The sequence below is a fragment of the Nonomuraea mesophila genome, assembly GCF_004352805.1.
Taxonomy (GTDB): domain Bacteria; phylum Actinomycetota; class Actinomycetes; order Streptosporangiales; family Streptosporangiaceae; genus Nonomuraea; species Nonomuraea longispora.
Genome location: NZ_SMLD01000007.1, coordinates 56,380 through 110,063 on the forward strand (window position 1 = coordinate 56,380; position 53,684 = coordinate 110,063).

Annotated in this window: 60 protein-coding genes and 5 tRNA genes (2 of these 65 only partly in view); 39 read left to right on the forward strand and 26 right to left on the reverse strand. The window is 72.1% G+C overall.

From position 1 onward, the window contains the following. Positions 1-532: the 5' portion of a LacI family DNA-binding transcriptional regulator gene (locus E1295_RS04425; protein ID WP_246079835.1), read on the reverse strand. It extends 488 nt beyond the left edge of the window; only the first 532 of its 1,020 coding nucleotides appear in the window; it begins with the start codon at positions 530-532; its stop codon lies beyond the left edge, outside the window. Positions 533-672: 140 nt separating this feature from the next. On the opposite strand from E1295_RS04425, the gene E1295_RS04430 reads away from it, so the two are divergent. Continuing rightward, on the forward strand, positions 673-2,220 hold the full coding sequence (locus E1295_RS04430; protein WP_181957950.1) for an FAD-dependent monooxygenase: 1,548 nt from the start codon (positions 673-675) through the stop codon (positions 2,218-2,220). After that, the gene (locus E1295_RS04435) at positions 2,207-2,779 is read left to right on the forward strand and encodes a TetR/AcrR family transcriptional regulator (protein WP_132628367.1); all 573 of its coding nucleotides are present in this window, start codon (positions 2,207-2,209) and stop codon (positions 2,777-2,779) included. Before E1295_RS04430 ends, E1295_RS04435 begins: the two co-directional genes overlap by 14 nt. A gap of 36 nt (positions 2,780-2,815) precedes the next feature. On the opposite strand, the gene E1295_RS04440 is transcribed toward E1295_RS04435, so the two are convergent. From E1295_RS04440 to dnaE, 4 genes are all read right to left on the reverse strand, one after another. Then, complete coding sequence (locus E1295_RS04440; RefSeq protein WP_246079836.1) at positions 2,816-3,796, reverse strand: C40 family peptidase; 981 nt, start codon at positions 3,794-3,796, stop codon at positions 2,816-2,818. Positions 3,797-3,870: 74 nt separating this feature from the next. Next, positions 3,871-4,023 carry a hypothetical protein gene (locus E1295_RS48475; protein ID WP_166427072.1) on the reverse strand — a complete coding sequence of 51 codons (153 nt, stop codon included), beginning with the start codon at positions 4,021-4,023 and terminating at the stop codon, positions 3,871-3,873. Positions 4,024-4,134: 111 nt separating this feature from the next. After that, complete coding sequence (locus tag E1295_RS04445; protein WP_132628368.1) at positions 4,135-4,464, reverse strand: DUF6300 family protein; 330 nt, start codon at positions 4,462-4,464, stop codon at positions 4,135-4,137. Then, positions 4,461-8,003, reverse strand: coding sequence for a DNA polymerase III subunit alpha (gene dnaE, locus E1295_RS04450; RefSeq protein ID WP_281284716.1), 3,543 nt, complete (start codon positions 8,001-8,003; stop codon positions 4,461-4,463). The genes E1295_RS04445 and dnaE overlap by 4 nt, the downstream gene beginning before the upstream one ends. A gap of 109 nt (positions 8,004-8,112) precedes the next feature. Between dnaE and E1295_RS04455 the strand changes: the two genes are divergently transcribed. Then, positions 8,113-9,066, forward strand: a complete 954-nt coding sequence (locus tag E1295_RS04455; RefSeq protein WP_132628370.1) for a LysR family transcriptional regulator — start codon at positions 8,113-8,115, stop codon at positions 9,064-9,066. An 82-nt stretch (positions 9,067-9,148) separates the two neighbouring features. Continuing rightward, positions 9,149-9,691 carry a dihydrofolate reductase family protein gene (locus E1295_RS04460; RefSeq protein WP_132628371.1) on the forward strand — a complete coding sequence of 181 codons (543 nt, stop codon included), beginning with the start codon at positions 9,149-9,151 and terminating at the stop codon, positions 9,689-9,691. Between the two features lie 4 nt (positions 9,692-9,695). Here E1295_RS04460 and E1295_RS04465 read toward each other — a convergent pair whose 3' ends face one another. The 3 genes from E1295_RS04465 to E1295_RS04475 all read right to left on the reverse strand — a co-directional run bounded on the left by E1295_RS04465 (position 9,696) and on the right by E1295_RS04475 (position 11,780). Beyond that, the gene (locus E1295_RS04465; protein ID WP_132628372.1) at positions 9,696-10,352 is read right to left on the reverse strand and encodes a maleylpyruvate isomerase N-terminal domain-containing protein; all 657 of its coding nucleotides are present in this window, start codon (positions 10,350-10,352) and stop codon (positions 9,696-9,698) included. A gap of 65 nt (positions 10,353-10,417) precedes the next feature. Next, the gene (locus E1295_RS04470; protein ID WP_132628373.1) at positions 10,418-11,224 is read right to left on the reverse strand and encodes an SGNH/GDSL hydrolase family protein; all 807 of its coding nucleotides are present in this window, start codon (positions 11,222-11,224) and stop codon (positions 10,418-10,420) included. Continuing rightward, positions 11,211-11,780 carry a PadR family transcriptional regulator gene (locus E1295_RS04475; protein ID WP_132628374.1) on the reverse strand — a complete coding sequence of 190 codons (570 nt, stop codon included), beginning with the start codon at positions 11,778-11,780 and terminating at the stop codon, positions 11,211-11,213. Before E1295_RS04475 ends, E1295_RS04470 begins: the two co-directional genes overlap by 14 nt. Before the next feature lie 83 nt (positions 11,781-11,863). Between E1295_RS04475 and E1295_RS04480 the strand changes: the two genes are divergently transcribed. Beyond that, positions 11,864-12,286, forward strand: coding sequence for a nuclear transport factor 2 family protein (locus E1295_RS04480; protein WP_132628375.1), 423 nt, complete (start codon positions 11,864-11,866; stop codon positions 12,284-12,286). A 3-nt stretch (positions 12,287-12,289) separates the two neighbouring features. Here the strand turns inward: E1295_RS04480 and E1295_RS04485 are convergent, their stop codons facing one another. Beyond that, entirely contained in the window at positions 12,290-13,084 is a 795-nt protein-coding gene (locus tag E1295_RS04485; protein WP_132628376.1) for a MerR family transcriptional regulator, read from the reverse strand. 372 nt (positions 13,085-13,456) lie between these two features. Here E1295_RS04485 and E1295_RS04490 point away from each other — a divergent pair. From E1295_RS04490 to E1295_RS04550, 14 genes are all read left to right on the forward strand, one after another. After that, a tRNA-Leu gene (locus E1295_RS04490) sits at positions 13,457-13,529 on the forward strand. Positions 13,530-13,552: 23 nt separating this feature from the next. Then, positions 13,553-13,627 (forward strand) — tRNA-Arg (locus tag E1295_RS04495). A gap of 14 nt (positions 13,628-13,641) precedes the next feature. Further along, positions 13,642-13,718: transfer RNA gene (locus E1295_RS04500), tRNA-Val, on the forward strand. A gap of 15 nt (positions 13,719-13,733) precedes the next feature. After that, a tRNA-Tyr gene (locus tag E1295_RS04505) sits at positions 13,734-13,813 on the forward strand. A gap of 37 nt (positions 13,814-13,850) precedes the next feature. After that, positions 13,851-13,922 (forward strand) — tRNA-OTHER (locus E1295_RS48480). Positions 13,923-14,197: 275 nt separating this feature from the next. Continuing rightward, the gene (locus E1295_RS04510; protein WP_132628377.1) at positions 14,198-15,016 is read left to right on the forward strand and encodes a nitroreductase/quinone reductase family protein; all 819 of its coding nucleotides are present in this window, start codon (positions 14,198-14,200) and stop codon (positions 15,014-15,016) included. A 188-nt stretch (positions 15,017-15,204) separates the two neighbouring features. Then, the gene (locus E1295_RS04515; RefSeq protein ID WP_132628378.1) at positions 15,205-15,963 is read left to right on the forward strand and encodes a PIG-L deacetylase family protein; all 759 of its coding nucleotides are present in this window, start codon (positions 15,205-15,207) and stop codon (positions 15,961-15,963) included. A 179-nt stretch (positions 15,964-16,142) separates the two neighbouring features. Next, on the forward strand, positions 16,143-17,060 hold the full coding sequence (locus E1295_RS04520; protein WP_132628379.1) for an ABC transporter ATP-binding protein: 918 nt from the start codon (positions 16,143-16,145) through the stop codon (positions 17,058-17,060). 11 nt (positions 17,061-17,071) lie between these two features. Then, complete coding sequence (locus E1295_RS04525) at positions 17,072-17,776, forward strand: ABC transporter permease (RefSeq protein ID WP_132628380.1); 705 nt, start codon at positions 17,072-17,074, stop codon at positions 17,774-17,776. A 3-nt stretch (positions 17,777-17,779) separates the two neighbouring features. Next, a complete protein-coding gene (locus tag E1295_RS04530; RefSeq protein ID WP_132628381.1) occupies positions 17,780-19,018 on the forward strand; it encodes a sensor histidine kinase in 1,239 nt (412 codons plus the stop codon). Then, positions 19,011-19,646, forward strand: coding sequence for a response regulator transcription factor (locus tag E1295_RS04535; protein WP_132628382.1), 636 nt, complete (start codon positions 19,011-19,013; stop codon positions 19,644-19,646). The genes E1295_RS04530 and E1295_RS04535 overlap by 8 nt, the downstream gene beginning before the upstream one ends. A 155-nt stretch (positions 19,647-19,801) precedes the next feature. Further along, positions 19,802-20,032 (forward strand): hypothetical protein, encoded by a 231-nt coding sequence (locus tag E1295_RS04540; RefSeq protein WP_181957951.1) that lies wholly within the window; start codon positions 19,802-19,804, stop codon positions 20,030-20,032. Between the two features lie 167 nt (positions 20,033-20,199). Next, complete coding sequence (locus E1295_RS04545) at positions 20,200-20,853, forward strand: TetR/AcrR family transcriptional regulator (RefSeq protein ID WP_132628383.1); 654 nt, start codon at positions 20,200-20,202, stop codon at positions 20,851-20,853. Then, the gene (locus E1295_RS04550; protein WP_132628384.1) at positions 20,841-21,146 is read left to right on the forward strand and encodes a DUF6204 family protein; all 306 of its coding nucleotides are present in this window, start codon (positions 20,841-20,843) and stop codon (positions 21,144-21,146) included. Before E1295_RS04545 ends, E1295_RS04550 begins: the two co-directional genes overlap by 13 nt. Here E1295_RS04550 and E1295_RS04555 read toward each other — a convergent pair. Beyond that, on the reverse strand, positions 21,130-21,807 hold the full coding sequence (locus tag E1295_RS04555) for a GAP family protein (protein WP_132628385.1): 678 nt from the start codon (positions 21,805-21,807) through the stop codon (positions 21,130-21,132). The genes E1295_RS04550 and E1295_RS04555 overlap by 17 nt on opposite strands. Positions 21,808-21,901: 94 nt before the next feature. Here E1295_RS04555 and E1295_RS04560 point away from each other — a divergent pair, with 94 nt between their 5' ends. The 8 genes from E1295_RS04560 (at position 21,902) to E1295_RS04595 (ending at position 28,134) form a co-directional block, all read left to right on the forward strand. Then, complete coding sequence (locus E1295_RS04560) at positions 21,902-22,534, forward strand: TetR/AcrR family transcriptional regulator (RefSeq protein ID WP_166427073.1); 633 nt, start codon at positions 21,902-21,904, stop codon at positions 22,532-22,534. Positions 22,535-22,687: 153 nt separating this feature from the next. Beyond that, entirely contained in the window at positions 22,688-23,293 is a 606-nt protein-coding gene (locus E1295_RS04565; RefSeq protein ID WP_132628387.1) for a biotin transporter BioY, read from the forward strand. Positions 23,294-23,300: 7 nt separating this feature from the next. Next, positions 23,301-24,722, forward strand: coding sequence for an AMP-binding protein (locus E1295_RS04570; RefSeq protein WP_132628388.1), 1,422 nt, complete (start codon positions 23,301-23,303; stop codon positions 24,720-24,722). Next, complete coding sequence (locus E1295_RS04575; RefSeq protein WP_132628389.1) at positions 24,722-25,837, forward strand: thiolase family protein; 1,116 nt, start codon at positions 24,722-24,724, stop codon at positions 25,835-25,837. The genes E1295_RS04570 and E1295_RS04575 overlap by 1 nt, the downstream gene beginning before the upstream one ends. A gap of 1 nt (position 25,838) precedes the next feature. Beyond that, positions 25,839-26,513, forward strand: a complete 675-nt coding sequence (locus E1295_RS04580) for an energy-coupling factor ABC transporter ATP-binding protein (protein ID WP_132628390.1) — start codon at positions 25,839-25,841, stop codon at positions 26,511-26,513. After that, the gene (locus E1295_RS04585; RefSeq protein WP_132628391.1) at positions 26,510-27,115 is read left to right on the forward strand and encodes an energy-coupling factor transporter transmembrane component T family protein; all 606 of its coding nucleotides are present in this window, start codon (positions 26,510-26,512) and stop codon (positions 27,113-27,115) included. Before E1295_RS04580 ends, E1295_RS04585 begins: the two co-directional genes overlap by 4 nt. Positions 27,116-27,163: 48 nt before the next feature. Then, positions 27,164-27,514: an ArsR/SmtB family transcription factor gene (locus E1295_RS04590; RefSeq protein WP_220448538.1), complete on the forward strand. Its 351-nt coding sequence runs from the start codon at positions 27,164-27,166 to the stop codon at positions 27,512-27,514. Then, positions 27,514-28,134, forward strand: a complete 621-nt coding sequence (locus tag E1295_RS04595) for an SRPBCC family protein (RefSeq protein WP_132628393.1) — start codon at positions 27,514-27,516, stop codon at positions 28,132-28,134. Before E1295_RS04590 ends, E1295_RS04595 begins: the two co-directional genes overlap by 1 nt. 114 nt (positions 28,135-28,248) lie before the next feature. Here E1295_RS04595 and E1295_RS04600 read toward each other — a convergent pair whose 3' ends face one another. Continuing rightward, positions 28,249-28,887, reverse strand: coding sequence for a response regulator (locus E1295_RS04600; RefSeq protein WP_132628394.1), 639 nt, complete (start codon positions 28,885-28,887; stop codon positions 28,249-28,251). Between the two features lie 370 nt (positions 28,888-29,257). Further along, positions 29,258-30,385: a sensor histidine kinase gene (locus E1295_RS04610; RefSeq protein ID WP_132628395.1), complete on the reverse strand. Its 1,128-nt coding sequence runs from the start codon at positions 30,383-30,385 to the stop codon at positions 29,258-29,260. A gap of 166 nt (positions 30,386-30,551) precedes the next feature. On the opposite strand from E1295_RS04610, the gene E1295_RS04615 reads away from it, so the two are divergent. Genes E1295_RS04615 through E1295_RS04625 form a run of 3 tightly spaced genes read left to right on the forward strand, consistent with a single transcriptional unit; the run spans position 30,552 to position 33,795 of the window. Further along, the gene (locus E1295_RS04615; RefSeq protein WP_166427074.1) at positions 30,552-32,018 is read left to right on the forward strand and encodes an alpha/beta fold hydrolase; all 1,467 of its coding nucleotides are present in this window, start codon (positions 30,552-30,554) and stop codon (positions 32,016-32,018) included. After that, a complete protein-coding gene (locus tag E1295_RS04620) occupies positions 32,015-33,046 on the forward strand; it encodes an ATP-binding cassette domain-containing protein (RefSeq protein ID WP_132628397.1) in 1,032 nt (343 codons plus the stop codon). Before E1295_RS04615 ends, E1295_RS04620 begins: the two co-directional genes overlap by 4 nt. After that, positions 33,043-33,795: an ABC transporter permease gene (locus E1295_RS04625; RefSeq protein WP_132628398.1), complete on the forward strand. Its 753-nt coding sequence runs from the start codon at positions 33,043-33,045 to the stop codon at positions 33,793-33,795. Before E1295_RS04620 ends, E1295_RS04625 begins: the two co-directional genes overlap by 4 nt. A gap of 136 nt (positions 33,796-33,931) precedes the next feature. Here E1295_RS04625 and E1295_RS04630 read toward each other — a convergent pair whose 3' ends face one another. The 4 genes from E1295_RS04630 to E1295_RS48485 all read right to left on the reverse strand — a co-directional run bounded on the left by E1295_RS04630 (position 33,932) and on the right by E1295_RS48485 (position 36,857). Next, positions 33,932-34,516: a dihydrofolate reductase family protein gene (locus tag E1295_RS04630; RefSeq protein WP_132628399.1), complete on the reverse strand. Its 585-nt coding sequence runs from the start codon at positions 34,514-34,516 to the stop codon at positions 33,932-33,934. 534 nt (positions 34,517-35,050) lie between these two features. Next, entirely contained in the window at positions 35,051-35,935 is an 885-nt protein-coding gene (locus E1295_RS04635) for a hypothetical protein (protein WP_220448530.1), read from the reverse strand. After that, positions 35,935-36,687 carry a MerR family transcriptional regulator gene (locus E1295_RS04640; RefSeq protein ID WP_132628400.1) on the reverse strand — a complete coding sequence of 251 codons (753 nt, stop codon included), beginning with the start codon at positions 36,685-36,687 and terminating at the stop codon, positions 35,935-35,937. The genes E1295_RS04635 and E1295_RS04640 overlap by 1 nt, the downstream gene beginning before the upstream one ends. Further along, complete coding sequence (locus tag E1295_RS48485; protein ID WP_166427075.1) at positions 36,684-36,857, reverse strand: hypothetical protein; 174 nt, start codon at positions 36,855-36,857, stop codon at positions 36,684-36,686. Before E1295_RS48485 ends, E1295_RS04640 begins: the two co-directional genes overlap by 4 nt. Before the next feature lie 22 nt (positions 36,858-36,879). On the opposite strand from E1295_RS48485, the gene E1295_RS04645 reads away from it, so the two are divergent. Both E1295_RS04645 and E1295_RS04650 read left to right on the forward strand, forming a co-directional pair. After that, positions 36,880-37,275, forward strand: a complete 396-nt coding sequence (locus E1295_RS04645; protein ID WP_132628401.1) for a hypothetical protein — start codon at positions 36,880-36,882, stop codon at positions 37,273-37,275. 102 nt (positions 37,276-37,377) lie between these two features. Next, positions 37,378-37,869, forward strand: a complete 492-nt coding sequence (locus tag E1295_RS04650; protein WP_166427076.1) for a Tn3 family transposase — start codon at positions 37,378-37,380, stop codon at positions 37,867-37,869. Here the strand turns inward: E1295_RS04650 and E1295_RS04655 are convergent. Continuing rightward, positions 37,829-38,428 carry a TetR/AcrR family transcriptional regulator gene (locus E1295_RS04655; protein WP_132628403.1) on the reverse strand — a complete coding sequence of 200 codons (600 nt, stop codon included), beginning with the start codon at positions 38,426-38,428 and terminating at the stop codon, positions 37,829-37,831. The genes E1295_RS04650 and E1295_RS04655 overlap by 41 nt on opposite strands. Positions 38,429-38,503: 75 nt before the next feature. Then, complete coding sequence (locus E1295_RS04660) at positions 38,504-39,400, reverse strand: cytochrome P450 (RefSeq protein WP_132628404.1); 897 nt, start codon at positions 39,398-39,400, stop codon at positions 38,504-38,506. On the opposite strand from E1295_RS04660, the gene E1295_RS04665 reads away from it, so the two are divergent. Next, a complete protein-coding gene (locus tag E1295_RS04665) occupies positions 39,368-40,294 on the forward strand; it encodes an NAD(P)/FAD-dependent oxidoreductase (RefSeq protein WP_246079837.1) in 927 nt (308 codons plus the stop codon). The genes E1295_RS04660 and E1295_RS04665 overlap by 33 nt on opposite strands. 5 nt (positions 40,295-40,299) lie before the next feature. Here E1295_RS04665 and E1295_RS04670 read toward each other — a convergent pair whose 3' ends face one another. The 3 genes from E1295_RS04670 to E1295_RS04680 form a co-directional block, all read right to left on the reverse strand. Beyond that, positions 40,300-40,911, reverse strand: coding sequence for a dihydrofolate reductase family protein (locus tag E1295_RS04670; protein ID WP_132628429.1), 612 nt, complete (start codon positions 40,909-40,911; stop codon positions 40,300-40,302). Between the two features lie 100 nt (positions 40,912-41,011). Next, positions 41,012-42,172, reverse strand: coding sequence for an SWIM zinc finger family protein (locus tag E1295_RS04675; RefSeq protein WP_220448531.1), 1,161 nt, complete (start codon positions 42,170-42,172; stop codon positions 41,012-41,014). Then, entirely contained in the window at positions 42,169-44,976 is a 2,808-nt protein-coding gene (locus E1295_RS04680; protein WP_246079838.1) for a DEAD/DEAH box helicase, read from the reverse strand. The genes E1295_RS04675 and E1295_RS04680 overlap by 4 nt, the downstream gene beginning before the upstream one ends. 101 nt (positions 44,977-45,077) lie before the next feature. On the opposite strand from E1295_RS04680, the gene E1295_RS04685 reads away from it, so the two are divergent. Genes E1295_RS04685 through E1295_RS04695 form a run of 3 tightly spaced genes read left to right on the forward strand, consistent with a single transcriptional unit; the run spans position 45,078 to position 47,414 of the window. Further along, on the forward strand, positions 45,078-45,695 hold the full coding sequence (locus E1295_RS04685) for a DedA family protein (RefSeq protein ID WP_132628407.1): 618 nt from the start codon (positions 45,078-45,080) through the stop codon (positions 45,693-45,695). After that, positions 45,679-46,779, forward strand: coding sequence for a sensor histidine kinase (locus E1295_RS04690; protein ID WP_132628408.1), 1,101 nt, complete (start codon positions 45,679-45,681; stop codon positions 46,777-46,779). The genes E1295_RS04685 and E1295_RS04690 overlap by 17 nt, the downstream gene beginning before the upstream one ends. Then, complete coding sequence (locus tag E1295_RS04695) at positions 46,770-47,414, forward strand: response regulator (RefSeq protein ID WP_132628409.1); 645 nt, start codon at positions 46,770-46,772, stop codon at positions 47,412-47,414. The genes E1295_RS04690 and E1295_RS04695 overlap by 10 nt, the downstream gene beginning before the upstream one ends. An 8-nt stretch (positions 47,415-47,422) precedes the next feature. Here E1295_RS04695 and E1295_RS04700 read toward each other — a convergent pair whose 3' ends face one another. After that, a complete protein-coding gene (locus E1295_RS04700; protein ID WP_132628410.1) occupies positions 47,423-48,325 on the reverse strand; it encodes an LLM class flavin-dependent oxidoreductase in 903 nt (300 codons plus the stop codon). A gap of 118 nt (positions 48,326-48,443) precedes the next feature. Between E1295_RS04700 and E1295_RS04705 the strand changes: the two genes are divergently transcribed. Beyond that, on the forward strand, positions 48,444-48,794 hold the full coding sequence (locus E1295_RS04705; RefSeq protein ID WP_132628411.1) for an ArsR/SmtB family transcription factor: 351 nt from the start codon (positions 48,444-48,446) through the stop codon (positions 48,792-48,794). Continuing rightward, a complete protein-coding gene (locus tag E1295_RS04710; protein WP_220448532.1) occupies positions 48,794-49,060 on the forward strand; it encodes a hypothetical protein in 267 nt (88 codons plus the stop codon). Before E1295_RS04705 ends, E1295_RS04710 begins: the two co-directional genes overlap by 1 nt. A gap of 9 nt (positions 49,061-49,069) precedes the next feature. Here E1295_RS04710 and E1295_RS04715 read toward each other — a convergent pair whose 3' ends face one another. The 4 genes from E1295_RS04715 to E1295_RS04730 form a co-directional block, all read right to left on the reverse strand. Beyond that, positions 49,070-49,498, reverse strand: coding sequence for an SRPBCC family protein (locus E1295_RS04715; protein WP_132628412.1), 429 nt, complete (start codon positions 49,496-49,498; stop codon positions 49,070-49,072). Between the two features lie 88 nt (positions 49,499-49,586). Beyond that, on the reverse strand, positions 49,587-50,183 hold the full coding sequence (locus E1295_RS04720) for a TetR/AcrR family transcriptional regulator (RefSeq protein WP_220448533.1): 597 nt from the start codon (positions 50,181-50,183) through the stop codon (positions 49,587-49,589). A gap of 50 nt (positions 50,184-50,233) precedes the next feature. Then, positions 50,234-51,217 (reverse strand): sigma-70 family RNA polymerase sigma factor, encoded by a 984-nt coding sequence (locus tag E1295_RS04725; RefSeq protein WP_246079839.1) that lies wholly within the window; start codon positions 51,215-51,217, stop codon positions 50,234-50,236. A 210-nt stretch (positions 51,218-51,427) separates the two neighbouring features. Next, positions 51,428-52,759, reverse strand: coding sequence for a serine hydrolase domain-containing protein (locus E1295_RS04730; RefSeq protein WP_132628414.1), 1,332 nt, complete (start codon positions 52,757-52,759; stop codon positions 51,428-51,430). Between the two features lie 299 nt (positions 52,760-53,058). Between E1295_RS04730 and E1295_RS04735 the strand changes: the two genes are divergently transcribed. Beyond that, positions 53,059-53,684, forward strand: the 5' portion of a protein-coding gene (locus E1295_RS04735; RefSeq protein WP_132628415.1) for an AfsR/SARP family transcriptional regulator. It continues 154 nt past the right edge of the window; 626 of the gene's 780 nt are visible here — the first part of the coding sequence; its start codon is at positions 53,059-53,061; its stop codon lies beyond the right edge, outside the window.

Below are 53,684 nucleotides of genomic sequence, written 5' to 3' on the forward strand. Positions count from 1 at the left end.
CGGGGCCGCCGAGATAGGCGATGCGGCGGTGGCCGAGGCTCAGCAGGTGCTGGGTGGCGGACATGCCGCCGGCGAAGTTGGTGGGGCCGACGCTGGTCACCAGGGCGCTCGGCAGGTAGAGCGGGTCCACCACGACGACCGGCAGGCCGGCCCGTGTCAGGGCGGCGAGCTGCGCCGGGGGCGGCTCCTCGAACAGGGAGATCAGAGCCCGGTGCCCGGCGGTCACGTCGAGGGGCCCGGCGTTCCTTTTGGTGACGACGACCGACACGCCCACCGCGGCGCCCGCCTCGATCGTGCCCTTCATGATCTCGGACTCGTAGGAGCCGAGCTCGTCCGCCCGCACCTCGACCGTGGCGGGCTGGGCCGGGCCGCGGCGCGGAGGGACGTACCCGTGCTCGTGCAGCAGGTCCCGCACCAGAGCCCGGGTGGCCGGTGCGACGTCGCTGCGGCCGTTGAGCACCTTGGACACGGTCGCCACCGACACACCGGCCGCGGCGGCAACGGTGGCCAGCGTGGCACGTCTGCGACTCACTGCATCGCCCCTCCCGATATCCGGCATTCACCTTATCCGGCTCAGAGCTGCACAGGTACGACCAAAAGCCCAGCAGTGCATGCTCCTCCTATATGCGCTATAAATGTAGCGATACATATGTAGCGAACCTGAGGAGTCTCATGGACGACGTCGTCATCGTGGGCGCGGGCCCGACCGGGCTCATGGCCGCCTGCGAGCTGGCTCTGGCTGGCGTACGCTGCAGGATCGTCGACAAGCGGAACGGTGAGGCCGGCGTCACCCGGGCGTTCGGCCTGCACGCCCGCGCGCTGGAACTGCTCGACGCCCGGGGCCTGGGAGACGAGCTGGTCGCGCGGGGCAACCCGCTCGGCACGGTGCATCCCGCGTACGCCTCCCGCGTCGACTTCGAGCGGCTCGACACGCGCTACCCGATGTTGCTGATCGTGCCGCAGAGCGGCACCGAGGAGGTGCTGCGCGAGCGCGCCGCCGAGCTCGGCGTGCGGATCGTCAGGAACGCCGAGGTCACCGGCCTCTCCCAGAACGCCGATTCCGTACGGCTCACGCTGCGGGACGGCGCCGAACTGCCGACCAGGTACGTCATCGGCGCCGACGGCGCCCACAGCACCGTGCGCGAACTGCTGGATGTGGGCTTCGCGGGCGAGACCTACAGCCTGCCCATGCTGCTGGCCGATGTCCGCATATCCGGGCCGGAACTGCCGCCCATCACCCAGGTCGGCCCGGCGGGCGCGGTCGTGGCCATCCCGTTCGGCGACGGCTGGTTCCGGGTCGGCGCGTGGCTGCTGGACGGGGACGATCCCGACCGGGAGCCGGCCTTCGGGCAGATCCGCCGCGCGTTCGAGGACATCGCCGGCACCGACTACCGGATGAGCGAGCCGCGCTGGTTCTCCCGCTTCGCCGCCGAGCGCCGCCAGGCCCGCAGCTACCGGTCCGGACGGGTGTTCCTGGCCGGCGACGCCGCGCACGTGAACTCTCCCATCGGCGGCCAGGGCATGAACACCGGCGTGCAGGACGCCGTCAACCTCGGTTGGAAGCTCGCCGCCGACCTGCGCGGATGGGCCCCGCCGTGGCTGCTCGGCACTTACCACGCCGAGCGGCATCCGGTGGGTGCCTCCGTGCTGGAGTTGACCGACCATCTCACCCGGCTGGTGCTGACCGGCTCGCGGCTCCGGCTGCGGGTGAACCGGCACGTCATGGCCGCCCTGCTGCGCACCGGCCCCGGCCGCCGCCGCATCCTGGGGCTGATGTCCGGATTGGAGATCGCCTATCCTCCCGGCGACGCGCACGCCCACCCGCTGGCCGGCCGGCGCGCGCCCGACGGGCCGACCACGGGCGGCCGGCTCTACGAGGTGCTCCGGGAGGGCCGGTTCGTCCTGCTGGCCCACGGTGACGCCGGCGCCGCGCGGCCGTGGGCGGACCGGGTCCGGCCGGTGCGCCCGCTCGGTGGCCTGCGGCCGCAGGCGGCGCTGATCCGGCCCGACGGATACGTGGCCTGGGCGGGAGATCACGACGGCATCCGGCAGGCTCTGGTGAAATGGTGCGGCCCAGCCGAGCACACAGCTCAGCACACAGCCGAGCACAGAGCCGGGCACACAGCCGAGCACAGAGCCGGGCACGCAACTCAGCACACAGCCGGCCACACGACGGACCACAACGACCGGGGAGAGCGACCCGACCGTGCCACGCCCTAACCCTCAACGCCGCGAACACCTCGTCGCCGCCGCCATCGCGGTACTCGCGGAGAAAGGCTCCCGCGGGCTGACCCACCGAGCCGTCGACGCCGCCGCAGGCGTCCCCGACGGCACCGCCTCGCGCTACTTCCGCACCCGCGACGCCCTGATGGACGCCATCATCCAGCGGATCGGCCGGCGTCTGTCCGAACGGGTCGACGCCCACGTGGTGCGCCCGCTCGATCCCGCGCACCTGGAAGAGGCGTTGGTGGAGGTGCTCACGCTGATGGTGGCCGACGAGCGCGGTGAGCCGCTGGCGCTGTTCGAACTGCATCTGGAGAGCACCCGCAACCCCGCCCTGCGCAGCATGCTGGCCGACGCCCTGCGCGGGCGGCGCGACCTCATCGTGCGCCAGTGCCGCGCCGCCGGCATCGCCATCACGGAACAGGACGCGCTGCTGCTGGAGACGAGCGTGCTCGGCCTGCTGCTCACGGCGCTGACCACCGGCGTGCCCGACGATCCCGGCCCGATGATCCGCGCCGCCGCACGCGCCGTACTCGACCGCTACGTCCGCGCGTGATCCGTCAGAACCGGGCCGCTACGTCCGCGTGAGCCGTCAGGGCCGGACCGCGCCGGCCAGGCGGCCGCGCCAGTAGTCGTCGAGGTCGACCACCTTGATCACGTCCCCGGTCTGCGGCGCGTGCACCATCTTCCCGTCGCCCGCGTACATCCCCATGTGGCCCAGCCCCTTGCTGAAGAGCAGGTCGCCGGGTTCCACATCGTCCAGGGGCACGCGACGGCCGGCGCCCCAGCTCCACTGGCTCCAGGTGGTGCGCGGCAGCTCGACCCCCGCCGCGCGCCAGGCGGCCTGGACGAGGCCGGAGCAGTCGAAGGAGCCGGGGCCCGTGCCACCGTACCGGTACGGCTTGCCCACCTGGGCGAAGGCGAACGTGAGTGCCGTGCGGGCGTTGCCCGACGCCGCCCCCGTGTACGGGATGCCGGGGCTGGCCGGGTCGCCCTTGTTGAAGCGGCCAAGCCGGCGCAGGAGCTTGGTCTGCCGCTCGACCAGCTTGTCGACCTTCGCCTTCTCTCCGCGTACCTTGTCTCGGGCCGCGTCGGCCTCGCGCAGGACCGTTCTGGCCTGGTCGCGCCGGGCGCGCAGGTCCTTGGTCGCGGCCTCGAAGGCGCGCACCTTCGCCGCCTCGGCCTGGGCGATCTGGTCGAGGGAGGCCATGGAGCCGAGGACCGCCTCGGGGTCGCTGCGGCCGGCCAGCCCGCTCCAGGCGGGGAAGGCGCCGAGCCGGTAGTCGCGGGCGGCCAGTGCGGCGAGGTCTCCGCGCAGGGCATCGGCCCGGGCCTTCCTGCGCCCGACCTCGGCGTTGAGGGCGTCGTACGTCTTCTTCGCCTTCTTGTGGGCCTCCGTGGCCTGGTTGTACCGCTCGACCATCTGGTCGGCCTGCTCGTTGAGCTTCACCAGCCTGGCCCTGGCCTTGGCGGGAGACGGGTCGGCGGCGGCCGTGCCCGGGACGCCGAGCAGCGTGGCCGCCGCCAGCGCGACGGCCGTCGCGGTCCGCCTGGACCCTGCGGGTACGGCCACTGCGCACGCCTCCTCACGATCGCCACGTCATGGGGAGATACGCGGGCCGTGCCGGAGGTGTTCAGTGGTGCGGGTCAGGCCGGCGACGGGTCGGCCCACCGGAATTCGACGCCGGTGAGCTTCTCCGGCAGCTGCCACAGCCGCTGGGCGGTGGCGGCGTCGTGCATCCCGGGTGCGTGGGTGACCCGGGTGGGGGAGCCGTAGGCGTGGAACGGCCCCCGCGGCACGACGAAGCTGCCGCCCGGCAGGTCGGGGGCCGTCGCCGCGTGCGGGCCGGCTTCGTTGGGCAGGGCGTAGCGGCGGGTGGTGTCGAGGGAACCGTGGCCGAGGCGCGGGGGTCACAGGTCACCGCGGCGCCAGGCCTCGGTCTCGGCCTGCAGCGCACGCTCGTCCGGCGCGGGGGCGCGCACCCCGTCCATCCAGCGGCGCAGCAGCGGTGCGAGGTCGTCCAGCTCGGCGGGCCCGACCGACTCGTGCGCGGTGAGGTAGGCGACCAGTGGCCCGGTGACGGGACGGCCGGCGTCGCAGCGGCCGCACAGCAGCACCTCGCCGACGCCCATGACCGGCCGTCCCGAGGCGTTCGTCCAGCCGTGCGGGACGCGGACCACGGCCAGCACCTCACCGGTACGGCAGCGCGGGCAGGCCGCGCCCGGCGTCACCGGGCTCATGCCGTCCCGATCGAGCCGGCCCCCAGCAGCGCCTTGACGTCGCCGTAGAACGCCGGCTCCGCGGCGACGCTGAAGGGTTCGAGGTGGAGCAGCAGGTCCTTGCGGCCCCGGCGGTGCAGGCGCACGTGCACGGGTGCCCGCCCCGGATGGGCGCTCAGGATGTGCTTGAACTCCCGCACCAGCCGCAGGGTCAGCCGCGTCTCCTGGATCGAGATGACCACGGGGGAGGCGGTGTCGTCGGCGGAGACGTCGAGCACGGTGATCTCCTCGCCGTAGACGCTCATCGTCTCGTCGCGCACGTTGATGCGGCCCCTGACGGAGATCACGCGGTCCTCGGCCAGCAGTTCGCCGTAGAGCGTGTACGTCTTGGGGAAGATGAGGCACTCCACGGAGGCGTCGTGGTCCTCGAGGGTGACGATGGCCCACGGGTTGCCCTGTTTGGTGACCTTGCGCTGCAGGCCCGAGATGATGCCGCTGACGCGGGTCACGCCTTCCTGCCGCTCGGAGGCGAGCAGGCCGGCGATCGTGACGTCACGGTTGGCGTCGAGGACCCGTTCTGCGCCGTCGAGGGGGTGGCTCGACACGTACAGGCCGAGCATCTCGCGCTCGAAGGCCAGCAGGGTGGCCTTGTCCCACTCGCCGTCCGGGATCGCGACCGAGAACGCGCCCGTCCGGCCCGGCTCGCCGAACAGGGAGTCCTGGCCCTGCGCCTCGTTGCGTTTGAGGTCGATGACCGCGTCGATGGCCTGCTCGTGCACCGCGACGAGGGCCGCCCGGTCGTGCCCGAGGCTGTCGAACGCGCCGCTCTTGGCCAGCGACTCGATCACGCGCTTGTTGCAGACGACGGTCGGCACCTTGGCGAGGAAGTCGTTGAAGTCGGTGTAGCGGCCCTTGGCGGCGCGGGCGGTGACGATCGCGTCCACCACGTTGGATCCGACGTTGCGGACCGCGCCCAGGCCGAAGCGGATGTCGGAGCCGACGGCGGCGAAGTCGAGGCGGCTCTCGTTGACGTCGGGCGGCAGCACCCTGATGCCGAGCCGGCGGCAGTCGGACAGGTAGACGGCCATCTTGTCCTTGTCGTCGCCGACGGAGGTGAGCAGCGCGGCCAGGTATTCGGAGGGGTGGTTGGCCTTGAGGTAGGCGGTCCAGTAGGAGACCAGGCCGTAGCCGGCGGTGTGCGACTTGTTGAAGCCGTAGCCGCTGAAGGGCACCAGGACGTCCCAGACCGCCTTGGTCGCCTCGTCGGAGAAGCCCCGGCCGCGCATGCCCGTCGAGAACGTGTCCCACTCGGCGTCCAGGACCTCCTTCTTCTTCTTGCCCATGGCCCTGCGCAGCATGTCGGCGCCGCCGAGCGAGTACCCGGCCAGTTGCTGGGCGATCGCCATGACCTGCTCCTGGAAGACGACCAGGTGGTAGGTGTCGCCGAGGATGGGTTCGAGCGCCTCCTCCAGCTCGGGGTGGATGGGCTCGACCCGCTGCTTGCCGGTCTTGCGCAGCGCGTAGTTGGTGTGCGCGTTCATCTCCATGGGGCCGGGCCGGTAGAGCGCGTTCACGGCCGCGATGTCGGTGAACGTGGTGGGCTGCATCAGCCGCAGCAGGACCCGCATGCCGCCGGAGTCGAGCTGGAACACCCCGAGCGTGTCGCCGCGGGCCAGCAGCTCGTACGTCGTGGGGTCGTCGAGCGGCACGTCGTGGATGTCGATGTCGATGTCCTTGTTGGCGCGCACGTTCGCGACGGCGTCGCCGATGACGGTGAGGTTGCGCAGGCCCAGGAAGTCCATCTTCAGCAGGCCCATGTCCTCGGCCTGCGTGAACGGGAACCCGGTGATGACCGGGCCGTCGGCCTTCGGCTTGACCAGCGGCACCACGTCCATCAGCGGCTCGGACGACAGGATCACGCCGGCGGCGTGGACGCCGGTGCCCCTGGTGAGGTTCTCCACGCCGGTCGCGGTGTCGATGACCCGCTTGACGTCGGGGTCCTGCTCGTACATCTGGCGTAGCTCGGCGGCTTCGCCGTGGCGGGGGTGGCGGTCGTCGTGGATGGCGGCGAGCGGGATCTCCTTGCCGCCGTTGGCCGCGGGGAACGCCTTGGTGATGCGGTCGCCCAGAGCGTACGGCAGGCCCAGCACGCGGCAGGAGTCCTTGACGGCGGCCTTGGCCTTGATGGTGCCGAACGTGACGATCTGGCAGACGTGGTCCTCGCCGTACTTGCGGGTGACGTAGTCGATCATCTCGTCGCGCCGCCGGTCGTCGAAGTCGAGGTCGACGTCGGGCATGGTGACGCGTTCGGGGTTGAGGAAGCGTTCGAAGATCAGCTTGTGCTCGATGGGGTCGAGCTCGGTGATGCCCGTGCAGTACGCGACCATCGACCCCGTGGCCGAGCCTCGGCCGGGGCCGAGGCCGATGCCGTTCTCGCGGGCGAAGCGGCAGATGTCGGCGACCACCAGGAAGTAGCCGGGAAAGCCCATGGTGTCGATGACGGACAGCTCGTAGTCGATGCGCTCCAGCACCTCCTGGGGCGGATCGCCGTGGTAGCGGCGGCGCGCGCCGTCCAGGGCCTCCTTGCGCAGCCAGCTCGACTCGCTCTCGCCTTCGGGCACGGGGAAGCGCGGCGTCAGGTCGCGGTGGGCGAACACCTCGCCGTAGTCGCCGATCCGCTCGGCGATCAGCAGCGTGTTGTCGCACGCGCCGGGAACCTCGGCGTCCCACAGCGCCCGCATCTCCTCGGCGGTCTTGACGTAGTAGCCGCTGCCGCCGAAGCGGAAGCGGTCGGTGTCGGCGAGCCGTTTGCCGGTGCCGATGCACAGCAGCGCGTCGTGCGCCTGGGCCTGACTCTCGGTCACGTAGTGGGAGTCGTTGGTGGCCAGTGGCGGCAGGCCGAGCGTGCGGCCGAGCCTGAGCAGGTCCTCGCGGACCCGGCGTTCGATGGCCAGGCCGTGGTCCATGAGTTCCAGGAAGTAGTTGTCCTTGCCGAAGACGTCCCGGTAGCGGGCGGCGGCCTCGACGGCCTGGTCGTACTGGCCGAGGCGCAGGCGGGTCTGTACCTCGCCGGAGGGGCAGCCGGTGGTGGCGATGATGCCCTGGCCGTGTTCGGCGAACAGTTCATCATCCATACGCGGATATTTCTGGACGTGTCCTTCCAGCCAGGCCCGCGACTGCAACCGGAACAGGTTCCGCAACCCCTGCGCGCCGGCCGCCCACATGGTCATGTGCGTGTACAGGCCGCGTCCCGAGACGTCACCACCCTCGCCCGTGTCGTCGTTCGACCTGCGCAGGGCGAGGTTGTCGCTGTAGAAGACCGGCTGCCGGTGGCGCCGCGACGCGGGGGCGACGTAGGCCTCGATGCCGATGATCGGCCTGACGCCCGCCTTGCGCGCCGCATGGTAGAACTCGTACGCGCCGTGCACGTTGCCGTGGTCGCTCATGGCCACGGCGGGCATGCCCTGACGTGACACCTCGTCCATGAGGAGGCCGACCTTGGCGGCGCCGTCGAGCATGCTGTACTCGGTGTGCACGTGCAAATGGACGAAGGACCCCACCGGCCGAGACTCCTCACGGTTGTAAGCTCGTACGCGACCCGAGCATTCGACCCGAGGGCAGGCAGGGTTGTCCAACAATCGACACGCCGATCCGCCACAACCATCGGTTGTGACCGAAGCGCCGAAGGAGCTGGATCTCGGCGCCGTGCGCGCGTTCGTCGCCATCGCCGATGACCGCTCCTTCGGCGAGGCCGCCGCCGGGCTCGGCATCAGCCAGCAGGCGATCTCCAAGCGGATCGCCCGGCTGGAGTCGGGCCTCGGCCTGACCCTGCTCTTCCGCTCGCGCAGCGGAGCCGCGCTCACCGAGGACGGCAGGGCGTTCCTCCCGCACGCGCGTGCCCTCGTCGGGCTCGCCGACCAGGCGGTGGAGGCGCTGCGCGGCCGGCGCCGCGCGCTGCGGATCGACGTGCTCGACACGCGGCTGTCGGCCTCGGTCGACCTGGTCAGGGCGTTCCACCAGGCCACCGAGCAGGCCGACATCGAGATCATCACCTCCAACGGCCTGAGGTCGGCACGCGAAGCGCTCGCCCGCGGAGCCATCGACGCCGCCTTCGCCCGCGTCGCCGGGCCTGTGGAGGAGCACCTGCGGCACATGCCCGCCTACCTGGAGCCCGTGCACGTGCTGGTCGGCCGTGACCATCCGCTGGCAGGTCTTCGGGAGGTGGAGGTCGAACGGCTGGCCGGCTCGACCGTGTGGATGCCCGGCAACGTCCCCGGCAGCGAGTGGGCCGACTTCTACCGCCTGCTGGGCACCGCGTTCGGCATCACCATCGACGACAGCGGGCCGGACTTCGGCTGGGAGTATTTCGTGGAGGAGATCGCCTCCGGGGGACGCATCGGTTTCGTGGGCATGGCGTGCCGGCTGCCCTGGCACCCGCGTACCGTCCAGCTCCCGGTCGTCGACCCCGTCCCCGTCTATCCGTGCTCGCTGCTCCTCCACCGGCAGAACCAGCATCCGCTGCTGGCCGCGCTCGCCGGCTGCGTGCGCGCCGGCTTCCGCCCGTACGATCCGCGGCGCCAGTGGCTGCCCCAACCCGACCGCGCCGCGTTCTCCCAGAAATAATCCGGCGTCCTCTGTCGATCCCGGGCCGTCCCGCTCGACGCGTCAGTGAGACAGCGAATCGTGTCGATGAAAAGGAACGACCATGCGGAAGATCATTGAGCAGGGCGTGGTGACGTTGGACGGCCAGATCAGCACCCCGCAGGACTGGCTGGCCACGTACTGGGCGGGGGAGTTCGAACAGCGCTCCCGCGACCTGCTCTTCTCCGTGGACACCCTGCTCTACGGGCGGCTCAGCTACGAGGCGCACGCGCCGGTCTGGCCGCGGCTGGAGGCGGAGTTCGGCGACTACGCGGTACGGATGAACACCATCCCGAAGTACGTCGCCTCGACCACGCTGAAGGAGACCACCTGGAACACCACCCTCATCGAGGGGGACGTCGTCGAGGAGGTCGCCCGGCTGAAGAAACAGCCCGGCGGCGACATCCTGAAGGTCGGCACGGGCGGCACGCTCAGCCGCACCCTGCTCCGGCACGGGCTGGTCGACGAATACCTGTTCTGGTTGTTCCCGGTGATCGCGGGCAGCGGCGGGCGCCTGTACGACGGGATCGACCCCACCCATCTCCAGCTGGACGACGTCACCCGGCTGGACAACGGCATCCTCGGCCTCACCTACACCCCGAAGTGAGCGGTCATCCGATGACGAAGGGGAGCCTCCCGGCCAGGTCGCCCAGGGCGGCCCGCTCCGCGTCGGCCGGGGCCTGCCGTCCGGTGCCGATGAGCAGCGCGTCCCGGTCGGACAACGACGCGGGGAAGGCGGCCCCGGCGAGCTGCTCCAGCATCTCGCGGGACCGGGCGAGCCCTTCGGCGGGAGGTTGCTCCGCGTCCGGCAGGTGCGCGATCAGGTCGAGGTGGTGCAGCGTCCACTCCAGCACGTACGCCGACAGATAGTCGCCCGCGGTGAGCACCATGTCCTGGGTGGCGACCCGCTGGGCGGGGTCGGCGAGCCGGGCCGCGCGGCCGGCGGCGGAGCCGACGTCGTCGAGGTGGAACTTGAGCAGCCGTGGCTCCTCGTACGCGGCGGCCAGCCGGACGATCAGCGCGTCGAGCGGGTCGTCGCCGGTGGGCGGCGTCGAGCCGACCTTCCAGTAGGTCACCGCGTCGCTGGTCGGCTCCTCGTCCGCCGGTGTCACGAGCGTGATCAGGACGTCCTGGGCGTCGATGACCAGGTGACACGCCAGGTCCCGCACGAGCCAGCCGGCGCAGCCGGACGGCCGCGCGAAGTCCTCGTCGGGCAGGTCGGCGACCGCTGTGCGCAGCGCCGTCCAGGAGCGCGTGAAAAGATCCATCCGGTCACGGTAGTGCGGTGCGGGGAACGCGGACAACTGCCTTTCCCCGAGGTCAGCGCCGCTGCCTACGGTGTCCGTTCCCCCTGCGAGGGGACCGGCGCGGCGACGGGCAGCAGGTGCGGGCGTTTGGCGGTGCGGCCGTCGCCGGAGGAGCGGCCGCGCAGGCGTCTGCCGGCCCAGGGGCCGAGGAAGGCGGCGACCCAGCGCAGCTCGGCGCCCGCGGCACTCCACCGGGACCGGGCGGGCTCGGGCGGCAGCGGGCGGGTCCACGCGTCGCTGCTGTCCGGCAGCCCGAGCGCGTGGGCGACGGCCGCGGCGATGCGTTCGTGCCCGAGCGGGCCGGCGTGCAGCCGGTCGGGGCTCCACAACCGGGCGTCCGTGACGACGGGGTGGTGGGCGGTCTCGGCGACCACCACCCCGTGGCGGCGGGCCGCGGTTCGGATGCGCTGGTTGAGCGCGGCGGCGCGCGGGCCGAACGGGCGTGCGAGCGGGGTGATCCGCCCCAGGTCGGGGAAGGTGAGGGTGGCCACGCGTGCGCCCTGGGCGGTGAGCGCGGCGAACATCGCCTCCAGGTGGTCGCCCACCTCGTCGGCGTCGAAGCGGGGCCGCAGCAGGTCATTGACCCCTGCGACGACGGTCGCCAGGTCGGGACGCAGGGCGAGGGCCGGTCCGAGCTGTTCGGCGTGGACCTGGGCGGCCACGCGCCCGCGTACGGCCAGGTTGGCGTAGCGCAGGCCGGGGCTCGCGGCGGCGAGCAGCTCGGCGAGCCGGTCGGCCCATCCGCGCAGGCCGTTGACGTCGTCGCCGTCGCCCATTCCCTCGGTCTGGCTGTCGCCCAGGGCGACGTAACGCCGGTGGTCACCCTCGCGCATGTGCCGTCCGCCTCTGCTCCAGGATCGCCGCGCTCCGGCGGCACCAGTCTCGGTTGCCCTGCTCGAACGCGATGCCGCGCAGGCACGTCAGGTAGGGGCCGACGCGCTCGCCGTATCGCAGGAACTCCTCCTCGCTCATGTCGCCGCGCAGCTTGCGCAGCAGGCCACCGAGCAGATCGATCTTGGCGTCGGCGAACACGGCCCGCTCCGTGAGCTTCGCGATGAGCACGTCAGCGGCGATGTGGTCGGCGGCCTGGACCTTCACGAGCAGGTCGTCGCGGATGAAGGACGGTTTGTTGTGCGTCGCCGCGAACCGCTCCAGCTCGGCCAGGCCGGCGTCGGTCACGGTGAACAGGCGTTTGGTGGGCCGGGTGTCCTGCACCACCTCCCGGCCGCTGACCAGCCCGTCGTGCTCCAGACGGGTGAGCTCGGCGTAGAGCTGCTGGGGGAGGGCGTGCCAGAAGTTGGCCACGCCGAGGTCGAACGCCTTGGCCAGCTGGTATCCGCTGAGCTCCTCGCCCAGCAGTGCCGCCAGCACGGCGTGCCGCAGTGCCATGGCGACCTCCTCCCTTCTCCTGGGAATGCCGCCATGATAGTCAAGGATCTGACTATTCAACAATCTGACTAGGGAGGACGGCCATGACCGCCGCCGACCGATTCCGCGCCGCCGTCGAGCGGCGCGACCTCACCGAGATCAACACGCTGTTCGCCGACGACGCGCGCTTCTACAGCCCGGTGACGTTCGTGCCCTTCGAGGGCAGAGCCGCCATCCTGGGGTTGTTCGGCGTGCTGCTGCGCGTCTTCGAGGACTTCCGGTACGTCGGCAGGCTCGACGGCGAGGTTGAGACCAACGCCGACGGCGCCGGCAGCCCGGCCACCGTCCTGGTCTTCTCGGCCACCGTACGCGGCAGGCAGATCCACGGCATCGACCTCATCCACCTGGACGACGCCGGCCTGATCAAGGAGTTCACGGTGATGGTGCGCCCGAAGTCCGCGGTCGAGGCGCTGGGCGAGGCCGTCGGCGACGCCCTCGCCGCCGAAGGGCTCCTGCCGGAGCGCTGAGCCCTACCCCGTCGTCGTGGACGCGCCGGCGTCCGTCCCGATCCCGGTCGCGATGATCTCGACCGCCTGGCGCACGGCCTCGGCCTGGGCCGGGGCCAGCCCGTCGAGGAACGGTTCGAGCTGCGCCGGGTCCCATCCGTGCGCCCCCGGCCCGAGGACTGCCAGCAGGTGCTCCATGCTGTAGCCGGCCAGCGCCCTGGCCAGCGGCGCGATCCTGGGGTCGCCCGGCTCGGCGTCGGCCAGCTCGTCCAGCCTGCGGTAGAACGCGTGCCCCACGGCCGCCGCCTCAGGATCGGCGGCGACCGACTCCAGCTGCGCGAGGGCGCGCCCCCTGCCGGGCTCGGCGGCCACGCTGTCCATCACCATGAGCAGCTCGCGGTCCCAGGCCGCCGCCTTCGACTCGGGCAGGCTCACCGCGCGAAGGAGCACCAGCAGGTCGGGCGAGGCGACGTCGTCGGGGCCGAGCCGCCCCGGCCCGGCCCGCCTGAGCAGCTCCGCCAGCCTCGCCCGCCGCTCCCCGATCTCGCGCTCCTGCCTGGCCAGATCCGCGTCGATCTCGGCGAGGATCTCGGGCAGTTCCCTCGACCGGTCCTCGGCGATCACCTCACGTGCCTCCTCCAGGCTCAGCCCGAGCTGGACGAGGCGGCGTACGCGGGCCAGAGCGACGGCGTCGCGCATGCCGTAGTCGCGGTATCCGTTGGCCCGGCGCGGCGGCTCCGGCAGCACGCCCTGTTGGTGGTAGTGGCGCACCGTCCGGGTCGACACCCCGAGCAGCGCGGCCAGCTCTCCGATCCGCATGCCCCCAGTAAAGCCTCCACCCCCCGGGAAGGGACAACCGGCCACGGCGGAAACCAGTCCGGCCGCCGGTGCGTCGGAATAAATAAGTGGCACCCGCCGGCGACCGCCGGTTAATGTTTACTCCGTCGAGATCGAAAACGTCAGGAAAGGCCGGCCATGCGATACGCAGTCACCACGCTTGAGCACTATCGGCGCGGCTGTCGCCGGCTCGTGGTGCTCGGCTGCGCTCTGGCCGGGCCGGCCTCTGGATAGATTATCGCCACACGCATCCAGAGGCCGCCGGATCCCATCGGGCGGCCTTTTCTCTTTCCCGTGCCCACATGACCCTTACATGAGCGCAGGACGGGTTTCGAGTCCCCGCTGCTGCTCCACGCGTCCGTAGCCCAACGGGAGAGGCACCGGCCTCAGGAGCCGGGTGGTGCGGGTTCGAATCCCGCCGGACGTACGAAACTCCGATAACAATTTCTCGGCCCTATAGCTCAATGGAGAGAGCGCCGGCCTACGAAGCCGGGTCTGTTGCAGGTTCGAATCCTGCTGGGGCCACGTGGTTCATATGACGGCCTGTAGCTCAGACGGTCAGAGCGCCGGTCTTACACACCGGGCGTCGCGGGTTCGATTCCTGCCGGGCCGACCACGCTTTTCTCCTCACGCGCGAGCTGGGCATCGGAGAGCCCACCCGGCTGTAAACCGGGCGCTTCGGCTGTGGCGGTTCGACTCCGTCCTCGCGCACGATCCGCCTCGACGGGATGGGGGCCGAGGCGGACCTGGCGCAGTTCGCCGGTGCGGAGGGGGGCCTGCAAAGCCGCCCGTGCGAGTTCGACTCTCGCCTGCGTCTCCACGTCACCGCCGCCGTGCGGCTTGACAGCCGCACGCTCGCTGGGGCGTAATGATGGCCGCGTCGCGTGTCGCCCGCCCGAGGACGCAGGGCGGCATGGAGGCGCCGGATCAAAGGGGATGACGCCGTGACCAGCCACGCCTTCGGTGCTGCCTGAGCAGACCGCCCCCGCGCGTCGCCCCATGCCCCAGGTGGTGTCCTGAACCCGCCCGTTGCCGGCATGCCGTGCGGGGTTCTCCCATGCCGTCACCACACCCGCCCGGAGCGTAGGAACCAGCATGCCCATCGACTTCAACCAGCAGATCATCGACAAGTTCCGTGCCAACCAGGGCCAGGTCGGCGGCCCTTTCGAAGGAGCCAGGCTGCTCCTGCTGACCACCGTCGGCGCGAAGACGGGCGCACGGCGTACGACGCCGCTCGGCTACCTGCCCGACGGCGGCCGCGTCCTCGTCATCGCCTCGGCCGGCGGCTCTGCACGTCACCCGGCCTGGTACCACAACGTGCTCGCCAACCCTGAGGTCACCGTCGAGGACGGCGTCTTCACCTATCCTGCGACGGCTGTCGTACTGGAGGGCGAGGAACGCGACCGCGTGTTCGCGCGGGCCGTGGAGGCCGACCCAGGATGGGGGACGTACCAGGACAAGGCGGGCAGAATCCTGCCGGTGGTCGCGCTCGTCGAGCGCGACGCCGGGCCGCCCGCCGGCTCGCCGGGCGAGGCGCTCAGGAAGGTGCACGACGCCTTCCGCAGGGAGCTGGCGCTGATCCGCGGCGAGGTCGCCGCCTTGGGCCCGCGCCTGGCCGCACAACTGCGGGTCAACTGCCTGACCCTGTGCCAGGGCCTGCACGTGCACCATGAGGGCGAGGACGGGTTCATGTTCCCGGCGCTGGAGAACCGCTATCCGGAGCTGGCCCCCGTGCTGGAGCGGCTGAGGGCCGAGCACGTGACGGTCCAGCGGCTGCTGGAGCGGTGGCAGTCCGCGCTGGCCGCCGACGACCTGGCGCCGGAGCAGTTGCTGGCCGAGGTGAACCGGCTTTCCGACGAGCTGGAGGCGCACCTCGACTACGAGGAGGAGCAGCTCCTGCCGCTGCTCGGCTGACCGGAAACGCCGTACGCGGCCGGTGCCGGGCTCGCCGGCCGCGTACGGCGTCCGTTCGCGCCACGCCTGCGCATCCGAGCCCGTCCATGCACCCCACCCGCGTCGAGCTTGCGCATGACCCGCTCCGGAGTAGGTTCCGATGGAAGAGCCGGCGGCGAGCCTCCCCCCGACACGGAAAGAAGACCAGCATGACAGTGCCTCCCCTTCCCGAGGAGTCCTTCCGGCGCGTGCTCTGCGTCGTCGCGCACCCTGACGACATGGAATACGGCGCCTCCACGGCCGTCGCCCGCTGGACCGCGCGCGGCATCGAGGTCGGCTACCTCCTGCTCACCCGCGGTGAGGCCGGCATGCCGAACCCTCCCCAGGAGACGGCCCGCCTGCGCGTCGCCGAGCAGCGGGCCGCCTGCCAGGTCGTCGGCGTCGAACACCTGACCGTCCTCGACCATCCGGACGGCGTGCTCGTCTACGGGCTCGACCTGCGCCGGGACATCTGCCGGGAGATCCGCCGGTTCAAGCCCGACGTCGTGCTCGGCACCGGATACGAGATCGAGACGCCCTACGGGTTCGACCAGGCCGACCACCGCGCGGCCGGGCTCGCGACGCTCGACGCGGTGCGCGACGCGGGCAACCGGTGGGTCTTCGCGGAGCAGGTCGACGACGAGGACCTCCAACCGCACTCCGTACGCTGGTTCATCCTCCCCGCGCTCCCCGGCTCCGCGACGCACGGCGTCGAGGTCACGGGCGAACCGCTGCGGCGCGGCATCGCCTCGCTGGAGGCGCACGCTGCGTACCTGGCCGCACTTCCGGGACACCCCGCCCCCGGTGACCTCATCCCGAAGTTCACCGCGATGAGCGGCAAGACCATGGGCGTCGAGCACGCCGTTCTGTTCCGCGCCCACGATCTGCAGGCACCACCGGACTTCGACGCCGAAGCCCTCCAGGACTGATCCTGCGGGAGTGACCCTGCCGGTGACGCCTGCTGCCGCGGCGATCTCGACCGGCCCCGAGCACGGCAAGGCTGGGCGCGCCATCCACCGATCGGTTGATCGTGCGCTCAGCCCCTTCGGCCGCCGATCATGGCCGGCGGGTCGATCCCCGGTGTGAGCTGGGAAATCATGATGGACGCATGGCAGTCATCGACGTCGCCGGCCTCACCAAGAGGTACGGCGGCCACACGGTATTGGACGGCGTCTCCTTCTCCGTCGAGATGGGCGAGATCTTCGGCCTGCTGGGCCCCAACGGCACCGGCAAGACCACCACCGTCGAGTGCGTGGAGGGTCTGCGGCGGCCCGACGGCGGCACGATCCGGGTGCTCGGGCTGGACCCGATCGGCGACGGCCGGGCGCTGCGCGAGCGCATCGGGGTGCAGCTGCAGCACACGCAGCTGCCCGACAACATCAAGGTGTGGGAGGTGCTCGACCTGTACGCCTCCTTCTACGCCGAGCCGCACGACTGGCGCGAGCTGCTGGAGCAGTGGGGGCTGGCGGGCAAGCGCGACGCCCGGTTCTGCAAGCTGTCGGGCGGCCAGAAGCAGCGCCTGTTCATCGCGCTGGCCCTGGTGGGCAATCCGAAGGTGGCCTTCCTCGACGAGCTCACGAGCGGTCTGGACCCGCAGGCCCGCCGGGCCACCTGGGAGCTGATCAAGCAGGTGCGGGCGTCGGGTGTCACGGTGGTCCTGGTCAGCCACTTCATGGACGAGGTGGAGGAGCTCTGCGACCGGGTCGCGGTCTTCGACGGGGGCGGCATCGTCGCGACCGGCAGCCCCGCCGAGCTGATCGACGGGGTCGACGCCGAGCACCAGATGCGGTTCACGCTGATGGCCGGCGGCGCAAGCGACCCGATCGCCTTGCTGAGCGGGCTTCCCGGCGTCTCGGGCGTGACCCGCGACGGCGACCGGGTGAGCGTGACGGGCCGGGGGGACTTCGCCACGGCCGTCACCTCGGCCCTGGCCAGGAACCTCATCGCCGTCGCCGACCTGCGCATCGACAAGCGCACGCTCGACGACGCCTTCACCGCGCTGACAGGCCGTTCGTTCCACCCGTGAGGAAGATCTCCATGACCGTCGTCGCCAAGCTCACCACCGTCGAGCTCAAGCTGCTGACCCGCGAGCCCGGCTCCGTGTTCACGATCCTCGTCCCGCTGTTCATCCTCGTCGTCTTCGGCAGCTCGATCCCGCCCGGTGACAGGGTGCTGCTGCCGATGATGCTGGCTCTCGCCGTCGGGCTCGTCGGCATGTACCAGCTGCCGACCACCCTGGCCACTTACCGCGAGCGGGGCATCCTGCGCCGGCTCTCCACCACCCCGGTGCGACCGGGCAGCATGCTGGCGGTGCAGCTCATCCTGCAGCTGGTGCTGGCGCTGACCGCCTGCGCGCTGCTGGTCGCGGTCGCGGGCACTGTCCTGGGCGCGCACGTGCCCTCCCAGGTGCTGCCGGTCGCCGGGGTCTTCCTGCTCGGCACGGCCGCGATGTTCGCCGTCGGCCTGCTGATCGCGGCCCTCGCGGCGAACGGGCGCACCGCCAACGGGGTGGGCGTGCTGCTGTACTTCCCGCTGGCCTACCTGGCCGGACTCATGCAGCCGGTCGACCAGATGCCGGATATCCTGGCGCGCATCGGCGCATTCACCCCTCTGGGCGCCTTCCGGCAGGCCCTGCACGACGTCTGGGCGGGACTGTCGCCGGACCCGCTGGGGCTGGGGGTCATGACCGCGTACGCGGTGATCGTCAGTCTCGCCGCGGCCAGGTTCTTCCGCTGGGAGTGAGTGATGACGACAGGGGACGGCGCCCGTCTGGACCGGTGGGAGCGGCTGCTGCAGCGGCTGCTCACCGCCGTCCCTTACCTCCTGCTGGCCGTCTCGGTGATGTTGTCGTGGCTGGCCGACGACCGGCCGGGAACGTACCATCTGGTCACGCTCGGCCTGGCGGTGCTGGCCGCGGCGTGGATCCGGCTGATGCACGATCGCCGGCCGGGAGTTTACGTCGCGGGCCTGGTGATCCTGATCGCGGTGCTCTGCTCGCGGGGCCTGTGGTTCGGCAGTTTCTTCGCCTTCGTCGGATACCTGCATTCCTGGAGCCTGCTCAGGGGGATGTGGAGGTTCGCCGGGGTGGCGGCCACGGCGGCCATCTCGATCACGACCTTCAGCGGAGGGCTGCCCGAGCCCACCGCGCCCGCGATCGCCACCCACGTGCTGTTCACCGCCGCCATCGTGGCGGGGGTCAGCCTGTTCAGCTTCGTCGGCGAGGTCACGGCCGAGCGCAGCGCCGAACGCAAGCGCATGGTGACGCGGCTGGAGGAGGCGATGCGGGAGAACGCCGGCCTGCACGCCCAGCTGCTCGTCCAGGCCCGCGAAGCCGGTGTGCTCGACGAACGCCAGCGCATGGCCAGGGAGATCCACGACACGCTTGCCCAGGGGCTGACCGGCATCATCACCCAGCTACAGGCGGCCGTGCAGACCGAGGCCGATCCGCGGGCGTGGCGGCGGCACCTCGACCACGCGATGGGGCTGGCCCGCGACAGCCTGACCGAGGCCCGCAGGTCCGTGCACGCCGTCCAGCCGGGCCCGCTGGAGTCGGCCCCGCTGCCGGCGGCGCTCGCGGAGATCGCCGCCCGGTGGTCGGAGCTGAACGCCGTGCGCGTGGAGGTGTCCACGACCGGTACGGCACGTCCGCTGCACCCGGAGGTCGAGGCGACCCTGCTCCGCATCTCCCAGGAGGCGCTGGCCAACATCGCCAAGCACGCCGGCGCGTCGCGGGCCGGGCTCACGCTGTCCTACATGGAGGACGTGGTCAGCCTCGACGTGCGCGACGACGGCGCGGGTTTCGACCGGGCGCGCGCGCTCGACGGCGGCGGCTTCGGCCTGGCGTCGATGCGCGACCGGGTGACCCGCCTGGCGGGCGCCTTCGAGATCGAGTCCGAGCCCGGGGCCGGCACCGCCGTCTCCGCCGTCGTGCCCGCCGTCACCGCGCTCGCCGCCATCACCCCTGAGGAGTCCCGGAGTGCCTGAGGCCCCCGTCCGGCTGCTGATAGCCGACGACCACCCCATCGTCCGCGACGGCATCCGCGGCATGTTCGCCGGCGACCCGGGGTTCGAGGTGGTCGCCGAGGCCGGCGACGGCGCCCAGGCGGTCGACCTGGCGCGGGCGCTCGATCCCGACGTGATCCTCATGGACCTGCGGATGCCGAGAATGGACGGGGTGACGGCCATCAGGGAGCTGGCCCGGCTGGGTCTCAAGGCGCGGGTGCTGGTGCTGACCACGTACGACACCGACAGCGACGTGCTTCCCGCGATCGAGGCGGGCGCGACCGGCTACCTCCTCAAGGACGCGCTGAGGGAGGAACTGGCTCGCGCGGTCGCCGCGGCGGCGCGCGGGGAGGCCGCGCTCTCCCCGTCGGTGGCCACCCGCCTGCTCGGCCAGGTACGCGCCCCCGCCGATCCGCTGAGCGGGCGGGAGCTGGAGATCCTCGACCTGATCGCGCAGGGCACCACCAACCGGGAGGCGGCCGCCCGCCTGTTCATCAGCGAGGCCACGGTCAAGACGCACCTGCTGCACATCTACGCCAAGCTGGGCGTCAACGACCGGGCGTCGGCGGTCGCCGCCGCCTTCCAGCGTGGCCTCCTCCCCAGAGGGTGACCGTTCGCTGAGTCTCAGCGGGTGCCCGGTGCGGGCGGGGCTTTCCGTCTTCCCACACCGGCGCTCAGCTTCTCGGCCGTGAACCCGCCTCGACCCTGATGAGCGTCTATGCAGGGCTGCTCAGGGGGATCGGCAACCTGGTTATTCAGGGGCAGATGGGAGTGGAAGACGCCAGCTCGCAGGAGACCGCCCACACCGTCGGCCCGCACGCCTGGCGGCTGCTGCCCGAGCCCGACCGTGAACGGCTGCGCGGGCACTTCCGGCCGGCCACCAGCACGGCCTCGCCCATGGTGCCGGTGAACGCCGCAGCGCTGCTGCGGCTGTTCGAGTCCGGGCAGCTCACCATGGTGGCGGGCGTACGCAAGATCGAGGCGCACACCGGCTGATCAGTCGAGGGCGGGGGATCGAGCTGGGCCTGGAGCCGGGGGTGGTCGCGCCGACCCGAGTGGAGGACCGTACTGACCTGTCTCGGCATCTGACGGCGTCAGGCGCGCTGAAGCGGAGTCGGATGCAAGTTTGCAGTCGACTATATTTTGCAGTAAATTCCTGTTCCATGACGGAAGGGCTGCGGGAGCGGAAGAAGCGGCTGACGCGGCAGCACATCAGCGAGGTGGCCCTCGGCCTGTTCGTGGCGCGCGGCTTCGACGGCGTGACGATCGCCGAGGTCGCGGCGGCGGCCGAGGTGTCGGTCAACACCGTCTACAACTACTTCGACTCCAAGGAGGACCTGGTCCTGCCGCCGCAGGAGGCCTCGCCTCAGCGGCTCGCCGACATCGTGCGGGCGCGCGAGCCGGGCGAGTCGGCGGCGGGGGCCGTGCTGCGGCGGCTGCGCCAGGAGGTGCGCGGGCGTGAGCGCCAGGTGGGGCTCAGCCCGGGGTTCGGGCGGGTCCTGGAGATGATGCTGGCCGCCCCCACGCTGGCCGCCCGGCTGGAGAGCCTGGGCCGCCGGATGACGGAGGCGCTGGCCGCCGCGCTGGCCGAGGAGGGCGGCGCGGCCCCGGACGATCGGCTGCCGCGCGTGATGGCCTGGCACATCGGGTCGGTGCACGCGCTGGTGATGGAGGACATCGCCCGCCGCACCACTGCGGGGGAGCCGCCGGAGCTGATCGCCGAGCGGGTGCTGGAACTGCTCGACACCGTGGAGAGCGTGCTCGGCGAGCGGGTTCTCGGCTATGCCGTACGAGAGGAACGACCATGTTCAGGGTGACCATCAGGGGCAAGTTCACGGGGCTCGACGAGTCCGGCAGGGCCGGGGTGCTGGCCGCGGGCGGCACCGCCTTCACCGAGGCCGGTACGTTCACCCACGATTCGACCGTGTCGTCGTTCACCTTCCGCTGCCAGGTGCCGGCGGGGCCGGACGACGGCGAGGACGAGGCGGCGCTGGGCGCGATGGCCGCGCTGGAGGCGCACGGACACCCGTACGAGATCCTGAAGATCGGGGTGACCGACATGCGCGACATCAAGATCCGACGCCGGCCGGGGGTCACGGAGTCCACGTGAGGGCGGTGATGGTGATCTGGTCGGGTGCCGCGTCCAGCACGATCAGGACGCCCGCTATCCGGACGATCCAGCGCAGTGTGGCGCGTGAGCCGGAGGAGAGCCTGGCCTGCCACCGTTCGAACCGGTCACGCATCCGTTCGCCCAGGGCGGCCCACGCGGCGAAGAGCAGGAGGCCGGGGATCACCATGATGGTGACGTACGCGCCGAGGAGCGGTGACCACTGGACGGCGGGGAGGCCGGCGACGGTCATGAGGCCGATCGCGCCGAAGTAGGGGACGGCGGTGGCGAACTCGAACAGCCAGGTCCCCAGCCCCAGCAGCACCATTGAGCGCATGGCGAAGGACCGGGTCGTGACGGAGGCGCGCCCAGGGTCCTTGTCGGGGATGAAGAAGCTGCCCACGAGGAGCGCCGCGCCGAGGACGACCTGTCCCCAGGTCCACACGGCGTCGTCGACGCGGGGCACGAGGGCGTTGAGGCCGAGCATGAGCAGCGCGCCCAGGGCGAAATAGGCGAGCGCGACCGTGGCGAGATAGACGCCGAGCAGCGCGCCCACGCGGCGCGGCCTGGCGAGCAGCAGATAGAGCGTTATGCCGATGACCGCGGGGCTCAGCGTGTCGAGCAGGGCCAGCCCGAGCACCGCCACGACCGTTTCGATGGGCAAAGCTGTCTCCTGGGGGAGTGGACCAGCCGTAGTAACACGTGCGTGTCATCATACTAACACGGGCGTGTTATCACGTGCGTCATACCATGTGGACGTGCCACGACTCGTTGACCACGACCAGCGGCGGGCCGAGATCGGCGAGGCCGCCATCCGGATCATCCTGCGCGAGGGGCCGGCCGGTGTGACGGTACGCGGCGTCGCCGCCGAAGCCGGCTGGTCCACCGGGTCCCTGCGCCACTACTTCGGCAACCAGCGTGAGCTGCAGGCCTACGTCGTTCAGGCCACCACCGACACCCTGCGCCGGCGGCTGCTCCCGCGCGTCCAGCGGCCCCGTACCAAAGGCTCGGTGGTCGAACAGGTCGCCACCATCGTGGAGGAGATGTTGCCGCTCGACGCCGAGCGCCGTGAGGAGTACGCACTGTGGTCGGCGGTCGTGGAGTGGGAGCGTCAGCACCCTCAGGAAGGGGGTTCGGTGACCTGGAACGACCAGCGGGCGCTGCACCGCCAGTGCGTGGCCGCGCTGCGCGGCCACGAACCGGTCCGCGACCCCGGCCAGGCCATGGGCCCGCATCCCGATCCCGAGGTGGAGCTCTGGGCGGCCCTGCTGCACACGTTCGTCGACGGGCTCGCCGCCCAGCTCGTCAACACCCCCGGCCAGGTGCCGCCCGCGACCGCCGCGCACCTGCTGCGTTCGCTGCTGCGAGCCGTGCCACCGCAACGGCCCTGACCTTCTCGCTGTTCACCGGCCGCGGGGGGACACACGAGGTCGGCCGGGCAGTGGTTCGGGCGGCGCCTCGTATCCCGATGGCAGATGATCGGGCCGAATGTTGTGGGATACCTCCATGACTGAAGCGTGCCGTTCTGGTGTGAGATCGACCCCATGAAGAATGAAGGGAAGCAGCGCAGGTTCCCCACGGGCGACCTGGCACGAGTGGCCGTGTTCGCCGCGCTGATCGCGGTGCTCGGATTGCCGGGTTCGTTCAACCTCTTCGGCAACGGGACCCCGATCACCCTGCAGACCGCGGGCGTGATGCTGGCGGGCGCGATCCTCGGCTCGTGGCGGGCGGCGCTGGCCGTCGCGGTGCTGCTGGTGCTGGTCGCGGCGGGCCTGCCGCTGCTGGCGGGCGGGCGCGGCGGCCTGGGCGCGTTCACCGCGCCGTCGGCGGGATTCCTGCTGGGCTGGCTGCCCGGCGCGGCGGTGACCGGCTGGCTGGTGGAGCGGGCCGGGCGCCGGCCCGGCCTGACGCAGCTGCTGGTGGCGAGCCTGGTGGGCGGCATCGGTGTGGTCTACCTGGTAGGGATCCCCGTGCAGGCGATGGTCACCGGCGTGTCGCTGGGCTCGGCGGCGCTGCTGACGCTCACGTTCCTGCCCGGCGACCTGACCAAGGCGGTCGTGACGGCCTTCGTCGCCAGGGGCGTGCAGCGTTCCTACCCCGACGCGGTGCCGGCGGTGCACCGCGAGCGGCTGCGCACCGGGGAGCGTTGACCCCGCGATGCCGGTAGCAGAACACGTGCTGCGGCACGCCGCCGACCGCCCCGCACGGCCGGCGGTGTGCGGCCATGACGCCGAGCTGTCCTACGCGGCGCTCGGCGCGAACATCCAGGGCGCCGCCCGGCATCTGCGCGGCCGGGGGATCGGCCCCGGCTCGCTGGTCGCGATCGGGCTGGCCGGCCCGGCCGCGCTGCTGACCGCCGTGCTCGCCGCCGACCTGGCCGGCGCCACGCCGCTGGTGGGCGACCCTGCCTGGGGGCGCGAGCGGTGGGCGCGCGTCACCGGTGCGCTCACGCCGGACCTCCTGGTCACCGAGCCGCTCCCGTCCGCGCCCGGCCCTGCCCTCACCTGCGACCCGGACCCCGCCGACCGGGCGTGGGCCTGTTTCAGCTCCGGCAGCACGGGCCGACCCCGCGCCGTGGTGCGCCGCCGCGCGTCGTGGACGGAATCGTTCGCGCCCTTCAGCGAGCTGGCCGGCATCGGCGCAGGCGACGCGGTCCTGGTGCCGGGGCCGCTGACCTCCAGCCTGTACGCCTTCGCCGCGGTGCACGCGCTGGCCGTCGGCGCGTGCGCCGTCCTGCCCGGCAAACTCCCCGGCAGGACACCGGCCGTCGCGACGGCCGGGCGCGCGGCGGGGCGGACGGCGGGGCGCGCGGCCGAGCGTGCTGCCGGGCTGGGGGCCACCGTCGTGCACCTGGTGCCGCACCTGCTGGACGAGGTCCTGCGCCGTCCGGGAGCGTTGCGCACGGCCGTGGTCGGGGGCGCCGCCTTCCCTTCCGGAGCACGCGAGGCCGCGGCCGAGGCCGGGGTGAACGTGGTGGCGTACTACGGCGCGACCGAGTTGTCGTTCGTGGCGGCCGATGTTGACGGGGGCGGGCTGCGCCCGTTCCCTGGCGCGGAGATCGAGGTCAGGGCCGAGCCGGGGGCCGGGCTCGGCGAGGTGTGGGCGCGCTCGCCGTGGCTGGCCGACGGCTACCTGGGTGACGTGCCGGGCCCGCTGCGCCGCGACGCCGGCGGCTGGGCCAGTGTGGGGGACGTGGCGCGGCCCTACCGCGAGGGCGAGGCGCTGCGGCTGCGCGGCCGGGGTGACGGCGCGATCCAGACGGGCGGTGCGACCGTCGTGGCCGAGGACGTCGAAGAGGTGCTCAGGACGGTGCCGGGCGTGGGCGACGTCGTGGTGGTCGGCTCGCCGCACCCGTCGCTGGGTTCGGTGGTCACGGCGATCCTGGAGGCGGAGGGCGCCTCGCCCCCGTCGCGGGCGGCGCTGGAGTCGATGGCCAGGGGCGGGCTGGACGCCGCGCAACGGCCGCGCCGCTGGTACGCGGTGCCGAGCCTGCCACGCACACAGTCGGGCAAACCCGCCCGAGCCCTGGTGGCGGCCCGGCTGGCCGGCGGCGACCCCGACATCCGGCGGCTGGTCTGATGGCCGTCGTGGTGGCGGCCCGGCGCACGCCCATCGGCACGGCCGGGCACGCGTACAAGGAGCTGAGCGTCGACCGGCTGGCCGCCCCGGTGATCGCCGCATTGGCCGGCGATCTGGAGGGGCGGCCGGTGGACGACGTGGTGCTGGGCAACTGCATGGGTCCCGGCGGCAACGTGGCCCGGGTGTCGGCGCTGGCCGCCGGGCTCGGGCACGAGGTGCCGGGGGTGACGGTCGACCGGCAGTGCGGCAGCGGCCTGGCGGCGATCCTGCTGGCCGCCCAGGCGGTGCGCTCGGGTGACATGGACCTGGTGATCGCCGGAGGGGCCGAGAGCGCGTCCACCGCGCCGCTGCGCACCCGCAGGGGCGAGGCGCAGCCGTACGCCAGGGCGCCCTTCACCCCGGGCGGGCATCCCGATCCGGACATGGGGCCGGCCGCGGAGGCGCTGGCCGCCTCGTGCGGCGTCAGCAGGGAGCGCCAGGACGCCTACGCCTGCCGCAGCCACGCGGCGGCGCTGGCCGCCCGCGCGGCCGGACGGTTCGCGGAGGAGATCGTGCCGGTCGGCGGGCGCGATGGCGATCAGCGGCCGCGGCCGATGCGGGCGTCGTCGCTGGCCCGGCTGCCCGCGGCCTTCACCGCCGGCGGTACAGTGACGGCCGGTAACGCGTCCCCGGTGAGCGATGGCGCGGCGGCCGTGGCGATCGTGCCCGACCGTGCGGGCCTGCCGGGGCTGAGGCTGGTGGCCGGGTCCGTCGTCGGGTGCGATCCCGGGTTGCCCGGGTGGGGTCCGGTGCCGGCGGTGCTGCGGGTGCTCGCGCGTGCGGGGGTCGAGGTGGAGCGGGTGGCGGCGGTGGAGATCGTGGAGGCGTTCGCGGCGCAGGTGCTGGCGGTCACCGACGCGCTCGGGCTCGATCCGCTCGGCGCCGACGGTGTGCGGGTGTGCCCCGACGGCGGTGCACTGGCGCTGGGGCATCCGTGGGGCGCCACCGGGGCGGTCGTGGTGACCCGGCTGTTCACGCGGCTGGTCCGCGGCGGCGCCCCGCCGGGCACGCTCGGCCTGGCGACGGCCGCGGTCGGCGGCGGCCTGGGCGTGGCCGCGCTGTTCGAGGTGGTGTGAGGTGATCGAGTTCGCGGACGTGCACGTCCGGCTGAGCGGCCGTGACGTGCTGCGCGGCGTCACCGCGCGCCTTACCGAACGGCGGGTCGGCGTGGTGGGCGCCAACGGCTCGGGCAAGAGCACGCTGGCCCGGCTGATCAACGGCCTTGCCCTGCCCACCTCGGGCAGCGTCACCGTGCTCGGCCTGGACACCCGCCGGCACGCCGCGAAGATCCGGCGCGGGGTCGGGTTCCTGTTCACCGATCCGGACGCGCAGATCGTGATGCCGACGGTGGCCGAGGACGTCGCCTTCTCCCTTCGCCGCAAGGGCCTGGATCGTGAGGAGGTGGCGCGGCGGGTGCGCGAGGCGCTGGTCACGTACGGGCTGGACGGGCACGCCGACCACCCGGCGCACCATCTGTCGGGCGGTCAGAAACAGTTGCTCGCGCTGTGCTCGGTGATGGTGCTGCAGCCCGACATCCTGGTGATGGACGAGCCGACCACACTGCTGGACCTGCGCCATTCCCGTCAGGTCGCCGAGGTGCTGCGCGGCCTGCCGCAGCAGGTGGTGGCGGTCAGCCACGACCTGCCGCTGCTGGCGGACTTCGACCGGGTGCTGGTGCTCGACGAGGGCAGGATCGTCGCCGACGGCGGCCCTGATGAGGCCATCGGCCACTACAGGAAGATGATGCAGTGAACGACCTGAGCGGCGCCTACGTGCCCGGTTCGTCGCCGCTGCACCGCCTGCCCGCCGGGGCGAAGCTGGCCGGGCTGGCCGTGGCCTGCACGGTGCTGGTGCTGCTGCCCTCGCCGGCGGCGCTGGGGGGCGCGGCCGTGGTCGTGGCGGGGCTCTACGCGGTGTCGCGGGTGGGGCCGGCGGCGGCGTGGGCGCAGGTGCGGCCGGTGCGGTTCTTCGTGGTGGCGCTGTTCGGGTTGCAGTGGGTGTTCGTCGGCCTGGAGGGGGCGGCGGTCACGTCGCTGCGGGTGCTGCTGGCGGTCGCGCTGGCGGGGGTCGTCACGCTGACCACCCGCACGTCGGCGATGATGGCGGCGCTGGAGCGGTGTCTGAGACCGGCGGCGCTGGTCGGGCTCGACCCGTTCCGCCTGTCGTTGCTGCTGTCGCTGACCGTACGCAGTGTGCCCGTCATCGCGGCGCTGGCCGTGCGCGTCCGGGAGGCGCAGCGGGCCCGAGGGGTCGAGCGCAGCCTGCGCGCGTTCGCGGTGCCGCTGGTGGTGAGCTCGTTGCGGCACGCCGACGCGCTGGGGGAGGCGCTGAGCGCGCGCGGGCTCGACGACTGACTGTACCCGTGTTGACTTATATAAGTGTTCCCTGAAATAGTGGGTATCGTGCACGCCTTCGACGTACTCGGCGATCCGGTGCGACGCCGGATCCTGGAGCTGCTCGCCGAGGGCGAGCGCAGCTCCGGCGACGTGACCGCGGTCATCCAGCAGGAGTTCGGCATCTCCCAGCCGGCCGTCTCCCAGCACCTGCGGGTGCTGCGCGACAACGGGTTCGCCAGCGTGCGCGCCCAGGGCACCCGGCGGCTCTACGCCGTCGATCCCGGCCCGCTGCAGGAGGTCGACCTCTGGCTGGAACGATTTCGCCGCTTCTGGGACCAGCGGCTCGACGCTCTGGCCACCGAACTGGCACGGGGCAGACGCGAACGCCGCATCAAAGACGACACCAAGGACGCCTGATGGACTTCATCGACGAGCTCAACCGCACCCACCGCCACCTGGTCAACGGCGAGCGCAAGACCGTCACGCTGCGGCGCCACTATGACGCCGACGTGACCGACGTGTGGCAGGCCTGCACCGACGCCGAACGGCTGAGCCGCTGGTTCCTGCCGGTCACCGGTGACCTGCGGCTCGGGGGCACGTACCAGCTGAAGGGCAACGCCGGCGGTGAGATCCTGCGCTGCGAGCCGCCGCGCCTGCTGAGGGTCACCTGGCTGTTCGGCCCCGACCCCGGCTTCTCCGAGGTCGAGGTGCGCCTGTCGGCCGAGGACGGCGGCACTCTGTTCGAGCTGGAGCACACCGCCGAGGTGCCGGCAGAGATGTGGTCGCAGTTCGGGCCCGGCGCGACCGGTGTGGGCTGGGACCTGGCACTGCTGGGCCTGGGGCTGCATCTGTCAGGCGGCGAGCAGGTGGAGGAGGCGACCTTCCACCTGACCCCCGAGGGCCGCGGCTTCATCATCGGCAGCTGCCAGGCGTGGGGGGAGGCGTTCAAGGCAGGGGGCGCCACGGACGGCGAGGCCGCGGCCGCCGTGGCCGCCACCACCGCCTTCTACGCTCCCGAGGAGGAGTCCCCCGCCTGACCGTGGCGTATCCAGATCTCGCACGTGTCAGACGCCTGCCCGGCAGCGTGGACGGCGTTGGGGGGTGGTCGCGTCCGAGCTGGTGTGCCCGTGAACGAGCCGGCGCGCGGTCGGCTAACGCGGCGTGACCAGGCGGGCCTCGTAGGCGGCGATGACGAGCTGGGCGCGGTCGCGGGCGTTGAGCTTGGCCAGCAGCCGGCCGATGTGCGTCTTCACGGTCCCGGGACTCACCTGGAGCTGCACGCTGAGCTCGGCGTTGGACAGTCCGTGGGCCACGAGGGTGAGCACCTCGCGCTCCCGGTCCGTCAAGGTGTCGAGCCCGTGAAAGGGCTGCTGGACCGGCCGGCGTACGAACTCCGCGATCAGCCGAGTGGTGACGGTCGGCGCGAGCAGCGTCTCACCCGACGCCACCACCCGGATCGCCCGCAGCAGGTCGTCCGGAGGCGCGTCCTTGAGCAGGAATCCGCTGGCACCCGCGCGCAGCGCCGAGTACACGTACTCATCGAGGTCGAACGTGGTCAGGATGAGCACCCGAGTGTCCCCGGCGATCTGCCTGGTCGCGGCGATGCCGTCCATCTCGGGCATTCTGACGTCCATGAGCACCACATCGGGTGACTCCGTACGCGCGAGCGCCACCGCCTCCCGCCCGTCGCCCGCCTCTCCGACCACGGTGAGATCGTCCTCCGAGTCGATCAGCAAGCGGAAACTGCCGCGCAGGAGCGCCTGATCGTCGGCGATGAGCACCCGGATCACGACCCTCCTCCTGCCGAGCCCGTCCCGACTGAGCCCGTCCCGACTGAGCCCGTCCCGACTGAGCCCGTCCTGACCGAGCCCGTCCCGACCGAGGCCATCCCGACCAAAGCCGGCCCGGTCCGCGCACGCCCTGTCCGGACCTGCCGACTCCGTTCTCTCCGGCTCACGCTGGTGACCCTCGTCATCACGTCCATCATGACCGATCCGCTTCTACCCCTCGTACCACGTCGACCACCTTCAGGAAGGCCGGCCGTACGTAGGTCCGTGCGCCACGCGGCGCCGGCGAGGGGCCTGTCGTTCACGCACGCCGGAACGTGTCCGGCGCCGCACCCTTGCCCTCCGCCGAGAAGGGGTGGAACTCCCAGGCGGGTCAAGGGATCTCCCATGACGCGCGCACGCCGAACCCCCTTCCCGGAAGCGGGCCGGCCTCGAAGGTGCCGCCGTACAGCAGGGCCCGTTCGCGCATTCCCGCCAGCCCGTGCCCGCCCGGCCGCCCCGGCAGCACCCGCTGCCCGGGCCCGTCGTCGACCACGGAGATCCGCAACCTCCCGTCGGCGACCGACACGCTGGCCTGGCAGTCGGCCGGAGCGGCGTGCTTGACGACGTTGGTGATCGCCTCCTGGACGATGCGGTAAACGGCCGGCGCCATGCTGTCGGGCACGGGTCCGTCCACCGACAGATCGACCCGCACGCCGGCCTCCGCAGCCCGGTGCGCCAGGGACGGCAGGTCAGCGAGCCGGGGGAGCGGCGTGCTGTCGGGAGCGCTGCCGGGTGCGCGCAGCACGCCGAGAAAATGGCGCATCTCCGCGAGCGAGCCGCGCCCGATCTCCTCGATGGCCCGCAACGCCTTGCGTCCTTCCTCCGGATGCTTGTCCAGGACCTTGGCCGCCACGCCCGCCTTGACGGTCATCATGCTCACCGAATGGGCGACGACATCGTGCAGCTCGCGCGCGATCCGCAGGCGTTCGTCGGCCACCGCCTGCTCGGCCTGCCTCCTGACCTCGCGGGCGGCGAACTCCCGGCGGGTGCGCGCCGCCGTGCCGAGACTCCAGCTCGCTGCGACGACCAGCCAGGCCATCCCGACGATGAAGACGGGGTCGGGCCAGCCGTTCACATATCGTGGTGCGCCCAAGGTCGAGACCAGCAGCGAGCACCCGTTGACGAGCAGGCCGGACACCAGGGCGACCGCCGATCGCCACACCGGACGGCCGGTCGCCACCGGGTAGATGACCAGGGCCACCACGGCCGTCGCCATCAGATAATTGCCCTGCAGCGCCAGCACGGCAGGGCCGATCAGCAGCGCGCTGTAGAAGGCGGGCTCCGGCCACAACCGCCGCACCGCCACGGGCACCGCGAGCAGCCAGCAGAGCGCCGTCGTCACAGTGTTGGCGGCCAGCTCCGGCACACTGGCCGTGGACGCCAGCGCGAGCAGCACCGCGACCACGGTGTCGGCCAGGATGAGCAGCCAGGCCGGAGGCCGCCGGGCGAGCAGATTCACACCTCGACGTTATCGAGGAACGGCCGGGAGCGAATCGGAGCACGGGCCGTCGGACCAGGGTCGTACTCCGCGCGCGGACGCCCGTACCGTATGCCCTTGGTCCGATCCCGAAGATCGGATCCGGCTCCGATGTGCGGACCCGCCTCCGTACAGCATCGTTGCCGCCATGATCCGACGCAGACTCATCGCCCTGTGCCTGGCGGCCTGTCTCGCCGTGCCGCTCGGCGGTATCACGCTGGCCTCCGCGCAGGCCCACGACCTCGTGTGGAAGGACTGCGGTGACGGCCTGCGCTGCGCTGAGCTAGTCGTTCCCGTGGACTGGGCCGATCCCGGCGGGCCCAGGACGTCGGTGCACGTGGCCAAACTGCCCGCGACGGGCAGGAGCATCGGGCCGCTGATCGTCAACTTCGGAGGGCCCGGCACCAGCACGTCGATGCTCAGGCGGAAAAGCCAGCCCGACGCTCAGCCGGAGCTGCCAAACCTGCTCGACGAGTTGCAAAGGAGCTTCGACGTCATCGCCATCGATCCGCGCGGCCTCGCGGAGCCCGCGAGCGGCAACAAGGCCAGCTGCGCGGAGCCCGGCGCCCCCGTCCACGGACTGCTCCTGGCCAGGACGAAGCAGGACTGGGACGCCCACGCCGCCAAGAACGCTGCCCATCAGGCGAGCTGCCGCATCATGGCCAGATCGGCCTGGCACGGGATGACGGCGTGGAACGTGGCGCACGACATCGACGCCCTGCGCGCCGCGCTCGGCCAGGACAAGCTCATCTACGCGGGCAACTCCTACGGCACCGTCTACGCCCAGGCCTACCTGGAGCTGTTTCCGCAGCGCGTCGGCCGGATGTACTTCGACGGCACCGCCGATCACACGCAGCGGAAGTTCGAGCCCTGGATCCGTAACTACGCGCTCACGCAGGAGCGCCATCTCACCCGTTTCCGCGACTGGTGCGCCCGCCGCACCGACTGCGCCCTGCACGGCAGGGACGCCGGCAAGGCATGGGATGAGCTCGTCGCCGCGGTGCGCCGCGCGCCACTGCCGGCCTCGGCCGGACGGACGGTCCGTGAGGGGCAGCTGTACGCCGGCGCGATCAAAGGCATGAATCCGGCGTTCTGGCCCCAGCTGGCGACCGCCATCCGCAAGGCCCTCGACGGCGACGCCGGTGACTTCCTGGATGAACTGCTCCCGGATGAGGGCGGCACGTCGGTGAGCCAGGACTCCTTGTGCAACGACTTCATGCCGACGCTGCCGACCTATGAGGAGTTCCAGGGCATCGAGGCCAGACTCCGTGAGATCGCCCCGAGGTTCGGCTGGATCGAGGGACGTTTCGAGCTCGGGCGGTGCTGGGGACGCAGCGGGGGCGCGTCGTGGGCGCCGCACCCGTTGCGCGTGAAGGACACCCCGCCGATCCTCTTCGCGATCGGGGAGCTCGACAACAACACCAATTATCGCGGGCAGGCGCACGTGGCCGGGCAGATCCCGTCCGCGCGCGTCCTGTGGCACGGCGACGGCCACGCGGCGTGGGCGCGAAACATCTGCCTGCGGCGGCACGTTCGTGCCTACCTGACCACAGGGGAGTTGCCCGCGCCGGGCACGCGCTGCCCGGCGGAGATCATCCAGAAGGTGGGGAAATGATCGAGGTCACGGAACTGACGAAGCTGTACGGTTCCACCCGCGCGGTCTCCGGGCTCACGTTCGACGTCAAACCCGGACAGGTCACCGGTTTCCTCGGGCACAACGGCGCCGGCAAGTCCACCACCATGCGCATGATCCTCGGCCTCCACACGCCCACGTCGGGGAAGGCTTTGATCAACGGGGTGCGCAAACAGGACCTGCGCGACCCCATGCGCGAGGTCGGCGCCATGCTCGACGCGGCCGAGGTGCAGGGCGGGCGCAGCGCGTTCGCTCATCTCCAGGCGCTGGCGCACGCCGGCGGGATCGGGCGTCACAGGGTCGTGGAGGTGCTGGAGGAAGTCGGCCTGGCCGGCGCGGCACGCGAGCGGATCGCGGGGTTCTCCCAGGGGATGCGCCAGCGCCTGGGCATCGCGGCGGCACTGCTCGGTGACCCGGGCGTGCTCATCCTCGACGAGCCGGTCAACGGCCTCGACCCCGACGGCATCCGCTGGCTCAGGACACTGCTCCGATCCCTGGCGGCCGAGGGGCGCACCGTCCTGCTGTCGAGCCACCTGATGACCGAGATGTCCCTCACCGCCGACCGGCTCGTCATCATCGGCCAGGGCCGGCTGATCGAGGACACCACGACGGCGGACCTGCTGGGCCGCTTCCAGAGCGGCGTGCTCATCCGATCACCCCACGCGGCCCGCCTGTCCAGAGCACTCGAAGCGGCCGGCGCCACCATCCGCCCCGCCAACCACACCGACTCCGAAGAAGAGCCAGTGCTCACCTGGCCCGCAGCGACCGGAGCCGATACGCATCCCGCTCACCACACCGACTCGGGAGAAGAGCCGGCGTCCCTTTGGCCCGCAGCGGCCGGAGCCGGTACGCGCCCCGTGCGGGATGCCGGCGCTGGAGAGGAACTGCTGGTGACCGGCCTGACCGCAGCCGCCATCGGCGATATCGCCCTGGCGAACGGCTGCGCCGTTCACCAGTTGGTGTCGCGCCGGACATCACTGGAGGAGGCCTTCATGGAGATCGCCAAATGATCAACCTCGTCGCATCGGAATGGCTCAAGCTACGCTCGCTCCGAGCCACCTACTACGTCCTGGCCTCCACACTGTCGGCCCTCGCGCTCACCGGCTTCGCCGCCTACTCGATCTCGCGCTACTTCGACACCAACGGCCCCGGCGGCGAACCCGTCGGCACGGGTCTCAGCTTCAGTGCAGACATTCCGCCCGTGCTGTTCGGCATGCTGGGCGTGTTCGCCATCTCCGGCGAGTACGCCACCGGCATGATCAGACTCACGCTGACCACGGTCCGGAGCCGGTGGACGCTCCTTCTGGCCAAGGCCGCTGTGGTGGCCGCCGTGGCCGCTGTCGCGGGCCAAGCGCTGGCGTTCGCCACCTACTTCACCGCACAGGCCGTGGTGGCCGGGCGTCGGATCGGCGCCTCGTTCGCCGAACATGCGGCCCTGGCCGAGGTTCTGACCACCGGCGCCGGCTCCGCTGTCGCCGGGGTGATGGGGCTGGGCCTGGCCACCGTCTTGCGTTCGACACCGGGAGCGCTCATCGCGCTGGTCGTCCTCCCGCTGTCCCCGACCGTGCTCGAACGCTTCCTCCCGGCTCCGTGGAACGACTGGATCAGTTCTCTGACGCTTCCGTCGCTGGCGAGGCAACTGGCCGCCGTACCTGACGCCGGAGCCTTCGGCCCCTCGACGGCCGCCGTCGTCCTGGTGGGTTACGTCGTGCTGTCTCTTTTGCTGGCAACCCTGGCGATCAACCACCGCGACGCCTGACCGACCCCTGATGGGCGGCGATGTACATGGAAACGCGAGGAAGGGGCCAGGGAAGGTTCCCTATAGCCGAGGGTCACGGTGAGCACGCCAGGAAGGAACTCGGCCTGGCCTCACGAGCCGAGCATCTGGCCTGTGCTCATCGCCTCGTCTCGTATCGGGTCAGCATCACGCCGCCGGGAAACGTCCGCGTCTCCACCAGGTTCAGGTTCACCCAGTGGTCCAGGGCTGTGAAGAACGGCGTGCCGCCGCCCACCAGGACCGGGTGGGTGACGATCGCGTACTCGTCGATCAGCCCGGCCCGCATGGCCGCCGCGGCGAGCGTCGCGCCGCCGATGTCCATCGGGCCGCCGTCGCCGGCCTTGAGCCTGGTGATCTCGGTGACCGCGTCGCCGGTGACCAGACGGGTGTTCCAGTCGACCGGGCTGGTCGTCGAGGAGAACACCACCTTCGGCATGTCCCGCCAGCGGCGGGCGTACTCGGTCTCCGCCGGTGTGGCTCCCGGCTGCTTGTCGGCGGTCGGCCAGTGGGAGCTCATCGTCTCCCACAGCTTGCGCCCGTACAGCGCCAGGCCCGTCGCGTCCACCCGGTCGGACCACCACTGGAACAGCTCGTCGCTCGGCGACGAGTCCGGCCCCTCGCCGCCGCTCCAGCCGAGGTCGTCGCCGGGGGCGGCGATGTAGCCGTCCAGGGTCACGTTCATGGCGAAGATCAGTTTCCGCATCGTGGCAGCCTTCCGTGAGTCGATCTCACACATACAGACGGGCACGGCGCGGAAACCTCATCGGTGCGCCGGCCCACGGCCCCGACCGGGATGGACGAACGCGACATCCGCCGGAGTCCGGGTCCGGGCACGGCACCTGCCTCGTCGGCCTTCTGCACCGCTCCGAGGACGCGCCCTGCACGGCCGTCGGCGGCTCCGGAGGCTGCGGGGCGCCTGGGCTGCCGGGAGAGGGCTCCATCGTCCCATTATTCGCCATCTACACCTCCGGGCCGACCATCCTCGGCGTGCTCAAGCTCGAATGCCAACGTCGGCTCAGCATGATCGCAGTGATGTTCCCCGTTGCGCTCAGCCAGCTTGGGCATGGACAAGGTGGGCCGCGGCCGAAAGGGAGCACGATGGTGCCGGAGCCGCCACCCGCACATCGCGATCATGCTGTTGAACTGGGGCTTTATGGTCTCGGCAACGCCGCAGCCAGCAGGCCTGGGTACACAGGCAGCACTTCAGGCGGCGTTTACTCCTTCAGGTCCTGCAGATTCAGCGACGTGCTCGACCCTCGGCAGCTGATTCCGCCGGCCCGTCCCCATGCGCGTGCTGCCGGCGGGTCCGCAGCACGGCGAGGGCGGCTGTGGGATCGTCGGCGAACAAGCGGATCGTGCGGGCCTCGGCGCGGCTGCCAAGGGGCCGGACGGCCGTTACCGGCTCGGTCAGCTCCAGGATGAGGTTGGTCTGGGACGCCACCGCCACGGCCAGCCGATCGCCGTCCACCTTGATCGTGCCGCTCTCGTTGAAGTTGCGGACGTGCCGCACTCTGGCGATCCGCTCCCGCGGGACGCGCAGATCGAAGAACGCGCCGTAGCGGATGCGCACCTCATCGTCCGAGACGACGTGCGGACGGGTGACGCAGGCCGCGATGACCGCGAGCACGATCAGGACCGTGTAGGCGTCGGCGACCAAGACCACGGCGCGCAGGGCGACAGGCGCGCCGAACGCCCGCAGCAGAACTTCCGCGCCCACCAGCTCCACGACCATCGCACCCAGGAAGATCACCATCGTCAGGGTCTGCGCGCGGGAGTAAGAAACGGCGGTGGCGCCGTCGGGGACGCCGTGGCGGCGACGGGCGACCCACAGGGCAAGGCTGATCGTGCCCTTCAGGTCGAACCCCACGATCCGCCGTACCTGCTCGGGTACCAGCTGGTCATAGGAGGCGCGCAACGCCGTCCAGCGGTCCGCGCCGCCCCGGCGCGCGGCCCTGAACAGCCGGTACGCGGTCACCGCCTCCAGGACGAGCACCGCGACGACGGCCACCTCGGCCACCACGACCAGGGGGAGCGGCAGCGGCACACCGGACATGAGCAGGACCGCGAGCACCAGCTCCGCAGGGACCATGGCGAACAGCGCGGCACGCGCGAACCTCAACATCACGCTCTATCCTTCAGCTGGGTCACGAGCGACTGGAAGACCTCGGCCTGGGCGGTGGGCAGTTCCCGCAGCAGTTCCTCCTGCCACTGGCCGGTGCTGGTGTCGTCGAGACTCGCGGTCATCACCGAGACCATTTCGTCGGGAAGGTGGGCCGCGAGGTCACGCGCGACCACGGCGACACGCGGATCATCGGGGTCGGCGTCGGCGAGTTCATCCTGCCGAGCGATGAGGGCATGCCCTCGCGCGTACGCCTCAAGCTCGGTGAAGGGCCGCAACAGATCGGCGAACTCTGCTCGGCCTGCTGGGTCACTCACAGTGGCGGCCAGGGTCAGCAGTTCGCGGTCGAATTCGGCGAATGTCGAGCTTCCGGCGGGAAGTCCGCGCAGCACCTCTGCCATGTCGGGCGATACCGTCGAGTCGGGATGCAGGTCCGCCTCCGCCAGTAGAGCCGCCAGCCGGGCCCTTCTGGCGGCGGTCGCCGCCTGCTCCCTGGCCAGGTCGGCGTCCAGTTCCAGAAGCATCTCCCTCAGCTCCTGGCCCTGGTCGTCGGCCAAGACGTCGCGGACCTCGTCGAGGGACAGGCCCAGTTCCGCCAGTCGCCGCACGCGGGCGAGCGCCACCGCGTCGCGCAGCCGGTACTCTCGGTACCCATTTGCCAGCCGTTCGGGCTCAGGGAGAAGCCCCAGATGGTGGTAGTGGCGTACGGTCCGGGTGGACAACCCGGACAGCGTCGCGAGCTCGCTGATCCTCATGCGCTCATCAGATACGTTGACGCTACGTCAAGGTCAAGCGCCGCGATCTTCCCATCGGTGTGCGTGATCGCGCGCACCGGCTCGGCGGTCAGATTGTTCAGATGCATCCCTGCGATCTGGTGATGTCGCACCTGCGAACCCTTTACCGTGAGGGCTCCTGACTCGCCCATGATCTCCTTGTATGGTCACGGCATGACCTCGCAGGCGAAGCCTCCATCACCGGTGAAATCCGCGGCGATTCTGCTGGCTACGTTTGCCGCGCTCATGCTCGCGGCAGCGCTCGTCGGGGCCTTCCTCGTGCATTGGGCGCTGGCGCTGGTCGCCGTCGTGGTTGCTTTCTACGGCTTCTCAAATACGCAGGGACTGTGGCGCGGGTGGCGCGGCGCTCGGACGATATCGATCCTCTCCGGCGTGTTCCTCGTCCTCGCCGGGTTCGCCAACGCCAGCAGCGTCTCCAGCGATTCTGGTCTCGTCGGGGTTGTCGCGGTGGGGTTCGGGCTGGTGACCATCGTTCTGCTGATCGTGCCGAGATCTTCGCGTGACTGGTTCTCCGCCGGTTCAGGTGCCTCAACTCCGCGTGTGCGGTGACCAGCGCCTACGCTCTGCCAAACAAGATCGCTAGAGGGGGAATAAAGGGACCCCTCTGAGCAGGCGACAGCCCTTGACAGGGCCCATAGAAACAGCGACATCGTGTTCGGCCTGCTCGTGATCTGCGGCTACCAGTTCGCCCCCAGGATCGCCGACATCGGTGACGCCCAGATGTGTCGGCTGGACCTGGTCGACGTCGGCCTGGCCGGCCAGCCGGTCGCCAAGGCCGCAACGGCTACCGGCACCTCAACGACCTGGGCCTGCAAGATCAACGTACGGGCCATCCGGCACCACCGGGCCGACATGCTGCATGTCGCCGGGTCGCTGGTGACGAATCAGGTGCGCGCCTACAACCTGCTGCGGATGCGGTCGGCCGACGGCCGCCTCACCGGGCTCGGGGCGGCGTTCGCCAGGAAAGATTTCCCGCCGGACCCACAGAGTCCGGGGGCGCCTGAGATCCAGCCACGGCACCTGCCTCGTCGGGCCTTCTGCACCGCTCCGAGGACGCGCCCCGCACGGCCGTCGCGGTTCCGGAGGTTGCGGGGCGCCAGGGTCACTGCTCCATCGGTGGTGGTGCAAGCCAGTGGCGGGTGAGGTCGCGTACGGCTGCCAGCCAGTGTTGTGGCTGCTCTCCGGCGGCGATCGCGTCTGCGGCGCCGTGGAGGACGGTGAACAGGATCGTGGCCGCGGTATGCGGGTCGACCCGGCGGAACGCGCACTCGTCCATCCCGCGGCTCAGTGCCTTGGCGATGGCGGCGATGGTGTCCGGCCGCCCATCGTCTCCGGATGCGGGCGCGAAGGGGGAGTGGAAGACGACGGCGTGGAGCCCTCCGGGCCGGGCGATGTCCTCGATGGCCGCCGCGCATTCGGCGTCGAGGGTGGCCCACCAGTCGATCGGCTCGGTGGACTCGGCCAGCCGGTGGAACCGGTCCAGGTAATCCCTCAGCACGCGGTCTCGTACCGCGACGAGCATCTCGTCCCACGAGGAGAAGTAAACGTAGAAGGTGCCCTTGGCGGCGTCAGCTTCGGCGGTGACGGCTTGGACCCAGTTGGTCACGTCCTGCCCGGAATCCAGGAGCCGGATGGCGGCGTCGATGAGTTCGTTGCGCCTGGCCTCCGGGGTGAGGCGGCGCCGGCTCCTGGAGCTGACCATCGCACCAGGTTAGCCGAGCGTGCCGTCCCCAGCAGAGGTCTCTTCCGCTTGATCGTCCGGTTGCCGGGCCCATCCTCACCTGGTCACCCCGGCGTGGCCGATGGGGAGCTCGCTGACGCCGCGCAGGTTGAGGTGCTCCCGGTACGGTGGCGGGTCGGCGATGAGCTCGGGCTCCCGGACGCGCCGGGCGAACGCGGCCAACGCCAGCCGGCCTTCGAGCCTGGCCAGCGGCGCGCCGAGGCAGAAGTGCGGGCCGAAGCCGAAGCCCAGATGCCGCACCCGCTCGCGGGCCGGGTCGAAGCGGTCGGGGTCCGGGTTGGCCTCCGGGTCCCGGTGAGCCGCGGCCAGCAGGAGGATGACCAGGCCACCGGCCGGCACCGTCGCGTTGCCGGCGCGCAGGTCCTCTCTGGCGACCCGGGCGGTGAGCTGGACGGGCGGGTCGTAGCGCAGGATCTCCTCGACGACCGCGGACGCCTTGGTGGGGTCGGCGCGCAGGGCGGCGAGCCGGCCGGGGTTCCGTAGCAGGGCGAGCACGCCGTTGGCGATCAGGTTGACCGTCGTCTCGTGGCCCGCCACCAGCAGCAGCACGATCGTGGAGACCAGTTCGTCATGGCCGAGCACGTCGCCACCGTCCTGCGCGGCGAGCAATTCGGAGATCAGGTCGTCCCGTCGAGGGCTTCCGCGCCGGTCGGCGACGAGTTCGTTGACGTATCGGTGCAGTTCCACCTCGCCGTGCACCCATTCCGGGGTCTGGCCGTTGCCGTCGTAGTGGTCGGAGAAACCGTCGAGCTGCCGGGTGAGCTGGCCGGACCATCGGTGGAACAGCTGCTCGTCGGCCTGGGGCACGCCGAGCATGCGGCAGATGACCGTCACCGGCAGCGGGTAGGCGAGGCCGGACAGGACGTCGTACGTCTCCTGATCGGCCGCACGGTCGAGGTAGTGACCGATCAGTCGCGCGATGGAATCCTCCATCCGGGCGACGGTGCGGGCGGTGAACGCGCTGCCGAGTACGCCTTCGACGTCACCGGCCGGCCCTCTGCGCTGCGCCTGCGCGAACGCCTGGACAGGCTGGGCGCAGGCGGGAACGTGCTGATCGTCGGTGACGGGCTGACCGGCATCGAGACCGCCACCGAGATCGCCGAAGCCCGGCCAGCCCTGTCGGTGACGCTCATCGCCCGCGGCGAGCTCGGCGCCCGGCTCTCCGCCGGAGCCCGCGCCCACCTGCGCCGGGCCTGCGACCGGCTGGGCATCACCGTCGTGGAGCACACCAGCGTCGAAGCCGTCCAAGCGACGAGGGTGCGGTGCGCCGACGGCACCACCCTGGCCTCCGACGCGACCGTGTGGACGGCCGGCTTCGCGGTCCCTCCCCTCGCCACCGCCGCCGGGCTGGAGGTCACCGGCAACGGCCGGATCGTCGTCGACCGCACCATGCGCTCGGTCTCGCACCCGAACGTGTACGCCATCGGCGACAGTGTCCATGCCATCGGCGACAACGGCCGGCCGATGCCGATGTCCTGCGCGTCGGCCGGTTACACCAGCCGGCAGGCCATCGAGGCGATCGTGGGACGCCTGACCGGCCGCACGATCACCCACACCAAGCTGGTCTACACCTACAACCACATCAGCCTCGGGCGGCGGGACGGAATCATGCAGTCGATCGACGACGAAGGGCGGGCAGAACCGACGTACCAGGGCGGCCGCAAGGGCGCGTACCTCAAGGCCGGCATCCTCACGATGTCGCTGTGGGCCACCTCCCATCCCACCTACGGCATCCCCACACTCAGGCGCCGCCTGACGCCGGACGCGATCGCCGTGGCCGGCCTGTCGCGGCCGGCCACGGCGGCCCACCGGCATCATGCACGATGACCTGTCTACGCTCCGGCCCCGTAGGTGCCGAAGCCGGGGCGTCCCGCCGATGCGAAGGTGTGCACCGACAGGCCGCCCGGCGTCGTACGGTGCTCGAGCAGCCGCAGGCCGGAGGGGGTGCCGCCGTCGGGGAAGAGGCGCCGGCCCTGGCCCACCACGACGGGGGCGATCACGAGCCGTAGCGTGTCGATCAGCCCGGCGGCCAGCAGCGACTGCGTCAGCCTGGCGCTGCCGTGGATCTGCAGTTCCCGCCCTGGCCGCCGCTTCAGCTCGGCGACCTGGGCGGGCACGTCGCCGGACAGGATCGTGGTCGGGTTCCACCCGGCCTCGGTCAACGTGCCGGAGGCGACGTACTTCGGCAGCCCGTTGAGTGCGGCGGCGGAGGGATGGTCGGTCATCTTCGGCCAGTCCCGCGCGAAGTTCTCGTAGGTGCGGCGGCCGAACAGGAACGCGTCCGCCTGGCCGAGCCAGGTGCCGGCCAGCCGCTCGAACCCCTCTTCCAGGTACGGGACGAACCATCCGCCCCGCGTGAACCCGTCGCTGGTGTCCTCGTCAGGGGAGCCCGGGCCCTGGCAGACGCCGTCGAGCGACAGGAACTCCTGCACCACCAGCTCCATCATGTACCACCCTTCTACGGCCTCGACGGCCGATCCACTCGCTTCGGTCGCGGGAGACGGTGCCCCCGCTCCTCTCATAGACCTGAGGGCGGCCGGGAACTCATCGGTCCGGCTGCCACCGTTCGTGGACGGCGGCCGACGGGTCACGTTCGGGCGGGCCCGCGGGCCACCAGCCGCCGTCGCGTTCGGTGAAGGGATACCACCGGCCGTCGCGGCCGTAGCGCAGTTGCAGCCTGCCGAGCGTCCAGCGGTTGCGCCAGGCCTGGACGGGCGGCGGCTCCTCGCTCTCCCAGCCGGCCTCCAGGCGGGCCCGCGCCCTGGCCAGGTCCTGGCGGGGCGGCGTCCAGGGGGTTTCGAGCACGTCCAGGCCGTCGGCGCCGCCGTACCGCCAGGCCTGGACGGCGGCCTCCAGCCCGAGGTCGAGGCCGTGCTCGGCGGCCAGCCGCACCCGGTCCTGGTATTCGGTGAGGCGGGGCAGCCGCCCGCTCAGCAGCAGCTCGCGCGCCCGGGAGGCGGCCGAGGCGGCCAGCACACCCAGCACGGCGAGGTCGATGCCGGGGCCGATGCCGGGGTCGCCGGGGTCGCCGCCGGGGTCGGGCTCCAGCGCGGGCGGGGTGAAGACGACGTCGTGCGGGGGCGGGCCGGGCAGCGGCGGTGTGCCCAGGGCGAACGCCTCGGCGGCCGGTATGCCCGCGGGCCGCGCCTCGGGGGTGTCGCGCTGCTGGAGCGCCTCGATCAGCTCGTCCTGGCCGCGCCCGCGCATGAGCAGCAGCACGAAGGGGTCGGCGTCCAGCAGCCACGAGACCTGGTAGCACAGGGCGGCGGCGTGCGCGCACGGGTGGCCCCAGTCGGGGCAGGAACATTCGGGCTCCAGGTCGCCGACGGCCGGGAGCAGCGGCACGGCGGCGTCCTGGGCGGCCTCGACAAGGTCGTGCGGCATGTCGCGGTCGAGGAGCGCGGCGATGTGGCCGGCCTTGGCGGCCACCTGGTCGAGGAACCGTTCCCATGCGGCGTCGGTGAGCTGCTCGACGCGTACGACGGTGTCGTAGTCGCTCTCCGCGACGGCGGCGATGCGGCCGGGGCTGACGGTGATGGGGCCGAGCTGCCCGGTCTTGGCGTACGCGCGGCCCTTGCGCAGCAGGCCGTGGTCGAGGGAGGTGTCCTCCATGGCCTTGACCCAGGCCCGTCCCCACCAGGAGGTGGCGAAGCGGGCGCCGGCGCGCTGGGGGCCGAAGGCGGGGAACCCGCGGGCGGCGGTCACCGCAGCTCCACGAGGGCGGCGAGGTCGGCATCGGTCAGCTCGGTGAAGGCGGCCTCGCCGGAGGCGAGCACGGCCTCGGCGAGCGAGCGTTTGGCGGCGAGCATGCCGGCGATGCGGTCCTCGATCGTGCCCTCGGTGATCAGGCGGTGCACCTGGACGGGACGGGTCTGGCCGATGCGGTAGGCGCGGTCGGTGGCCTGGTCCTCGACGGCGGGGTTCCACCAGCGGTCGTAGTGGATGACGTGGTCGGCGCGGGTGAGGTTGAGCCCCGTGCCGGCCGCCTTGAGCGAGAGCAGGAACACCGGAGCCCGGCCGTCCTGGAAGCGGCGGACCATCTCCTCGCGGCGGGCGACGGGCGTGCCGCCGTGCAGGAGCTGGCTGCTCACGCCGCGGGCGGTCAGGTGGCGTTCCAGCAGGCGGGCCATGGCGACGTACTGGGTGAAGACGAGCGCGGCGCCGTCCTCGGCGGTGATGGTGTCGATGAGCTCGTCCAGCAGTTCCAGCTTGCCGGAGCGGCCGGGCAGGCGGGGCTCACTCTCGTGCAGGTAGTGGGCGGGGTGGTTGCAGATCTGCTTGAGCCCGGTGAGCAGCTTGACGATGAGGCCGCGCCTGGCCATGCCGTGGGATTCCCTGATCTGGGTCATCATCTCGCGTACGGCGGCCTCGTACAGGCCGGCCTGCTCGGTGCTGAGCGGGACGGGCCGGTCGGTCTCGGTCTTGGGCGGCAGCTCGGGCGCGATGCCGGGGTCGCTCTTGCGGCGGCGCAGCAGGAACGGGCCGACGAGCCGCGCCAGGCGTTCGGCCGCCTCACGGTCACCGGACTCGACGGATTTGGCCCATCGCGCCCTGAACCTGCTCAGCGGGCCGAGCAGTCCCGGCGTGGTCCAGTCGAGGATGGCCCACAGCTCCGACAGGTTGTTCTCCACAGGTGTGCCGGTCAGCGCGACGCGGGCGGCGGCGGGGATCTCGCGCAGGGCCTTGGCGGTGCCGGACGCGGGGTTCTTGACGTGCTGGGCCTCGTCGGCCACCAGCAGCCCCCACGGGTGGGCGGCCAGCCGGGCCGCGTCCAGGCGCATGGTGGCGTACGTGGTCAGCACGAACCCCTCGTCGGCCGGTGTGCGGGCGGCGCCGTGGTAGCGGCGCACGGGCACGCCCGGCGCGAACCTGGTGATCTCGCGCTCCCAGTTGCCCAGCAGGGAGGCCGGGCAGACCACGAGGGTCGGGCCGGTGCCGGTTCTGTGCAGGTGCAGGGCGATCAGGGTGATCGTCTTGCCCAGGCCCATGTCGTCGGCCAGGCACCCGCCGAGGCCGAGCGAGGTCATCCTGGCCAGCCAGCGCAGCCCGGCCAGCTGGTAGTCGCGCAGGGTGGCGGCCAGGCCGGGCGGCGGGCCGGCGTCGGCCGGCTCGGTGAGGCGTTCGCGCAGCTCGCGCAGCCAGGCGGTGGGCTCCGCCTCGATCTGCTCGCCGTCGGCCTCGGCCGTCCCGGTCAGCGCGGCGCCCAGCGCTTCGAGCCCGGTCAGGGCCTTGAGGTCGCGCCGTCGGGCCTTGCGGGCCAGGTCGGGGTCGATGAGCACCCATTGGTCGCGCAGCCGTACGACGGGGCGGTGGGCCTCGGCGAGCCGGTCCATCTCGGCCGCGGTCAGGGGCTCGCCGCCGAGGGCGATCTGCCAGTCGAAGCTGGTCAGCTGCCGGCCGCCGAGGAACGAGGGCAGGTCGGAGGGCGGGCCGTCGCGCTCGCCGATGACGGCGCGGGCGCTCAGGCCGCGTACGAGGGACTTGGGCCAGTGCACCTCGACGCCGGCGGCGGCCAGGCGGTCGGCGGCTCCGGCGAGCAGGTCGTCGACGTCGCCGTCGGGCAGGGCGAGCTCGTCGGGGACGGCGTTGTCGAGCAGGCGTTCCAGGCAGGGCCAGACGCGGGCGGCGCGGCGCAGGGCCAGGGTGGTCTCGATTCTGGCGCGAGGGCCGAAACCGTGCGCGCCGCCCTGCCCGTCACTGTGGCCCCCGCCCTGCCCGCCGCTGTGCCCGCCGCTGTGCCCGCCGCCGGGCCACAGGGTGGCGGCGTCGACGACGAGCGAGGGGTCGGCCAGGCTGTGCACCTGGACGACGGCGCGGAACTCGGCGGCGAGGTCCTCCGCCCCGTCCTCCAGGTTCCCGGCCTCCAGCCGCAGCGACAGGCGCACGCCGGCGTCGAGGCCTGCCGACACCTCGCCGGCCCATCCGCGCAGGTGCGGCACCTTGACGGGTTTCATGGCGGCGTAGGCGGTGGTGCCGGTGGCCCTGACGGCGCCGGGGGAGCGCGGCATGGTGTCGGCGACGGCGTCCAGGAAGGCGCGTACGAGCGGCTCGGCGTCGGGCAGCCTGATCCCGTCGTCGTGCGGGGCCGGGTTTGCCAGGGGCACGGCCCGGGCAGTGGCGGGCATGGCATCGGCCAGATCGCGTACGCGCCGGACGTCGGCGGCGTCCAGCGGCCCCGCGCGCCAGGAGTCGTGCTCGCCCGCCGTCACCCCGGGCAGCACGCGCCCCCGGGTGACGAGCTGGAGCGCCACGAGGGCCACCGCGCCCCAGAATCGTGTGGCAGGGTGGACGCCGGGGCCGGTGCGGGCCCGGGCCAGTGCGGCCACCGCTTCGTGCACCGGCACGACGGTCGCCGCGACCTGCCGGGTGCGCACCTTGCCGCCGTCCTGCTCGGCCACCGTCATGGTGGACTCACCGTCCGGATCGAGAAAGGCGACCACTCCCGACCTGGGGGGATCGCCGGGTTGGAAGACTGCCGCGTGTCGTACCAGATCCGTCAAGGGGCTCACGGCCGTACAGTGTACGGTACGTCGGGGCTGTGGTTTACCACAGTCCGGGACGGCCGCCTGCCGCATTACCGTCGTGCCCGATCGTCCCTAGCGTTGGTCCCATGACTGACTGGGTCGTTGGACTGATGGAGAGCCTCGGTGCCCCCGGGGCGGGACTCGCGATCGCGCTGGAGAACATTTTCCCGCCGCTGCCGAGCGAAGTGATCTTGCCGCTGTCGGGGTTCACCGCCAGCAAGGGCGAGCTGGGCCTGTTCGAGGTGCTGCTGTGCACGACCCTCGGCTCGGTGCTGGGAGCGCTGGCGCTCTACTGGGTGGGGGCGGCGCTGGGCCGCGAACGCACCCTCGCGCTGGCGGCCAGGCTCCCCCTGGTCAAGACGTCCGACATCGAGAAGACCGAGGCCTGGTTCGAGCGCCACGGCCGCAAGACCGTCTTCTTCGGCCGGATGATCCCCGTCTTCCGCAGCCTCATCTCCATCCCGGCGGGCGTGGAGCGTATGCCGCTGCCGACGTTCACCTTGCTGACCACGGCCGGCAGCCTCATCTGGAACACGATCTTCGTGATGGCCGGCTATCTCCTGGGCCAGCACTACGCGCTGGTGGAGACGTACGTCGGCGCCGGCAGCTACGTGGTGATCGGCCTGGTCGCGCTGGCGATCGTGGTGTTCATCGGGGTCCGGCTGGCCGAACGCCGTAAGGGCAGGCATGCGTCTGGCCGCTGAGGGGCTGCGGCTGCTTGGCGCGGTGACGCTCGGTGCGCTGACGGCGCTGTGCGAGCTGGTGTTCCTGCTGGCGACGCTGCCGTTCCAGGCCAACCCCAACGTCGTCGCCTCCGCCCGGCGCCTGGCCCGGCTGGAGGCGCGACGGCTGTGCCTGGACACCTCCGGCCTCACCGCGCTCACGGGCGGCGGCCTGCGGGCCTCGCTCTACCTCGCCGCGCGCGTGCCCCTCGGGCTGCTGGGCGGAATGGTGATCGCCCTGCTGGTGTACGGCGCGGGCGCGGCCGTGCTCGTCGTCGCGTCGTGGGTACGGGGCCGGCCGTTCGAAGGCATGCTTCCCTCGCTGCCGTACGTGGCCTACGTGTTCGTGGCCGGGTGCGTGCTGCTGTTCCTCGACCTGTCGGGCCTCGTGGGGGTGCACGCGCTGGAGCGCATGCTGATCGTGCGGGTGCTGGGCCCCGACCGTGCCCAGGTGCTGGAGCGCAGGATCGCCGAGCTGGCCGAGAGCCGGGCCGGCATCGTGGCGGCCGTCGACTCCGAGCGGCGCAGGATCGAGCGGGACCTGCACGACGGGCTGCAGCAGCGGCTGGTGGCGCTGTCGATGCTGATCGGGCGTTCGAGGCGGGGCCGGCCCGAGCTGCTGGAGCAGGCGCACCAGGAGGCGCAGGAGGCGCTGGCGGAGCTGCGCGAGGTGGCCTGGCGGGTCTATCCCAGCGGCCTGGACTCCCTCGGCCTGGGTGAGGCGCTGGCGGGCGTGGCCGAACGGTCCGGCATACCGGTCAAGGTGACGTGCGAGCTGCGGCGGCGCCCGCCCATGGCGGTGGAGACGGCGGCCTACTTCGTGGTCAGCGAGGCGGTGACCAACGCCGCCAAGCACGCCGCGGCCACGCTCATCACCGTAGAGGTGCACGAGGAGGACGATCAGGTGGTCGTGCGGGTGCGCGACGACGGTCGCGGCGGCGCCGGCGGGGCGGGCGGCGGCCTGTCCGGGCTGGCCCGGCGGGTGGCGGCGCTGGACGGCAGGTTCGAGCTGAGCAGCCCGCCGGGCGGGCCGACGTCGATCACGGCGGTGCTGCCGTGCGGGTGATCCTGGCCGAGGACTCCACGCTGCTGCGCGAGGGCCTGGTCCGGCTGCTGGTGGAGGAGGGCCACGAGGTCCCGGCGGCGGTGGCCGACGCCGAGTCACTGGTGTCGGCGGTGGCGGCGTACGAGCCGGACATCGCGGTGGTGGACGTGCGCATGCCGCCGACCCACACCGACGAGGGGCTGCGGGCCGCGCTGAAGATCAGGGCGCGCTGGCCGGCGGTCAAGGTGCTGGTGTTGTCGCAGTACGTCGAGAAGCGCTACGCCGCCGAGCTGATGAGCGCGGACGTCGAAGGGGTCGGCTACCTGCTGAAGGACCGGGTGGCGCAGGTCGGCGACTTCCTGGACGCGCTGGAGCGGGTGGGGGCCGGGGGAGCGGCGTTCGATCCGGAGGTGGTGCGCCAGCTGCTGGCCCGTACGACCCAGGTGGATCCCCTGGCCCGGCTCACCGCGCGTGAGCGTGAGGTGCTGGAGCGGATGGCGCAAGGGCTGACCAACGCCTCGATCGCGCAGGCACTGCACGTCTCGCAGAGCGCCGTGGAGAAGCACGTGAACGCGCTGTTCGACAAGCTGGGCCTGTCGCACACCACCGGCTACAGCCGCCGGGTCCTGGCGGTGCTGCACTTCCTGGAGTCGTGAGGGCCGCTCTACCGGGGCAGGTGGGTCCTGATCTCGCCGACCAGCTCGATCTGGCCGAGGAAGTCGCGCCCGTCGAGCGCCAACGTGATCTCGTCCACTCCGGCCTCGGCGAAGGCCGCCACCCGTTCGGCCGCCTCGGCCGGCGACCCGGCGATGCTGGCCTGGCGTACCTCGTCGGCGGAGAACCCGAAGAACTCCGACAGCTGCGCCTCCATGGCCCGCCGCGCCTCGTGGTCCACGCCGAGAACGGCGTGCACCCCCAGCAGTACGCGCGGCATCGGCCTGCCGTACTCCTCGGCGAGCTCACGCAACCCCGCCAGCGCGGTCCGGATGCCGGCCGGTGTCAGCGCCGAGGCCAGCCATCCGTCGGCCAGGCGCGCCACCCGCCGCAACGCGGCCTGGCCGGTGCCGGAGCCGACCAGCAGGGGCGGCACCGGAGCCGCGGGGGCCAGGGTGAGGCTCGCCCCGTTCCCGGCGGTGGTCTGCCTGCCGGCGATCAGCCCGGGCAGCGCCCGCAGCGCCTCATCGGTCAGGCGGCCCCGTCCGGTGCTCGGCGCGCCGAGCGCGGCCCAGAACGGCGAGCCGGGAAATCCGCCGATCCCCACTCCCAGCCGGACCCTGCCGCGCGACAGGTGCTGCAGCGTCTGCACCTGGGCCGCCATCATGGCCACCGGCCGCGTGGGAACCGACAGCACGCCGAAGTCGAGGCTCACCCGCTCCGTCACGGCGGCGGCGGTGGCCAGGCAGACGACGCTTTCCAGCGCCGTCGTCCCGTCTCCGACGAGCACGTCTGAGGCGCTGACCGCATCGGCTCCCACGGCCTCGGCCAGCCGCGCCGCCCGCGCCACGCCCTGCGGCCCCAGCGTCTCGAATTCCTGCATGGTCGGTAGCCCGATGCCGATGCTCACCATGGCACCACCATCCACCATCAACCGTGGTTGAGGTCAACAGCCGCCCTCATGAGTTGATCGCGAAACGGCATACCACTACGGTTACACCTGTAACGAACTGTTTACAGGATGGGATGTCATGACGGCGGCCGAGCCGACCGGCGACGAACTGGTGGAGATGCTGGCCGCGCTGGCCAACCCGCTGCGGCTGCGCATCGTCGCCACCCTGGCCGGCGGACGCGACTACGTCAGCCATCTCGCCCGCGAGATCGGCGTGAGCCGCCCGCTGCTGCACATGCACCTGCGCCGGCTGGAGGCCGCCGGCCTGGTCACCGGCACGCTCGAGCTGTCCGAGGACGGCAAGGCGATGAAGTACTACGAGGTCACCGGTTTCGACCTGCGCCTGACGGCGCCCGCGCTGGCCGAGGCGGCCAAGACCCTCACCAGGCCGGACCCGGAGCAGGGTCCAGGACCCAAGGAGCATTCCTGATGGACATGTCGTGGCCCGTGGCGATCCTGCTCATCGCCGCGCTGCTCGTGGCCGGTTTCCTCATCGCCGTGGTCGTCGTGGGCCTGTTCGACTCGCGCAAGGCGCAGGCCGCCGCCGACCAGGCCGACGACCTGCGCCGGCTCGTGCGCCGCTTCGAGCAGCTGGCCGAGACCACGCTGGACGCCCAGCAGCGGACGGCCGCCGACCTGGCGGAGCTGCGGGCCCGTACGGCGTCGATCGAGCAGATCTTACGGACCGTCGAATAGGCGGGGGGATCAGCGCGTACGGCGCAGCAGCGCGCCCAGCCGGCGCAGGGAGTGGCGGGCGAGCGCGTGGACGAGGAGGCGGGCCGGCGGCCACAGGGCCCGGCCCAGCGGCCCGAACGGCAGGCGCAGTTCCTCGGCCCAGATGACCCGGCTGCCGCCGTCGTGCGGCCGTACCCGGATCGCGCCGCGCCCGCGCACCACGCGCCCGGTGTGGTCCATGACCACCAGCGCGGGCGGGTCCCAGCAGGTGATCGTCATCGTGTCCAGGAAGCCGAACGGCCACATGCCGGTGTAGGCCTCGACGGCGTGCTCGCCCACCTGGCGGGCGGTGGTCATGAACATCCACTCCCGGTGCCTGGGCCAGTCGGTGATCAGCGCGAACACCCGTTCCGGCGGTGCGGGCACATGGACGGCGACGGCCGCGTACACGGGTTTCATCCGGTTCCTGCCCTCCGGGCGTGTGGTCTTCCCGCCCGGGACCCTACCCGCGCCTGCCTGCCGCTTGCCGCCGCGCCCGTCCGGGGTGTCAGCTCGTCTCCGGCAGGCGTTCCAGCCAGGCGGTCAGCCGCCGGCCTTCGCGGACCATGACGTCGGGCTCGCGCAGCGCGTTGGCCAGCAGCGACATGCCCTGGTAGGCGCCGACCAGCGTCAGGGCGTGGCCGTCTGGGCCGGGCAGCCCGAGCTCGCGGAACTGGCGTTCGGCCCAGTCGAGCAGCAGCCGGAGGACCTTGCCGGCCTCCTCTCCGAGGCCGCCTTCGCCGCGCTTGCCGAGCTCGGCGGCCAGGGTGCCGGTGGGGCAGCCGTGGCGGGCGGCGAGGTCACGCTCGCTGACCCACGCCTCGATCAGGCCCTTGAGCCGCTGCCTGGGGTCGGGGAGGCGGTCGAGCCGGGCGGTGAGGGTCTGCAGCCCGTGGGCGTGCTCGCTCAGGGCGGCCGCGACGAGGTCGTCCTTGGTCTTGAAGTAGTAGTAGACGTTGCCCACGGGGACGTCGGCGGCGCGGGCGATGTCGGCGATGGTGGTGCGCTCGACGCCCTGCTCGTGCAGGATCCGGGCGGCGGCGGCCGTCAGCCGCTGCCGTTTGGCGCTCGCCGTCCTGGCCCGCGTGCCCTTCGAGTCAGCCACCTGACTCACTATAGGGGGGACCGCATACGCCAGAAGGGGCGCGGTCGCGCCTACGGTGACGTCGGGGTGATCGGCGTACGGGAACACCTCGACGCGGGCGCCGGCCACCTCTGCCCGCAGGTGCTCACCGCCGGCCCGGTGACGCCGCCCTTGCGGGAGCGGCGGGAGCCGGCCCCTGCGGTCCGGATCTGCACCGTCCGGCGCCGGGTTTCGACGGGTTCGCCGTCCATGCCGCCCGGTCGATGCCGCCGCAGATCAGCCCTGGCTCCGCGGTGGCGGCCGGCGTCCCGGGCCTTCGCAAGGCGTACAGCGTCCCCGTCGCCGGAGCGGGAGACGACGTCCTCGGCGAGGATCGCCTCGAGCTGGGCGGTCTCCCCTGACCGGGCGGCCGCCACGAACGCGGTCAGCAGCCGCCGCTGATCGAGGACGGCGACGCTCGCCCGCCTCGTCACGGCCAGGTGCTTGCGGGCGCGGCTGACCAGCTGGCGCACGCTCGCCGGGGTGTGGCCGATGAGTTCGGCGATCTGCTCGTAGGAGTGCTCGAACGCCTCACGCAGCAGGTACGACGCGCGTTCGCTGGGTGTGAGCCGCTCCAGCAGCATCAGTACCGCGATCTCCAGGGCTTCGGCGCGTTCGGCGCCCAGCGCGGGGTCGGCGCCGGTGTCGGCGGGCTCGGGCAGCCACGGCCCGGCGCAGGTCTCGCGGCGTGCCCGCGCCGAGCGCAGCACGTTGATCGCCAGCCGGGTGGTCGTGGTGGCGAGGAACGCCTCGGCGTTGCGCACGGTGCGCCGCTCGCTCGTCTGCCACCGGATCCACACCTCCTGGAGCAGGTCGTCGGCCTCGTACACGCTGCCCAGCATGCGGTACGCGATCCCGAACAGGCGTCCGCGCACCGCCTGGAACGCCCGCTCGGCCTCCGGCAGGCCGCCGGGGTTCGCCACCAGGTCGTTGTTCGACTGCATTGTTGCCGGTCCTCGCTGCTCGACGGGCTGTCCGGCCGTGGAGAGCTCCCGCGCCGGCGCGGTGATCTCCACGGGGACCGGGGGGATCGTTGTCCGCCTCCTCTGCCCAGGACCGGGCGAAACATGGTCGGCCGTGCGGCAGCGAAGGGCCGAGCAGCGGGAGGTGCGGGGCGGCGTACGCCGTGGTGACGGGTGGGGACAGGCGACGCCGGGCTGCGGCGGCGGTCGCCGCGGTGGCGAGGCGCCGCCGGAGCCGGGTGGCCGGCGGGACGGGCAGGGGCCTCAGGCGTGCCAGGCGCTCACGCCGCCAGGTACGGGCGCCGTCGGGTCGTAGGGCTCGCGGGTGAAGATGAAGGTGTTGAGGTCGAGATGGTCGGGCGCGACCCGCAGGGTCTCCCCGGCGTAGTAGCCGTCCAGGCCGAGCCAGGTCCCGTCGTCCTGCGGCACGAACCTGGAGGCGCGCCCGCCGCCGCCGACCGGTTCGAGCGACAGCCCGCGCTCGGGCAGCAGCCGCAGCGCGTACGGTTTGGGCCCCCAGTGCCACAGCCCGGTCAGCTCCAGCAGGCGCGGGTCGGCGGCGACCGGGTGCCATTCGTCGGGCAGGCGCGGTTCGTACTCCTCCAGGATGTCCAGCAGGTCGATCGCCAGCCTGCCGCTGAGCCCGGAGGTGGTGTTGGCCATGAACAGCACTCCCGCGCCGTCGGCGGGGTCGGCCCACACGGTGGCCAGGAAGCCGGGCATCGACCCGGTGTGGCCGGCCAGGCGGCGGCCGCCCGGCCGGGACAGCTGCAGGCCGAGCCCGAATCCGGCGGTCCAGGTGTCGCCGTCGTCGACGCCGGCCGGCTCGCGCATCTCGGCGAGGGTGTCCTCGCACACGACGCCGCCGGTGTCGCCGGCGAGGAAGACCGCCCAGCGGGCCAGGTCGTGCGGGGTCGACCACAGTTGCCCGGCGGGGCCCATGGCGTCGGCATCGTGCTCGGGCTCGGCCAGCACCACGTCGGCCCACGGGTGCACGGCGTAGCCGGTGGCGTGGGGGGCGCGGGGCCGGGCGGTGGTGTCGTGCATGCCGAGGGGGTCGAGCACCTCGGCGCGTACCGCCTTGAGCCACGTGGTGCCGCGCAGGCGGGCCACGAGCTCGCCGAGCAGCGCGAAGCCGACGTTGGAGTAGTGGAAGCGCCGGCCCGGCCGGTGTTTGAGCTCCGCGGGGCCGAGCCGGGCCAGCAGCTCGGCGGCGGGGACGCCGGGGGTGCGTTCCCACCAGTCGGTGGGCGGTTCGGCGGTCAGCCCGGCGGTGTGGGACAGCAGCTGGGCGATGGTCAGGTGGCCGAGCGGGGCGCCGGGCAGGTGCTCGCGCAGCGGGTCGGTCAGCGCGAGCGCGCCTTCGTCGCGCAGGCGCATGACGACGACGGCGACCATGCTCTTGGTGATCGATCCGAGCCGGTACTGCGTGGCGGGGGTCGGCGCGGCGCCGTCGACGCGGCCGCGCCCGCCGAACCACGCCGTCGCGCCGTCGCGCACGATCGCGGCCGTCAGCGACGGCACCCTGCATTCGGCCTGTTCGACGGCGAGCCTGCGCAGCAGCGCACGTGCCGTCCTGTGTCCCACCTGCGTCATGGGCGACAAGATTAGCCGCCGCGCGCGGGCGGGGTCGGGCCCTTTCCGCCGGTCGCCGGTCAGCCGGTCCCGGCGGCGGCCGTCGAAGCCGTGCACATCTCGCGTACCCGCCCCAACCGCCCGCGCACGCGCGGCCGTCCGGCCGTAGGCGTGCGGATGGCGTTCGTGGCCGAAATTTCGTGACGGCACCGACGATTCTTCACCGATGAGTCGCTGTCGGCGCAGGTAGGGTGTGCTGGAGACCTAAGGTCTGGGTCCCCCACTGGTGAGTGTTCTCCCGTGAGTGAAGGGGACCTGGGATGGCGGACAGCGGCCGGCGCGTCTTCATCATGCTTCTTGGTGGTTTCAGGCTGATGGCGGCCGACGAGCAGATCGTCCTGTCCAGCGGATCGGAGCGCCTGCTGGCCTACCTGGCGCTCAACAGAACCACGGTCACCCGCGCGGTGATGGCGGCGCAGATGTGGCCGGGGGCGGCCGAGCGGCGGGCGCAGGCCAGCCTGCGTTCCGCGCTGGCCCGCCTGGACGGCGGCGGGCGGGCGTTGCTGCGCGTGGACTCCAGCGGCCTCGGGTTGTGCCCGGAGGTCGGCGTGGACGTCGAGGAGGCCAGGGCGCTGGCGCTGCGCCTGCTGGACCCGCTGGAGCCGCCGGGCGACGACGACGTGTGCACCGGCTCGATCAGGAGGCTGTCGGACGGCCTGCTGCCCGGCTGGTACGACGAGTGGGTGCTGGCGGCTTCGGACGAGTGGCACCAGTTGCGGTTGCACGCGCTGGAGGCGTTGTCGGGGTTGTTCCTGAAGGCGGGGCGTTTCGCCGAGGCGGTGTCGGCGGCGAGCGTGGCCGTGCGCGCGGAACCGCTGCGGGAAAGCGCTTGCGCCGCCTTGGTGGACGCGCATCTGGCCGAGGGTAACCAGGCGGAGGCGCTCCG

Bases quoted from the DNA above. Each gene is read 5' to 3' on its own strand.
- E1295_RS04655 (WP_132628403.1), bottom strand. From the start codon at position 38,428: ATGGTCAGCTCCAGGAGCCGGCGCCGCCTCACCCCGGAGGCCAGGCGC.
- E1295_RS04510 (WP_132628377.1), top strand. From the start codon at position 14,198: ATGCCCATCGACTTCAACCAGCAGATCATCGACAAGTTCCGTGCCAAC.
- E1295_RS04595 (WP_132628393.1), top strand. From the start codon at position 27,514: ATGGACTTCATCGACGAGCTCAACCGCACCCACCGCCACCTGGTCAAC.
- E1295_RS04575 (WP_132628389.1), top strand. From the start codon at position 24,722: ATGGCCGTCGTGGTGGCGGCCCGGCGCACGCCCATCGGCACGGCCGGG.
- E1295_RS04515 (WP_132628378.1), top strand. From the start codon at position 15,205: ATGACAGTGCCTCCCCTTCCCGAGGAGTCCTTCCGGCGCGTGCTCTGC.
- E1295_RS04730 (WP_132628414.1), bottom strand. From the start codon at position 52,759: ATGACGCAGGTGGGACACAGGACGGCACGTGCGCTGCTGCGCAGGCTC.
- E1295_RS04705 (WP_132628411.1), top strand. From the start codon at position 48,444: ATGACGGCGGCCGAGCCGACCGGCGACGAACTGGTGGAGATGCTGGCC.
- E1295_RS04550 (WP_132628384.1), top strand. From the start codon at position 20,841: ATGTTCAGGGTGACCATCAGGGGCAAGTTCACGGGGCTCGACGAGTCC.
- E1295_RS04470 (WP_132628373.1), bottom strand. From the start codon at position 11,224: ATGCGCGAGGGTGACCACCGGCGTTACGTCGCCCTGGGCGACAGCCAG.
- E1295_RS48485 (WP_166427075.1), bottom strand. From the start codon at position 36,857: ATGGGCGAGTCAGGAGCCCTCACGGTAAAGGGTTCGCAGGTGCGACAT.
- E1295_RS04520 (WP_132628379.1), top strand. From the start codon at position 16,143: ATGGCAGTCATCGACGTCGCCGGCCTCACCAAGAGGTACGGCGGCCAC.
- E1295_RS04565 (WP_132628387.1), top strand. From the start codon at position 22,688: ATGAAGAATGAAGGGAAGCAGCGCAGGTTCCCCACGGGCGACCTGGCA.
- E1295_RS04690 (WP_132628408.1), top strand. From the start codon at position 45,679: ATGCGTCTGGCCGCTGAGGGGCTGCGGCTGCTTGGCGCGGTGACGCTC.
- E1295_RS04625 (WP_132628398.1), top strand. From the start codon at position 33,043: ATGATCAACCTCGTCGCATCGGAATGGCTCAAGCTACGCTCGCTCCGA.
- E1295_RS04700 (WP_132628410.1), bottom strand. From the start codon at position 48,325: ATGGTGAGCATCGGCATCGGGCTACCGACCATGCAGGAATTCGAGACG.
- E1295_RS04530 (WP_132628381.1), top strand. From the start codon at position 17,780: ATGACGACAGGGGACGGCGCCCGTCTGGACCGGTGGGAGCGGCTGCTG.
- E1295_RS04630 (WP_132628399.1), bottom strand. From the start codon at position 34,516: ATGCGGAAACTGATCTTCGCCATGAACGTGACCCTGGACGGCTACATC.
- E1295_RS04480 (WP_132628375.1), top strand. From the start codon at position 11,864: ATGACCGCCGCCGACCGATTCCGCGCCGCCGTCGAGCGGCGCGACCTC.
- E1295_RS04525 (WP_132628380.1), top strand. From the start codon at position 17,072: ATGACCGTCGTCGCCAAGCTCACCACCGTCGAGCTCAAGCTGCTGACC.
- E1295_RS04430 (WP_181957950.1), top strand. From the start codon at position 673: ATGGACGACGTCGTCATCGTGGGCGCGGGCCCGACCGGGCTCATGGCC.
- E1295_RS04485 (WP_132628376.1), bottom strand. From the start codon at position 13,084: ATGCGGATCGGAGAGCTGGCCGCGCTGCTCGGGGTGTCGACCCGGACG.
- E1295_RS04460 (WP_132628371.1), top strand. From the start codon at position 9,149: ATGCGGAAGATCATTGAGCAGGGCGTGGTGACGTTGGACGGCCAGATC.
- E1295_RS04660 (WP_132628404.1), bottom strand. From the start codon at position 39,400: ATGGAGGATTCCATCGCGCGACTGATCGGTCACTACCTCGACCGTGCG.
- E1295_RS04640 (WP_132628400.1), bottom strand. From the start codon at position 36,687: ATGAGGATCAGCGAGCTCGCGACGCTGTCCGGGTTGTCCACCCGGACC.
- E1295_RS04465 (WP_132628372.1), bottom strand. From the start codon at position 10,352: ATGGATCTTTTCACGCGCTCCTGGACGGCGCTGCGCACAGCGGTCGCC.
- E1295_RS04635 (WP_220448530.1), bottom strand. From the start codon at position 35,935: ATGTTGAGGTTCGCGCGTGCCGCGCTGTTCGCCATGGTCCCTGCGGAG.
- E1295_RS04620 (WP_132628397.1), top strand. From the start codon at position 32,015: ATGATCGAGGTCACGGAACTGACGAAGCTGTACGGTTCCACCCGCGCG.
- E1295_RS04545 (WP_132628383.1), top strand. From the start codon at position 20,200: ATGACGGAAGGGCTGCGGGAGCGGAAGAAGCGGCTGACGCGGCAGCAC.
- E1295_RS04685 (WP_132628407.1), top strand. From the start codon at position 45,078: ATGACTGACTGGGTCGTTGGACTGATGGAGAGCCTCGGTGCCCCCGGG.
- E1295_RS04715 (WP_132628412.1), bottom strand. From the start codon at position 49,498: ATGAAACCCGTGTACGCGGCCGTCGCCGTCCATGTGCCCGCACCGCCG.
- E1295_RS04670 (WP_132628429.1), bottom strand. From the start codon at position 40,911: ATGGAGCTGGTGGTGCAGGAGTTCCTGTCGCTCGACGGCGTCTGCCAG.
- E1295_RS04645 (WP_132628401.1), top strand. From the start codon at position 36,880: ATGACCTCGCAGGCGAAGCCTCCATCACCGGTGAAATCCGCGGCGATT.
- E1295_RS04540 (WP_181957951.1), top strand. From the start codon at position 19,802: ATGGGAGTGGAAGACGCCAGCTCGCAGGAGACCGCCCACACCGTCGGC.
- E1295_RS04615 (WP_166427074.1), top strand. From the start codon at position 30,552: ATGATCCGACGCAGACTCATCGCCCTGTGCCTGGCGGCCTGTCTCGCC.
- E1295_RS04710 (WP_220448532.1), top strand. From the start codon at position 48,794: ATGGACATGTCGTGGCCCGTGGCGATCCTGCTCATCGCCGCGCTGCTC.
- E1295_RS04445 (WP_132628368.1), bottom strand. From the start codon at position 4,464: ATGAGCCCGGTGACGCCGGGCGCGGCCTGCCCGCGCTGCCGTACCGGT.
- E1295_RS04475 (WP_132628374.1), bottom strand. From the start codon at position 11,780: ATGGCACTGCGGCACGCCGTGCTGGCGGCACTGCTGGGCGAGGAGCTC.
- E1295_RS04570 (WP_132628388.1), top strand. From the start codon at position 23,301: ATGCCGGTAGCAGAACACGTGCTGCGGCACGCCGCCGACCGCCCCGCA.